The 55277-nt window shown below is 68.3% G+C and carries 52 protein-coding genes and 1 pseudogene (1 of these 53 running past the window's edge); 28 read left to right on the top strand and 25 right to left on the bottom strand.

Annotated features, from left to right (window positions below; translation table 11 throughout):
• The 12 genes from O4G76_RS14630 to uxuA all read right to left on the bottom strand — a co-directional run.
• Positions 1 to 915, bottom strand: partial view of an efflux RND transporter permease subunit gene (locus O4G76_RS14630; protein WP_269398010.1) — the 5' portion only. The gene continues 2163 nt to the left of window position 1, outside the view; 915 of the gene's 3078 nt are visible here — the first part of the coding sequence; it begins with the start codon at positions 913 to 915; its stop codon lies beyond the left edge, outside the window.
• Complete coding sequence (locus tag O4G76_RS14625; protein ID WP_269398009.1) at positions 905 to 2101, bottom strand: efflux RND transporter periplasmic adaptor subunit; 1197 nt, start codon at positions 2099 to 2101, stop codon at positions 905 to 907. The genes O4G76_RS14630 and O4G76_RS14625 overlap by 11 nt, the downstream gene beginning before the upstream one ends.
• 388 nt (positions 2102 to 2489) lie before the next feature.
• Positions 2490 to 3233 (bottom strand): 2-dehydro-3-deoxy-D-gluconate 5-dehydrogenase KduD, encoded by a 744-nt coding sequence (kduD, locus tag O4G76_RS14620; protein WP_269398008.1) that lies wholly within the window; start codon positions 3231 to 3233, stop codon positions 2490 to 2492.
• Positions 3233 to 4057, bottom strand: coding sequence for a 5-dehydro-4-deoxy-D-glucuronate isomerase (kduI, locus tag O4G76_RS14615; protein ID WP_269398007.1), 825 nt, complete (start codon positions 4055 to 4057; stop codon positions 3233 to 3235). The genes kduD and kduI overlap by 1 nt, the downstream gene beginning before the upstream one ends.
• Before the next feature lie 44 nt (positions 4058 to 4101).
• Positions 4102 to 5496, bottom strand: coding sequence for a glucuronate isomerase (gene uxaC, locus O4G76_RS14610; RefSeq protein WP_269398006.1), 1395 nt, complete (start codon positions 5494 to 5496; stop codon positions 4102 to 4104).
• Between the two features lie 4 nt (positions 5497 to 5500).
• Complete coding sequence (locus tag O4G76_RS14605; protein WP_269398005.1) at positions 5501 to 6787, bottom strand: TRAP transporter large permease; 1287 nt, start codon at positions 6785 to 6787, stop codon at positions 5501 to 5503.
• Positions 6784 to 7344 carry a TRAP transporter small permease gene (locus O4G76_RS14600; RefSeq protein WP_269398004.1) on the bottom strand — a complete coding sequence of 187 codons (561 nt, stop codon included), beginning with the start codon at positions 7342 to 7344 and terminating at the stop codon, positions 6784 to 6786. Before O4G76_RS14600 ends, O4G76_RS14605 begins: the two co-directional genes overlap by 4 nt.
• 63 nt (positions 7345 to 7407) lie before the next feature.
• A complete protein-coding gene (locus O4G76_RS14595) occupies positions 7408 to 8385 on the bottom strand; it encodes a C4-dicarboxylate TRAP transporter substrate-binding protein (protein ID WP_269398003.1) in 978 nt (325 codons plus the stop codon).
• Complete coding sequence (locus O4G76_RS14590) at positions 8382 to 9650, bottom strand: AGE family epimerase/isomerase (RefSeq protein ID WP_269398002.1); 1269 nt, start codon at positions 9648 to 9650, stop codon at positions 8382 to 8384. Before O4G76_RS14590 ends, O4G76_RS14595 begins: the two co-directional genes overlap by 4 nt.
• Complete coding sequence (locus O4G76_RS14585) at positions 9640 to 10590, bottom strand: sugar kinase (protein WP_306467323.1); 951 nt, start codon at positions 10588 to 10590, stop codon at positions 9640 to 9642. Before O4G76_RS14585 ends, O4G76_RS14590 begins: the two co-directional genes overlap by 11 nt.
• The gene (locus O4G76_RS14580) at positions 10587 to 12053 is read right to left on the bottom strand and encodes a mannitol dehydrogenase family protein (RefSeq protein ID WP_269398001.1); all 1467 of its coding nucleotides are present in this window, start codon (positions 12051 to 12053) and stop codon (positions 10587 to 10589) included. Before O4G76_RS14580 ends, O4G76_RS14585 begins: the two co-directional genes overlap by 4 nt.
• Positions 12050 to 13267: a mannonate dehydratase gene (gene uxuA, locus O4G76_RS14575; RefSeq protein ID WP_269398000.1), complete on the bottom strand. Its 1218-nt coding sequence runs from the start codon at positions 13265 to 13267 to the stop codon at positions 12050 to 12052. Before uxuA ends, O4G76_RS14580 begins: the two co-directional genes overlap by 4 nt.
• 102 nt (positions 13268 to 13369) lie before the next feature.
• Between uxuA and O4G76_RS14570 the strand changes: the two genes are divergently transcribed.
• The gene (locus O4G76_RS14570; protein ID WP_269397999.1) at positions 13370 to 14071 is read left to right on the top strand and encodes a GntR family transcriptional regulator; all 702 of its coding nucleotides are present in this window, start codon (positions 13370 to 13372) and stop codon (positions 14069 to 14071) included.
• Positions 14072 to 14140: 69 nt separating this feature from the next.
• Here the strand turns inward: O4G76_RS14570 and O4G76_RS14565 are convergent, their stop codons facing one another.
• Genes O4G76_RS14565 through O4G76_RS14555 form a run of 3 tightly spaced genes read right to left on the bottom strand, consistent with a single transcriptional unit; the run spans position 14141 to position 17276 of the window.
• Positions 14141 to 15523, bottom strand: a complete 1383-nt coding sequence (locus O4G76_RS14565; RefSeq protein WP_269397998.1) for an aspartate aminotransferase family protein — start codon at positions 15521 to 15523, stop codon at positions 14141 to 14143.
• Entirely contained in the window at positions 15523 to 16578 is a 1056-nt protein-coding gene (locus O4G76_RS14560) for a histone deacetylase family protein (RefSeq protein WP_269397997.1), read from the bottom strand. Before O4G76_RS14560 ends, O4G76_RS14565 begins: the two co-directional genes overlap by 1 nt.
• The gene (locus O4G76_RS14555; RefSeq protein ID WP_269397996.1) at positions 16575 to 17276 is read right to left on the bottom strand and encodes a GntR family transcriptional regulator; all 702 of its coding nucleotides are present in this window, start codon (positions 17274 to 17276) and stop codon (positions 16575 to 16577) included. The genes O4G76_RS14560 and O4G76_RS14555 overlap by 4 nt, the downstream gene beginning before the upstream one ends.
• Positions 17277 to 17382: 106 nt before the next feature.
• Between O4G76_RS14555 and O4G76_RS14550 the strand changes: the two genes are divergently transcribed.
• From O4G76_RS14550 to O4G76_RS14520, 7 genes and pseudogenes are all read left to right on the top strand, one after another.
• Complete coding sequence (locus O4G76_RS14550) at positions 17383 to 18162, top strand: class II aldolase/adducin family protein (RefSeq protein WP_269397995.1); 780 nt, start codon at positions 17383 to 17385, stop codon at positions 18160 to 18162.
• A gap of 71 nt (positions 18163 to 18233) precedes the next feature.
• Positions 18234 to 19775 (top strand): annotated as a pseudogene (locus O4G76_RS14545) (ABC transporter substrate-binding protein).
• A 71-nt stretch (positions 19776 to 19846) separates the two neighbouring features.
• On the top strand, positions 19847 to 20824 hold the full coding sequence (locus O4G76_RS14540) for an ABC transporter permease (RefSeq protein WP_269397994.1): 978 nt from the start codon (positions 19847 to 19849) through the stop codon (positions 20822 to 20824).
• Positions 20821 to 21663, top strand: coding sequence for an ABC transporter permease (locus tag O4G76_RS14535; protein WP_269397993.1), 843 nt, complete (start codon positions 20821 to 20823; stop codon positions 21661 to 21663). The genes O4G76_RS14540 and O4G76_RS14535 overlap by 4 nt, the downstream gene beginning before the upstream one ends.
• The gene (locus O4G76_RS14530) at positions 21660 to 23294 is read left to right on the top strand and encodes an ABC transporter ATP-binding protein (protein WP_269397992.1); all 1635 of its coding nucleotides are present in this window, start codon (positions 21660 to 21662) and stop codon (positions 23292 to 23294) included. Before O4G76_RS14535 ends, O4G76_RS14530 begins: the two co-directional genes overlap by 4 nt.
• Positions 23294 to 24196 (top strand): glyoxylate/hydroxypyruvate reductase A, encoded by a 903-nt coding sequence (locus tag O4G76_RS14525; protein ID WP_269397991.1) that lies wholly within the window; start codon positions 23294 to 23296, stop codon positions 24194 to 24196. Before O4G76_RS14530 ends, O4G76_RS14525 begins: the two co-directional genes overlap by 1 nt.
• A complete protein-coding gene (locus O4G76_RS14520) occupies positions 24193 to 25305 on the top strand; it encodes an FAD-binding oxidoreductase (protein ID WP_269397990.1) in 1113 nt (370 codons plus the stop codon). Before O4G76_RS14525 ends, O4G76_RS14520 begins: the two co-directional genes overlap by 4 nt.
• A 4-nt stretch (positions 25306 to 25309) precedes the next feature.
• On the opposite strand, the gene O4G76_RS14515 is transcribed toward O4G76_RS14520, so the two are convergent.
• Positions 25310 to 25987, bottom strand: a complete 678-nt coding sequence (locus O4G76_RS14515) for a GntR family transcriptional regulator (RefSeq protein WP_085896423.1) — start codon at positions 25985 to 25987, stop codon at positions 25310 to 25312.
• Positions 25988 to 26119: 132 nt separating this feature from the next.
• Here O4G76_RS14515 and O4G76_RS14510 point away from each other — a divergent pair, with 132 nt between their 5' ends.
• The 8 genes from O4G76_RS14510 (at position 26120) to O4G76_RS14475 (ending at position 34478) form a co-directional block, all read left to right on the top strand.
• Entirely contained in the window at positions 26120 to 27466 is a 1347-nt protein-coding gene (locus O4G76_RS14510) for a glutamine synthetase family protein (protein ID WP_269397989.1), read from the top strand.
• Positions 27466 to 28767, top strand: coding sequence for an FAD-binding oxidoreductase (locus O4G76_RS14505; RefSeq protein ID WP_269397988.1), 1302 nt, complete (start codon positions 27466 to 27468; stop codon positions 28765 to 28767). The genes O4G76_RS14510 and O4G76_RS14505 overlap by 1 nt, the downstream gene beginning before the upstream one ends.
• A 14-nt stretch (positions 28768 to 28781) precedes the next feature.
• The gene (gene speB, locus O4G76_RS14500; protein WP_269397987.1) at positions 28782 to 29747 is read left to right on the top strand and encodes an agmatinase; all 966 of its coding nucleotides are present in this window, start codon (positions 28782 to 28784) and stop codon (positions 29745 to 29747) included.
• A gap of 311 nt (positions 29748 to 30058) precedes the next feature.
• Complete coding sequence (locus O4G76_RS14495; protein ID WP_269397986.1) at positions 30059 to 30904, top strand: cytochrome c oxidase subunit II; 846 nt, start codon at positions 30059 to 30061, stop codon at positions 30902 to 30904.
• A complete protein-coding gene (locus tag O4G76_RS14490; RefSeq protein ID WP_269397985.1) occupies positions 30901 to 32673 on the top strand; it encodes a cbb3-type cytochrome c oxidase subunit I in 1773 nt (590 codons plus the stop codon). The genes O4G76_RS14495 and O4G76_RS14490 overlap by 4 nt, the downstream gene beginning before the upstream one ends.
• A complete protein-coding gene (locus tag O4G76_RS14485; protein ID WP_269397984.1) occupies positions 32670 to 33362 on the top strand; it encodes a hypothetical protein in 693 nt (230 codons plus the stop codon). The genes O4G76_RS14490 and O4G76_RS14485 overlap by 4 nt, the downstream gene beginning before the upstream one ends.
• 11 nt (positions 33363 to 33373) lie before the next feature.
• Positions 33374 to 34087: a heme-copper oxidase subunit III family protein gene (locus tag O4G76_RS14480; protein ID WP_269397983.1), complete on the top strand. Its 714-nt coding sequence runs from the start codon at positions 33374 to 33376 to the stop codon at positions 34085 to 34087.
• A 7-nt stretch (positions 34088 to 34094) separates the two neighbouring features.
• Positions 34095 to 34478, top strand: a complete 384-nt coding sequence (locus O4G76_RS14475; protein ID WP_269397982.1) for a cytochrome C oxidase subunit IV family protein — start codon at positions 34095 to 34097, stop codon at positions 34476 to 34478.
• 99 nt (positions 34479 to 34577) lie between these two features.
• Here O4G76_RS14475 and O4G76_RS14470 read toward each other — a convergent pair whose 3' ends face one another.
• A complete protein-coding gene (locus O4G76_RS14470; RefSeq protein WP_269397981.1) occupies positions 34578 to 35144 on the bottom strand; it encodes an EF-hand domain-containing protein in 567 nt (188 codons plus the stop codon).
• A 404-nt stretch (positions 35145 to 35548) separates the two neighbouring features.
• On the opposite strand from O4G76_RS14470, the gene O4G76_RS14465 reads away from it, so the two are divergent.
• Positions 35549 to 37213, top strand: coding sequence for a BCCT family transporter (locus O4G76_RS14465; protein ID WP_269397980.1), 1665 nt, complete (start codon positions 35549 to 35551; stop codon positions 37211 to 37213).
• A 31-nt stretch (positions 37214 to 37244) separates the two neighbouring features.
• On the opposite strand, the gene O4G76_RS14460 is transcribed toward O4G76_RS14465, so the two are convergent.
• Complete coding sequence (locus tag O4G76_RS14460) at positions 37245 to 37607, bottom strand: hypothetical protein (RefSeq protein ID WP_269397979.1); 363 nt, start codon at positions 37605 to 37607, stop codon at positions 37245 to 37247.
• A gap of 55 nt (positions 37608 to 37662) precedes the next feature.
• Here O4G76_RS14460 and O4G76_RS14455 point away from each other — a divergent pair, with 55 nt between their 5' ends.
• The gene (locus tag O4G76_RS14455) at positions 37663 to 38073 is read left to right on the top strand and encodes a glycine betaine ABC transporter substrate-binding protein (protein ID WP_269398061.1); all 411 of its coding nucleotides are present in this window, start codon (positions 37663 to 37665) and stop codon (positions 38071 to 38073) included.
• A 171-nt stretch (positions 38074 to 38244) separates the two neighbouring features.
• Here O4G76_RS14455 and O4G76_RS14450 read toward each other — a convergent pair whose 3' ends face one another.
• Entirely contained in the window at positions 38245 to 38679 is a 435-nt protein-coding gene (locus tag O4G76_RS14450) for a GNAT family N-acetyltransferase (RefSeq protein WP_269397978.1), read from the bottom strand.
• A gap of 188 nt (positions 38680 to 38867) precedes the next feature.
• On the opposite strand from O4G76_RS14450, the gene O4G76_RS14445 reads away from it, so the two are divergent.
• Together O4G76_RS14445 and O4G76_RS14440 are read left to right on the top strand one after the other, a co-directional pair.
• Positions 38868 to 39578: a cytochrome c oxidase assembly protein gene (locus O4G76_RS14445; protein WP_269397977.1), complete on the top strand. Its 711-nt coding sequence runs from the start codon at positions 38868 to 38870 to the stop codon at positions 39576 to 39578.
• Positions 39575 to 40084: a CopD family protein gene (locus O4G76_RS14440; protein WP_269397976.1), complete on the top strand. Its 510-nt coding sequence runs from the start codon at positions 39575 to 39577 to the stop codon at positions 40082 to 40084. Before O4G76_RS14445 ends, O4G76_RS14440 begins: the two co-directional genes overlap by 4 nt.
• On the opposite strand, the gene O4G76_RS14435 is transcribed toward O4G76_RS14440, so the two are convergent.
• Complete coding sequence (locus O4G76_RS14435; protein ID WP_269397975.1) at positions 40054 to 40569, bottom strand: DUF2231 domain-containing protein; 516 nt, start codon at positions 40567 to 40569, stop codon at positions 40054 to 40056. The genes O4G76_RS14440 and O4G76_RS14435 overlap by 31 nt on opposite strands.
• On the opposite strand from O4G76_RS14435, the gene O4G76_RS14430 reads away from it, so the two are divergent.
• The 4 genes from O4G76_RS14430 to O4G76_RS14415 all read left to right on the top strand — a co-directional run bounded on the left by O4G76_RS14430 (position 40510) and on the right by O4G76_RS14415 (position 44776).
• Positions 40510 to 41244, top strand: coding sequence for a cytochrome c oxidase subunit II (locus tag O4G76_RS14430; RefSeq protein ID WP_269397974.1), 735 nt, complete (start codon positions 40510 to 40512; stop codon positions 41242 to 41244). The two genes, O4G76_RS14435 and O4G76_RS14430, sit on opposite strands and share 60 nt — an antisense overlap.
• The gene (ctaD, locus tag O4G76_RS14425) at positions 41241 to 43697 is read left to right on the top strand and encodes a cytochrome c oxidase subunit I (protein WP_269397973.1); all 2457 of its coding nucleotides are present in this window, start codon (positions 41241 to 41243) and stop codon (positions 43695 to 43697) included. Before O4G76_RS14430 ends, ctaD begins: the two co-directional genes overlap by 4 nt.
• Positions 43685 to 44011 (top strand): hypothetical protein, encoded by a 327-nt coding sequence (locus tag O4G76_RS14420; protein ID WP_269397972.1) that lies wholly within the window; start codon positions 43685 to 43687, stop codon positions 44009 to 44011. Before ctaD ends, O4G76_RS14420 begins: the two co-directional genes overlap by 13 nt.
• A gap of 81 nt (positions 44012 to 44092) precedes the next feature.
• Positions 44093 to 44776, top strand: a complete 684-nt coding sequence (locus O4G76_RS14415) for a fumarylacetoacetate hydrolase family protein (RefSeq protein WP_269397971.1) — start codon at positions 44093 to 44095, stop codon at positions 44774 to 44776.
• A gap of 199 nt (positions 44777 to 44975) precedes the next feature.
• On the opposite strand, the gene O4G76_RS14410 is transcribed toward O4G76_RS14415, so the two are convergent.
• From O4G76_RS14410 to O4G76_RS14400, 3 genes are all read right to left on the bottom strand, one after another.
• Entirely contained in the window at positions 44976 to 45209 is a 234-nt protein-coding gene (locus O4G76_RS14410) for a hypothetical protein (RefSeq protein WP_269397970.1), read from the bottom strand.
• Positions 45210 to 45372: 163 nt separating this feature from the next.
• Entirely contained in the window at positions 45373 to 46350 is a 978-nt protein-coding gene (locus tag O4G76_RS14405) for a ParB/RepB/Spo0J family partition protein (protein WP_269397969.1), read from the bottom strand.
• Complete coding sequence (locus tag O4G76_RS14400) at positions 46347 to 47540, bottom strand: AAA family ATPase (protein WP_269397968.1); 1194 nt, start codon at positions 47538 to 47540, stop codon at positions 46347 to 46349. The genes O4G76_RS14405 and O4G76_RS14400 overlap by 4 nt, the downstream gene beginning before the upstream one ends.
• Positions 47541 to 48159: 619 nt before the next feature.
• Here O4G76_RS14400 and O4G76_RS14395 point away from each other — a divergent pair.
• Both O4G76_RS14395 and O4G76_RS14390 read left to right on the top strand, forming a co-directional pair.
• A complete protein-coding gene (locus O4G76_RS14395) occupies positions 48160 to 49209 on the top strand; it encodes a replication initiation protein (RefSeq protein ID WP_269397967.1) in 1050 nt (349 codons plus the stop codon).
• 218 nt (positions 49210 to 49427) lie between these two features.
• The gene (locus O4G76_RS14390) at positions 49428 to 50660 is read left to right on the top strand and encodes a mandelate racemase/muconate lactonizing enzyme family protein (protein ID WP_269397966.1); all 1233 of its coding nucleotides are present in this window, start codon (positions 49428 to 49430) and stop codon (positions 50658 to 50660) included.
• A gap of 7 nt (positions 50661 to 50667) precedes the next feature.
• Here the strand turns inward: O4G76_RS14390 and O4G76_RS14385 are convergent, their stop codons facing one another.
• Positions 50668 to 52287: a GMC family oxidoreductase gene (locus O4G76_RS14385; protein WP_269397965.1), complete on the bottom strand. Its 1620-nt coding sequence runs from the start codon at positions 52285 to 52287 to the stop codon at positions 50668 to 50670.
• 118 nt (positions 52288 to 52405) lie between these two features.
• Positions 52406 to 53437, bottom strand: coding sequence for a LacI family DNA-binding transcriptional regulator (locus tag O4G76_RS14380; protein ID WP_269397964.1), 1032 nt, complete (start codon positions 53435 to 53437; stop codon positions 52406 to 52408).
• Positions 53438 to 53526: 89 nt separating this feature from the next.
• Here O4G76_RS14380 and O4G76_RS14375 point away from each other — a divergent pair, with 89 nt between their 5' ends.
• A complete protein-coding gene (locus O4G76_RS14375; RefSeq protein ID WP_269397963.1) occupies positions 53527 to 54087 on the top strand; it encodes a gluconokinase in 561 nt (186 codons plus the stop codon).
• Positions 54084 to 55097, top strand: a complete 1014-nt coding sequence (locus O4G76_RS14370; protein WP_269397962.1) for a TRAP transporter substrate-binding protein — start codon at positions 54084 to 54086, stop codon at positions 55095 to 55097. The genes O4G76_RS14375 and O4G76_RS14370 overlap by 4 nt, the downstream gene beginning before the upstream one ends.
• The last annotated feature ends 180 nt before the right edge of the window (positions 55098 to 55277 follow it).

The following is a 55277-nucleotide window of genomic DNA, read 5'->3' as shown; positions in this document are numbered from 1 at the left end:
CGCGGCGCGCACCTCGCGCGAGATGGTCAGCGTGTTGCCGTCGGATTGCCGCAGCACGTTCAGCCCGACCGCGCTCTGCCCGTTGAGCCGGGTGAAGACGTCGCGCTCCTGCGCGGTGAGCTGCACGAAGGCGACGTCCCCCAGGCGCGCCGTCGCGCCGACCCGCAGCTGCGAGATCGCCTCGGCCGTGGTCCCGGGGCTGGCGGTGCGCAGCGTGACGCTCTGGCTGCCGCTCTCGATCTCGCCCAGCGGCGCGTCGTTGCGCAGCGTCGCCAGCGCGGTTTCGACGTCGCCGATTTCCAGCCCGCGCGCGACGAGGGCGGTCATGTTCACCCGTACCAGGAACTCGTTCTCCTGGGTGCCCGCGACCTCGACCTCGGAAATGCCGGGGATCGTCTCAAGCCGCTCGGCCACATCCTCCTCGGCGATGCGCGACAGCTCGGCCAGCGTCGCGTCCCCGGCTATGGCGAGACGGATGATCGGATCGGCGTCGGCGTCGCTCTTGGTCACGCTCGGCGTGTCGATGCTGTCGGGAAGCTGGCGCTCCTGCTGAGCGACGATCTCGCGGGCGGATGTGGCGGCGGCATCGATATCGATGCCCGAGGCCAGCTCCACGGTGATCCGCGACGAGCCGAAGCCGGAACTCGACGAGATCGCGTTGATCCCGTCCAGCGCGCTCAGCGCCTCCTCGAGTACCGAGGTCACCTCGGTATCGACGGTCTGCGGGTCGGCGCCGTCATAGGAGGCGCGGATCGAGATCACCGGCTGATCGACATCGGGCATCTCGCGCACCTCGACATCCATGAAGGCCGCGATCCCCGCGACGGCGAGAAGCAGGTTGAGAACCAGCGCCAGCACCGGGCGCGACACGAACAGCGCGGCGAGGCTGCCGCCGGCGGAGGCTTCAGCCTTCATGGCCCTGCCCTCCTTCGTCCTGATCCGCCACCCGGGCCGCCGCGCGCGCCGCGCCCATGCGCCGCTCGCCAGTCTCGCCCTCCTCCGGCGGCGCCTGCCGCGTCGCCGTGGCGATCGCGCCCCCTTCGCGGATCTTCTGGGTGCCCTCGACCACCACCCGCGCGCCCGGTTCGAGCGGCGCGTCGAGCCAGACCGCGTCGCCCGCGCGATGCAGGATCTCGACCGGAACGCGGCGCGCGGTGCCGTCCTCGTCGAGCCAGACCCCCGCCCCCTCGCGTGACCAGGTCACCGCGAGCGCCGCTACGCTCGGTGCCGGGTCGCTCGGTTGGGCCAGCACCACGTTGACCACCGATCCCGGCAGCACCGGCACCTGCGCGGCGTCGAGTCTGGCCTCGACCGCGATCTGCCGCGTCGAGGGGTCGATCTCTGTATCGACGGCGCTGATCACGGCCTCGTAGACCGTGCCGGGGCGGGTCGGCAGCGACATCGCCACCTCGACCCCGGGTGCGAGACTGCCAAGCGCCCGGTCCGGAAGGCTGAAGGAGACCCGCATCTCGTCGAGATCGCTGATCGTGACGATGTCGGTGCCGACCGAGATCGCGGTGCCGCGTTCGATTTCCGACATCCCCAGATGCCCGCCGATCGGCGCCACGATCACCCGCTCCGACAGGTCGTGCTCCGCGCCTTCCACCGCCGCGGCCGCGATCTCGACGGCCGTACGCGCCTCCGCGACCTGCACCTCCGTCACGGCGGCGTTGCCGCCATCGGCAAGCGCCTCGTAGCGCGACAACGTGCTCAGCGCCTCGGCGAGCCCGGCCTTCGCGGTGCGCAGGGCGAGCTGCTGTACCCGGTCGTCGAGCCGCAGGAGGGGCGTGCCCGCCTCGACCTCGGCACCGGTTTCGATCAGGCTCTCGGTCACCTGGCCCGACACTTGCGACTGGACCTGCACGCGGTGCCCGGCCCGCACCGTACCGATGGCCTGATAGACGTCCTCGTAAGGAATGAACTCGACCGGCTGGGTGGAGACGAGGGCGGCGCGGCCGCCACCCCCTGCCCCGCCGGGGCCGCGTATCGGCATCGCGCTTTCCGCGGGCGCCTCCTCCGCACCGGTTTCCGGCCCGAAGCCGATCCACCACGCCCCGCTCACCAGCAGGGCCGCCACGAGCAGGGATCCGAACGTCTTCATCATGGGGCACCCTTTCCGGCGAGGGCCTGTCACATCGAGGGAGTCGCGCACCGAGAGCCCGGAGCGACCGGGTTTGTCGTGCTACGGCACGGATCCTTGCGCCAGTGGGTGGCGACCCCAGAATTGTCGCAGGTTGTAACGGGCACCGGACATGTGACACGGCGCGACAATTCCCCTTCGCTCCCCGCCAAGAGATCGCTGGTAGAGCGGTGCTCCGGGCCGGGTTATCGCCCGGTCTCCACCGCTTCAGGGCATTCCGGTTCCATGATGATGGGCGCGCCGATCATGAAGGGGTCGCCGGCCGGAAGGGTCCAGTTTGACCGCGATCCGATCACGCATACCGCTTCCCGACGCCGCATTCGGTGCGGAATGTGGTTCCGGCCAAGCCTCAGCGCGCCATCCAGCCGCCATCCACGTTGATCACCGCGCCGGTCAGGTAGGTCGCCGCGGGCGAGCAGAGAAAGGCCACGGTACCGCCGATATCCTCGGGCGCGCCCCAGCGTCCGGCGGGGATGCGGTCGAGGATGGCGCGCGCGCGTTCGGGGTCCTCGCGCAGAGCCTGCGTGTTCGCCGTGGCGATGTAGCCCGGCGCCACCGCGTTGACGGTGATCGCGTGCTTCGCCCATTCGTTGGCGAGGATCTTGGTCAACCCGGCCACCCCGTGCTTGGAGGCGGTATAGGACGGCACCCGGATCCCGCCCTGAAAAGACAGGAGCGAGGCGATCGAGACCACCGCGCCGGGGCGGCCCCGCGCGATCAGCTCGCGCCCGAAGGCCTGCGTGGTGAAGAACACCGCCTTCATGTTGATGTCGACGACATCGTCCCAGTCGGCCTCAGTGAAATCGACGCTGTCGGCGCGGCGGATGATGCCCGCATTATTGACGAGGATGTCGAAGCCCGCCCGCTCGAACAGGTCCCGCGCCGCCATCGGATCGGCGAAATCGAGCTTCAGGCTTTCGGCCGCGCCGCCCGCCGCCGCGATCTCCGCCACCGCCTCGTCGCAGCTGCGTCGTCCGGCGCAGACAACATGCGCGCCCTGCCCCGCGAGCGCCGTCGCGATGGCACGGCCGATCCCGGCATTGGCGCCGGTGACGAGCGCCTTGCGGCCATCGAGCGAAAACAGGCCGGCCATCAGCGCATCTCTCCCGGCTCGACGAAATCCATGTCGGTGAAGTCGATATTGTCGCCCGCCATCGCCCAGATGAAGCTGTATCTGCCGATACCGGCGCCGGAATGGATCGACCAGGGCGGCGAGATCGCGCCCTCCTCGTTCGCGACGAACAGGTGCCGCGTTTCCTGCGGCTCGCCCATCAGGTGCAGCACGCGGGCCTCTTCCTCCATGTCCCAGTACAGGTAGGCCTCCATGCGGCGGTCATGGACATGGCTCGGCATGGTGTTCCAGACCGAGCCCTCCGTAAGGCTGGTATAGCCGAGGATCAGCTGGCAGCTCTCCATCACCTGCGGGTGGATGAATTGCTTGATGACGCGCTGGTTGGAACTCGCCGGTTCGCCCAGTCGCACCTCCTTGCAATCGGCCGGCGTGATCAGGCGCGAGGGAAACACGGCATGGGCCGGGGCCGAGGTGATGTAGAAGCGGCCCTCGCCCTCGAAGCGGACCGCGCCGCTGCCCTTGCCGAGATAGAGCACGTCGCCGCGCGCCATCTCGTAGCCTTCGCCGTTGCAGCGCACCGTGCCGGTGTCGCCGATATTGACGATGCCCATCTCGCGCCGGTCCAGAAACCGCTCGGTGCCGGTTTCGGCCACGGTCTCGAGGGTCAGGCAGCCACCGGCAGGCACCGCGCCGCCCATCACGAAGCGGTCGTAATGGGTATAGATCAGGCGGATCTCGCCGTCGCGGAACATGTCCCGGGCCAGGAAGTGGGCGCGCAGTTCGGCGGTGCCCATCACCTTCACCTGCGCCGGGTGCACGGCGTGGCGGGTCTCGAGGCTCAACATGGGGTCTCCTTCACTCGGTATCGCCGGGGGTTGCGGACACGCGCTCAGCCGAGGCGGTAGGCCTGTCGGGCGAGATCGCCGGCCAGAAGCGGCGCGATCTCGAAGGCCTCCTCCTCGTCGAGGCGATGCGTCACCACCAACTCGGCCAGAAAGCCGCTATCGACCCGCCGCGCCACGTCGTGCCGCGCCGGGATCGAACACAGCGCGCGGGTGTCGTCGTTGAAGCCTGCGGTGTTGTGGAAACCGGCGGTCTCGGTGACCGCCTCGCGGTAGCGGCGCATTCCCTCGTAGCTGTCGTGGAACCACCAAGGAGGGCCGAGCCGCAGGCAGGGCCAGACCCCCGCCAGCGGCGCCAGTTCGCGCGCATAGGTGGTCTCGTCGAGGGTGAACAAGATCAAGCTCAGGCGCGGATCGAGACCGACCGCGTTCAAGAGCGGCCGCAGCGCCTCGGTGAAGCTCGACGGCAGCGGGATGTCGAAGCCGCGGTCGGGGCCATAGGCGGCGCGGACCGCGTCGGAATGGCCGCGCGAGGAGCCGGCATGCAGCTGCATCACCAACCCATCCTCGAGCGACATCCGCGCCATCTCGGTCAGCATCTGCGCCCGGAACAGCTCGGCATCGGCCGCGCTCGCCCCGCCCCCTCGCACGCGGTCGAAGAGGGCGTGCGCCTCTGCCTCGGGCAGGTCGGCAGTGCGCGGCGTCGGGTGGCCGTGATCGCTCGCCGTGGCGCCCATCGAGATGAAGAAGGCCCGCCGCGCGCGATGGGCCGCCAAGTAGCCCTCCCAGCGTCCGGTGTCGCAGCCGGTCAACTCGCCCAGCCGGTCGAGCGCCGCCGCGAAGCCCGGCGCCACTGGGTCGACCACCGCGTCGGGGCGGTAGGTCGGCACCACCCGGCCGGACCAGTCCGAGCCGCGCAGCGCCGCGTGCTGCGCAAGGTCGTCGAGCGCGCCGTCGGTGGTCGCGATCACCTCGATATTGAACCGGTCATATAATACGCGCGGGCGGAATTCCGGCCGCGCGAGCCGTTCGGCGATGGCGTCATAAGCGCGATCCGCCGTGGCCTCGGACAGCCGCTCGGTCACGCCGAACAGGCTTTCCAGCGCGTGCTCGATCCACAGCCGCGAGGGCGTGCCCCGGAACAGGTGGAAGTTCTGCGCAAAGAGCCGCCAGATCGCTCGCGGATCGGTCTCGGCCCCCGCGCCGATGCCCATCGCTTCGAAGGGCACGCCCTGGCTGGTGAGCATTCGTGTCACGTAGTGATCCGGCGTCACGAAAAGCTGCGCGGGATCGGAAAAGCGCGGGTTTTCGCCCCACCAGCGCGGATCGGTATGGCCATGCGGCGAGACGATCGGCAGGTCGGCGACCGCCTGATACAGTTCGCGCGCCAGCTTGCGGGTCGCGGGATCGGGCGGCAGCAGCCGGTCGGGATGCAGGGTCATCGGATCACATCAGCCAGTTGGGAAGGAACATCACGAGGCCGGGGAACAGGATCATCAGCGTCACCAGCCCCAGCACCGCCGCCACCAGCGGCAGCATCTGAATCGAGTAGTCGCGGTAGCTGCAGCGCAGGATGCCGCAAACGGTGAACATCGACACGCCCACCGGCGGGGTCATGCCGCCGAAGGTCACCAGCGTCATCATCACCAGCCCGAAATGCACCGGGTCGATGCCCGCCGCCGTCACCACCGGCACGAGGATCGGCGTCAGCAGCATCACCAACACCGTGGCCTCGACCAGCATGCCCAGCACCATCAGGAAGCCCGCGATCACGAAGAGCAGCACGGTCGGGTCCGACAGCGCCGTCAGCGCCACCTCGGCGATGCTCTGCGGCACCCGCTCGAAGGTGATGACATAGCCGAAGGTGCCGGAGAACAGGATGATCAGCATGATCATCCCGATGTCGCGCAGGCTCTGGACCATGGCGTCGAGGATCTTGGCGGCGTCGAGTTCGCGGTAGATCAGCGTGCCGATGATCAGCGCATAGGCCACCGCGAAGGCCCCGGCCTCGGATGGGGTGAAAAAGCCGAAACGAATGCCGATCAGCAACCAGACCGGGAACAGCACCGCCCAGAAGCTGCGCCACAGCTCGTGACCGACCTCGCGCAGCGTCGGCAGGCGCTCGGTCTCGGGCTTGTAGTCGCGCTGCCGCGCCACGCCCCATGTGGCGATCATCAGCACCGCCAGCAACAGCATGCCCGGCACGATGCCGGCGATGAACAGCCGGCCGATCGAGACCTCGCCCAGATAGCCGTAAAGGATCAGCCCGAGGCTCGGCGGCAGCGTCGCGGTGATCAAACCGCCAATGGCGAGCAGCGCGGCGGTGAAGCCGCGATCATAGCCCTTCTCGACCATCGGCTCGCCGAGAATGCGGGCCTGCATCGCCGCATCGGCCACGGCCGAGCCCGAGACGCCGCCCATCAGTGCGCTGAGGATCAGCGTCGACTGCGCGAGACCGCCGCGCATCCAGCCCGCGATCACCGTGGCGAGCCCGACGAGGCGCGGCGTGATGCCCGAGCTGTTCATCAGGTTGCCGAGCAGGATGAACAGTGGCACGGCAAGGAGCGGGAAGGACTGGCTCGCCGCGACGATGCGCTGCACGGCCGTGCTGTCGGGCAAGAAGGTGCCGGGCAGCAGGAAATAGGCGGTGCCGGCGATACCGATCGCGAAGGCCACGGGCATGCCGATCACGATCAGCGTCAGCGCGAGGGTCAGGATCAGGGCGGAAATCACAGCAGGTCCTCCGAGCTGTGCCCGGCGGCGAGGCCGGGCGCGTGACCGGGGGCCCGGTCGGTGCCGAGCGCGCCGAGGTCGGGCAGCACCGGCTCGAACGCCGCGTTCAGCCCCAGCGAGAGCACGCGCCGCGTCAGCGTCAGCGCCAGCAGCACCGCCCCCACCGGCAGGGCCAGCGTGACCAGCCCGTAGGACAGCCCCGAGCCGCCGAGCTCGCGCTGCCAGTTGCCGATCGCGAGGTCCCATCCGAGATAGGCGAGAAAGCCGAGAAACGGCATGATCAACATAAGGCTCACCAATGACAGCAGCCGGCGGCCGCCCGGCGGCAGCAGGTCCGGCAGCGCCGAGACGCGGATCGCCTCGCCGCGCTTCATGGCAAGATCTGCGCCCAGCATGCAGGTCCAGATCAGGAAAAGCTGCTCGAATTGCGGCGCCGAGGTCACCGGCGCGCCGACGCTGCGGCCGATCCCGGCGGTCAGGACGGCGGCCACCGTGCCGATCAATGCAATCAGCGCCAGCGCCTGCTCGATCCCGTCATAGAGTTTCCAGAAGATCATCCTCACCCTCCCCGGCGCGGCTGGTATTCGACCCCCGGCACCGTGGCGCCGGGGGTCTTGGGCTCACTCCGCCGAGGGCAGGTAGGGGGCCAGCGCCTCGCGCGCCTCGACCAGGCCGACCTTCTCGTAGACCACGTCGACGCGGTCTCGAAACGGCGCGATGTCGACCTCGTTGAACGCGACGCCGGCCGCCTCCATTTCGCCTTGCACCTCGGCCAGCTTCGCCACCGTTTCGCGCGTCGCTTCCTCGCCGGCGGCCTTCAGCTCCTCGGTGACGATCGCCTGCAGATCCTCGGGCAGCGCCGCGAACCAGCTCTCGGAGGTGGCGAGCCCGGTGAAGAGCTGGATGTGGTTGGTGAAGGCCACGTTGTTCGACACCTCGTGCAGCTTGATGCCGTAGGCCCCGGTAAGCTGCGCCTCGGCGCCGTCCACCGCGCCGAGCTGCAGCGCCGAATAGACCTCGGACCATGCCATCGGCGCGGGCGTCGCACCCATCGCCTCGACCGTCGCGACCCAACCCGGCGCGTCGATGGTGCGCACCCGGACGCCGTTCAGGTCCTCGGGCGTCTCGACCTTGCTTTGGGTGAACATCTGCCGCGTGCCCTGGAACCAGTTGTAGTTCAGCAGCCGGATACCGGACTCCTCGGCCAGCTCTTCGACCCATTCCTCGTAGACCGGGCTCTCGGTGATCGCGGCATATTCGGTGTAGTCGTTGACCAGATAGGGCGCGGCGAGAATGCCCAGCTCGGGCAGGAAGGGCGCGAGCCGGCCGGCATCGACCAGCGCCGCGATCGGCGCGCCGGCGCGGATCTGCTCGAGCACGTCATTGTCCTCGCCAAGCTGCGAGGAGGGGTAGATCGTCACCTCCATGCGGCCCTCGGAGCGTTCCTCGATCCGCTCCTCGGCGCCCTGCATCGCGATGACCAGCGGGTCCTGCAGCGTCTGGGAGGTCGACAGGTTCAGCGAGTATTCCTGCGCCGTGGCGGCGCCCGCCGACAGGGCGGCGATGGTGGCAAGCGCGGTGGTGATGCGGTGGTTCATGTAAGGTCCTCCTCCTTGTAAACATCTTGTTCTCGTGGTGCGGCATCTCGTCCGAGCGACCAGAGCCCGGCGCGGCCGCCCTCGGTCAAAAACAGCGCGAGATGGTAAAGCAGCCGGCTCAGCGCCTCGGGCCAGAGCACCCGGCCCTGCCCGTCGAGGCGGTTGACCCAGAAGGGGTCGGGCCCGGCCGCGACGTAGCGCGCAAAGATCAGCTCGAGCAGCGCCAGCGCCCGCTCCGCATGGTCGGGAGCGCCGGTTTCGGCATGCAGGTCGGCATGAAGCTTGCCCGCCTCGGTCAACGGCCAGAGCAGGTGATCGGGCTCGGTCACGGTGCCATCGGCCGAGACCGCGTCAAAGGGCGCCCCGGTGAGAAACCCTTCCCGGCGCAGCCCATGCGCCTCGACGAAGCGCTGCATCCGCGCGGCCGTCGCGACCGCCGCCGGGTCGCCGCCCATCGCCGCAAAGCGGCGCAGCAGCCAGGCCCATTCATACTGGTGCCCCGGCTCGCGGCGCCGGCCATCGGCCGTGTCGATCGGGGCGAGATCGTGGCCGGTGAACTCGCGGATCGCGCCGGTGTCGGCATCGAGGAAATGTCGCAGCCCGACCTCGACCAGACCGGCCGCGCGGTCGCGCCAGACCGCCTCGCCGGTCATCTCGTGGGCCTGAAGCAGCGCCTCGATCATGTGCATATGCGGGTTCTGCGCCCGCAGATCGCCGGGCCGGGGCCCGCGCGCCGCCATCGCGTCATCCTCCCACAGCGCGCCGGTCGCGGGATCGGTGAGGCGCGTCGAAATGAAGTTCCAGCACGCCTCGACCCGCCCCTCGGGCATCGCCTCGGGTGCCGCGCGGCGCAAGGTGACCAACGCCAGCAGGGCGAAGGACTGGTCATAGGTCCGGCGCAGCGCGTGTTCGGGGACGGCGCTCGGCGCGCCCGAGGCCAGCGCCGCGACGCGGTAACCGCCATCCTCGTCGCGCAGCGCCGTGTCGAGATAGCGATGAATCGCGATGGCGGCCTCGCGCATCCATGGCGCGCCGGTCGCCAGATGCAGATGCGCGAAAGTGAAGACAAGCCGCGCCTGGGTCAGCGTCGTGCGCTCGTGCGAGGGCAAGGGTTTGCTCGGCGCCTCGAGACGTTCGGCCACCGCGCCGCTGCCGTCCTGCGCCTGCTCCAACCACCGGGACAGGGTATCGAAAAGGAAATCGCCGACGCGCCGGGCTGCGACCGTGTCGGGGCGACCGGCATCGATTGTTCGATCAGCGGTCATCGCGGCCTCCCTCGGGTGCATCCCGGTGCCAGATCCGGGATTCGGGCAGGTCGATGATCGCCCCATGCGCCGCGATCACCCGCGCGGCCATGGCGGTTCCGGCCCGCCCCGCCTCGACCGGCGCGGCGCCGTTCAGCCGGGCCGCGAGATAGCCGCCGTTGAAGCTGTCGCCCGCGCCGGTGGCGTCGACCACTTTGGCCGCTGGCGGCACCGGCATGACCGTCGTCTCGCCCTCCGAGAGAAGCGTGACCGGCCCCGCCCCGTCCTTGACCGCCACCTCCCCCGCCCCGGCGGCGGCATAGCGTCGGGCGCAGGCGGCGGGATCGGCGTCGCCGAACCAACGCGCCTCGTCATCGAAGCTCGGCAGCGCGATGTCCGAGATCGCCGCGGCGGAAGTGATCGCGTCGCGCATTATGGCCTCGTCGGACCACAGGGCGGGGCGGATATTGGGGTCGAAGGCAATGCGGGCCCCGCCCTCCCGCGCGGTGCGCAGCGCATCGAGCAGCCGCGCCCGGCCCTTGGCCGGCAGGATCGCCAGCGTGATCCCCGACAGGTAGATCATCCGCGCATTCCGCATCGCGGTCCGCAGCGCCGCTTCGTCATCGGCAAGGGCACGCGCCGCCGAGGTATCACGCCAGTAGGTGAAGGCGCGGTCCCCGTCCCGTTGCTCGATCATGTAGAGACCGGGACGCCGGTCGGGTATCCGCCGGATCGCGCCCGTGGCGATGCCCGCGCCGTCGAGGAAGGCCACGATCCGATCCGAGAGGCCGTCGGTCCCGAGCGCGGTGAAATAGCCCACCGGCCCGTCGGCGGGGTCCAGCCCGGCGCGCGCGTACCACAGCGTGTTGAGCGTGTCTCCGGCGAACCCCATGCGCCAGCAACCATCCTGCCCGCCCGACATCTCGATCATGCATTCGCCGATCGCGAGAAGCTGCATCATGCCACCTCCCGCGCGATGGCGGCGGCCATGCCCTGCGCCAGCATGTTGCTCAGATTTTCCGCCGTCTGCGCCTCGAACGCCCCGTCGAGAAGTTCGGCGGGGGTCAGCCCCGGCAGCCGCAGCAGCCCGGCGGTCAGCGCCCGCGCATCATCGCCCGCCGCCTCGACGACCGCCGCGATCTCGGCCTCGCGCGGGTCGCGCAGGGCGTGGCGTTCTCCGGTCTCGCCCCGGCCCAAGCAGTAGCGCGCCCAGGCCGCAGTGGCGAAGGCGAAGGGGCGCAGTTCCTGTTCCGCGAGTTGCGCGTCGCAGGCCGGACCGAAGATGCGCTGCGGCAGCTTCTGGCTGCCATCCATCGCGATCTGGTAGGTCTCGTGCGCGATTGCCGGATTGGCGAAACGCGCGACAAGCTCATCGCCATAGGCCGCGAGGTCGATTCCGGGCAGCGGATCGAGCGTCGCGGCCGCCGCCGCGATCTGCCGCCGCGCCAAGGCCGCGAGCGCTGGGTCGGCCATCGCGTCGCGCACCAGCGCATGGCCCGAAATGAATCCGGCATAGGCGATGAGCGAATGCGCCCCGTTCAGCATCCTGAGCTTCATCCGCTCGTAGGGCGCGACGTCGCGGGCGAAGATCGCGCCGCCCGCCGCCCAGTCGGGGCGACCCTGCGGGAAGCGATCCTCGATCACCCATTGGCAGAAGGGCTCGGTCTCGATCGCCGCGGCATCCTCGAAACCGGTCAGGCAGGCCGCGAGCGCGAGCGTCGCCTCGGTCGCCGCCGGGGTGATCCGGTCGACCATCGAGGACGGGAAGGCCACCTCGGCGGCTATCCAGTCGGCGAGGTCGGGATCAACCCGACGGGCAAAGCCCACCACGCCACCACGCAGTAGCGCGCCGTTCTCCGGCAGGTTGTCGCAGCACAGCACGGTAAAGGGCGCGTGTCCCGCCGCGCGCCGCTGCCGCAGCCCCTCGACCAGCAGCCCCAGCACGCCACGCGGCGCGGCCGGGCTTTCGAGGTCGGCCGCGACATCCGGATGCGCCGGATCGGCGTCGGGACCGCCCCGGTCGATGCCATAAGCTTTTTCGGTGACGGTCAGCGTGACGATGCGGATCGCCGGATCCGACATCGGCCCGAGCACCGCCTCTGGCGCCCCGCGCGCCGCGATCACCCGGTCGATCGCACCGATCACCCGCGCCCGGTCACCCTGTGCGCCGCGCTCGATCAGCGTGAACAGCCCGTCCTGCGATGCCAGCGCCTCGGCCAGATCGGCCGAGCGCAGGCTGACACCTGCGATGCGCCAGTCGCCGCCGGAGGCCGCCAGCGCCGCGTCGGTGATCGCCGCCTGATGCGCGCGATGGAAGGCGCCCGCCCCGAGATGCAGGATACCCACACCATGCGCCGCCGGGTCGTAGTCGGGGGCCGCGCCTTCGGGCAGCTGTGCCAATACGCTACGCGACAGCCGGGTCATGGCCGCAGCCCATGCTCTGCATGGCCGAGCGCGGTCATGATGCCGCGCAGCTCCGCCAGCCCCTTGAGCCTCCCGATCGCCGGGTAGCCCGGCTGGGCCCGGCGCTTCAGGTCGTCGAGGATGTCCTGCCCGTGATCGGGGCGGAACGGGATCGAGACGTCGGCGCGGCCCTCTTCCCGGCGTCGCGCCTCCTCGCGCAGAACGGCGGCGATGAAATCCACCATGTCGGTGTCGCCGCCCAGATGCTCGGCCTCGTGGAACGAGCAGGGCGTGCCGTCGCCCTCGCGCGCGACGTTGCGCATGTGCAGGAAATGCACCCGGTCACCCAGCCGCGCCATCATGCCGGGGATGTCGTTGTCGGCCCGTGCCCCGAGCGAACCCGAGCAGAGCGTGATCCCATTGGCGCGCAGGTCCACCGCCTCCATCACGGCGCGGTAATCCGCCTCGGTCGACATGACGCGCGGCAGGCCCAGCAGCGAGAATGGCGGATCGTCGGGGTGACAGCAGAGCCGCAGCCCCAGCCTTTCGGCTTCGGGCACCACCTCCGAGAGGAAATCGATCAGGTGGCCACGCAGCGTTTCGGCGCGCATTCCCGCATATTCGGCCAGATGCGCGCGCACGTCGTCGAGGGTGAAATGCTCGGCGGCCCCCGGCAGGCCGAAGACGACATTGGTGGCCAGACGGCGGCGCGTGTCATCATCCATCCGCGCGAAACGCTCGGCCGCGATCTCGGCCACGCCCTCTGGAAAGCTCTCGGCCGCGCCGGGACGCTTCAGGATATGGATATCGAAGGCCGCGAAGTCGTGCAGGTCGAAGCGCATCGCCGTGCCGCCATGCGCGACGCGGTAGGCGAGATCGGTGCGGGTCCAGTCCAGAACCGGCATGAAGTTGTAGCAGATCACCTTGATGCCGGCCTCGGCGAGATTGGCCATGCTTCGCTTGTAGGCCCCGATATGGGCACGCCAGTCACCGGACTGCTTCTTGATGTCCTCGGAAACTGGCAGGCTCTCGACCACCTCCCAGGCAAGACCGGAAGCGGTGCCGTCGGCTCGCGTGGCGATCTCGCGCTGCCGCTGCTCGATCTCTTTCAGAGGCCAGACCACGCCGGTGGGTATGTGATGCAACGCCGAGACCACGCCCTCGACCCCGGCCTGCATCATGTCGTCGATGCCGACCCCATCCTTCGGCCCGAACCAGCGCCATGTCTGCCGCATAACGGATCTCCCTCCCAATTGCCGGCGAGACTAGACCGCGATTCGAAAGTTTACAAGTATGGTAGTATGGATTAGGGTGAGTTCAGATCCAAAGAGAGCGCCATGTCAGCTACGAACCTCGCATCCTTCGCCCTCGACGCCTCCGCCCCGGTCGGCCTCCAGCTCATCGCCAGCCTGCGCGCGCGCATCGTCACCGGCGAACTGACGCCGGGCACCCGCCTGTCGGAGCAGGACATCGCCACCGGTTACGGCCTCTCGCGCCAGCCGGTGCGCGAGGCGTTCATCCGGCTGGCCGGCGAAAAGCTTGTAGAGGTGCGTCCGCAGCGCGGCACCTATGTGCGCAAGATCGACGTCGCCGAGGTCGAGGTCTCGCGCTTCGTGCGCGAGGCGGTCGAGGCCGATATCGCCCGGCTGGCAGCACGCAGCGCCGATGCGGCGGCGCTGGCCGAGCTGCGCCGCCAGATGGCGGATCAGGCTAAGGCCGCGCAGGATGGGGGCCGCAGCTTCGTAGAGCTGGACGAGCTGTTCCACCGCACGCTGGCCGAGATGGCCGGGCGCGCCGGCGCTTGGACGCATCTGCAGCCGATCAAGATGCACATGGACCGGGTGCGGCACCTCACGGCCGTGGAATTTCCGGTCGACCGGTTGGTCGGCCAGCATCAGGCCATCGTCGACGCGATCACGGCAGGAGACGCGGATGCCGCCGAAGCGGCGGTCCGAACCCATCTGCGCGGCGTGCTCGACGACCTGCCCAAGGTCGCCGAAGCGCATCCGGATTTCTTCATCGCCGAGCCCGCGCCCTAGGGCGCGATAGACCGGCTGCGCGGCACCCTGCCCGATGCCCGGCAAGGGGAGCGCGCAGCCCTCGTCACCTCAAGCGACGCCCTCCCTCGAGACGTGATCCTGCGTGCGGTCGAGGATGCGCCCCATCCGGGCGACGATCTCGTCGATGTCGCCCTCGGTCACGATCAGCGGCGGACAGAGCGCCAGCGTGTCGCCGACATTGCGAATGATCATCCCTTCCTCATGACCGATCTCGAAGGCGGCCAGACCGACCTTGCCGACCGGATCGAAGGCGCGCTTCGAGGCCTTGTCCGCCACCAGCTCGAGGCCCGCGATTAGCCCGGTGCCGCGCACCTCTCCCACCAGCGGATGGTCGGCGTATTGCCGAAGCCCCTCTTGCAGCCTCGCTCCCATCCGGGTCGCGTTGCCCATCAGGTCGCGCTCCTCAATGATCTTCAGGTTCTCGAGCCCCACCGCCGTCGCGACCGGGTGACCCGAAGCGGTGAAGCCGTGACCGAAGGTGCCGATCCTGCCGGTGTTGTCGGCTATCGCGTCGTAGACCTTCTCCGAGAACACCACCGCCGCGAGCGGCATGTAGGAGGAGGTGAGCTGCTTCGAGAGCACCATGATGTCCGGGGTGAAGCCGTAATGCACCGCGCCGAAGCTCGACCCCAGCCGCCCGAAGCCGTTGATCACTTCGTCGGCGATCAGCAGGATGTCGTGCTTGCGGCACAGCGCCTCGATGCCTTTCCAATAGCCCTCCGGCGGCGGCATCACACCACCCGCCGCCATCAGCGGCTCGCCGATAAAGCCGGCAATGGTTTCGGGCCCCTCCCGCAGGATCACCTCCTCGGCCTCGGCCAGAAGGCGCTGCGTGAACTCGGCCTCGCTCTCGCCCTCATGCCCGAAGCGGTAGTGATGCGGGCAGGTCAGGTGATGCACCGGGATCGCCGGCAGGTCGAAATCCATGTGATTGTAGGGCAGCCCGGTGAGCGAGCCCGAGGCCACCGTGATCCCATGATACCCCTTGGTGCGGGCCAGAAACTTTTTCTTTTCAGGACGTCCCAGCGCGTTGTTCATGTACCACGCCATCTTGACGACGGTGTCGTTGGCCTCCGACCCCGACGAGGTGAAGAACACCCGGTCAAGCCCTTGAGGGGTCATCTCGACCAGCTTCTCCGCCAGCCGGATCGACGGCTCGTGCGCCTTGTGCGCGAAGCTGTGGTAATACGGCAGCGCCTGCATCTGCTTGTGGGCGGCTTCGACGAGACGCGGCTCGTCGAAACCCACGGCCACTGACCAGAGCCCGGCCAGCGCCTCGATGTATTCCTTGCCATGCTCGTCATAGACGTGGATGCCCTTGCCCCGCGAGATCACCAGCGGGCCCTTTTCCTCGTGCCGGCGGGCATTGGTATAGGGATGCAGGGACGTGGCGATATCGGCCTGCGCCAGCGAATTCGACAGCTTGTTCATCACCGCGCTCCATCGGTTGCGAATGTTTCAGGCGCCTTGCCCATTGCGCCACCCAGGAAGGCGGCGAGATTGTCGGTCAGATCCGCCGAGAGGTAACCACCCTCCTGCACCATCACGCAAGGCAGAGCTGCGGCGGCGATCATCTCGCCGGCGACCTGGAAACCGTTGGTCGTCACCGCGAGACCGCGCAGCGGATCGTTTTCATGCGCGTCGAGGCCGAGCGAGAGCACCAACGCGCCGGGGGCGAACGCGGCGATCCGCGCGAGGGCCTGCCGGATCGCGTCGTGCCAGGCGCCGTCGCCGCTGTCTCGCGGCAGGGCGAGATTGAGATTGTAGCCTTCGCCAGCGCCTTGGCCCGTTTCGTGCGCATGCCCGTTGAAGAACGGGTAGTAATCCATTGGGTCGGCATGGATCGAGACGGTGAGCACGTCGGCGCGGTCGTAGAAGATCGCTTGCGTGCCGTTGCCGTGATGCACGTCGATGTCGAGGACCGCCACCCGCTCGTGGTGCCGGCGCAGATGCGCCGCGGCGATGGCGGCGTTGTTCAGCAGGCAATGTCCCGAGGCGCTGTCCGCGTCCGAGTGGTGCCCCGGCGGGCGGCACAGCGCGTAGGCCATAGGATCACCGTCCAGCACCGCCCGCGCGGCGGCGACGGCGCAATCGGCAGCGCGACGGGTGGCGGTCCAGCTGTGCTCGCCGATCGGTGCCGACGGATCGGCGAGATGCCAGCCGGCCCGGCCGAGGATATGCCGGGGATAGGTCGAGCGGGTCTTCTGCGGATGCGTGTTCGGCACCACCTCGGCCCCGGCATTCGGCAGCTTCTGCCACTCGGTCCATGCGGTTTCCAGAAAGGCCACGAATTCTGGCGTGTGCACCGTCAGAAGATCGGCGTCGTCGCAGCGCGGTGGCGCCTCGGGGACGAGCCCCAGCCGATCGAGCCCGGCAAGCAGAAGCCGACCGCGCTCGGCGCGCTCGGCATTGCGCGTGACGCGACCATTGGTGATGCGGAAATCCGGGTCGTGGGCCAGGGATTCGGGGGCGTGGAAGCACCTCATGCGGAGCCGTCCTCCTTCAGCTTGCGAAAGATGTCGGTCACGACGCGCCGCGCCGTGCCGATGTGATATTCGAGCGCCGCGCGGGCGGCTTGTGCGTCCCGTGCGGCGATGGCGTCGAAGACCGGCTCGTGGGTCTCGGCCATGCGCATCGGATCATCGTAGAGCCGCCCGATCAGCATCAGGCTAAGCTGAGTCTCGTCGGCGATCTGGTCGAACGCGGTGACGAAGCGCTCATTGCCGCTATGCAGGCAGATCAGCCGGTGAAACGCCATGTCGGCCTCGATCTGGCTCAGCGGATCGTCGGCTTCGGCTAAGTCGCGCATCTCGTCGATCCGCGCGCGCAACCCGATGAGCGCCGGGGCCGGATCGCCCGCGACCAGCCGCTCCACCGCCGCGCATTCGATGCAGATCCGAAGCTCGTAAAGGCTGTCGATCGCCTCGACCGTGACCTCGCGCACGAAGAAGCCGCGATTGGGCTGCGACACGACGAGGCCGCGATTTTCCAGAAGCCGCGCCGCTTCGCGCACCGGCGCGCGGCTCAGACCCAACTCGCGGGCGATGCCGGATTCGGTCAGCCGGTCGCCCGGCTTCAGGCGCCCCTGCAAAATGGCGTCGGTGATCAGCCGGACCACGTGCTGCACCAGCCCGGCGCGATCGAGGCGGGCAAAGATCGGATCGGGGGCGGGGTTCATGCTCATGGATCGAAGCTAGATCCGGTTCTGTCGATTGTCGACAATCTTCTTGACTGAACGGCAAACGCCCGACAGGCTCGACCCCGACGGATCGTTGCAAAGGGGACGGAGCATGGCCGACGGACTGGGAGGCAGCACCATCGAAGACGTCGGCGCGCTCAGGCGCGACCTAGCCGCCGCCTATCGGCTGATCGCGCTCGAAGGCATGGATGACGGGATCTACACCCATATCTCGGCGCGGCTTCCCGACGGGCCGGGCGGCGAGAAGCGGTTCCTGCTCAACCCCTTCGGCCTGCGCTTCGAGGAGGTGACGGCGTCAAGCCTCGTCACCGTCGACGAAAGCGGCGCCGTGATCGACGACCCTTACGGCGCGGGCGTCAATGCGGCGGGTTTTACCATCCATTCGGCGGTGCACATGGCGCGCCACGACGCGGTCTGCGTGCTGCACACCCACACGGTGGCGGGCGTCGCGGTCTCCTCGGTCGAGGAGGGCCTGCTGTCGCTGAACCAGTGGTCGGCGCAGTTCCACGGGCAGCTCGCATATCATGATTACGAAGGCATCGCGCTCGACCTCGCGGAGCGCGAACGGCTGATCGCCGATCTCGGCCCGAAGAACGTGATGGTGCTGCGCAACCACGGCATGCTCACCTGCGGCCGCTCGGTGGCCGAGGCGGTGAAACTGACGCTGAACCTCGAACGCTCCTGCAAGGCGCAGATCGCGGCGCTCGGCATGGGGCTGAGGCCGCGCCCGCTGTCCGACGAGATCGCCGCGCACACGGCGCGGCAGTACCAGCGCGGCTACGACCGCTACGAGATCGACGGCAAGCCCGACCCGGAATGGGCCGCCGAGCTGCGCCGCCTCGAACGGGCGGCACCGGGCTTCGACGCCTGAACCGGGCGCAAGAGAATAAAAAGAAGGTCACTCAAAGCAGGACCACACCAACAGACCGACAGGGAAGACAGATGAAGCATTTGCTGACGACGAGTTTCCTCGTGGCCGCGGCCACCGCCGCCTTCGCGCAGGAGCAGGGCGGCCGCCTCGACATCGTGGTGCAGCCCGAGCCGCCGAGCCTGATGCTCGGCCTCGTGCAGAACGGCCCCACGCAGATGGTCGCGGGCCATATCTACGAAAGCCTGCTGCGCTACGACACCGACCTCCAGCCGCAGCCATCGCTCGCCAAGAGCTGGGAGATCTCCGAGGACGGTCTCACCTACACCTTCCACCTGCACGAAGACGTGGTCTGGCATGACGGCGAGCCCTTCTCGGCCGAGGACGTGGTCTTCTCCGCCGACGAGTTCCTGCGCGAGACCCATTCGCGTCTGCGCGTCAGCCTGAACTACGTCGAGAGCATCACCGCCCCTGACGAGAACACGGTGGTGTTCCAGCTCTCCGAACCCTTCGGCCCCTTCATCAACAGCTTCGAGGCCGGCACCATGCCGATCGTGCCGAAGCACATCTACGAAGGCACCGACTACGCCGATAACGAAATGAACGCGACGCCGATCGGCACCGGCCCGTTCAAGTTCGAGGCGTGGGAAAAGGGCAGCCACATCCACCTCGTGAAGAACGAGGACTACTATCTCGACGGCAGGCCCTATCTCGATTAGGTGTTCTTCCGCGTCATCCCCGACGCCGCCTCGCGCGCCGTGGCCTTCGAGACCGGCAAGGTCGACGTGCTGCCCGGCGGCTCGATCGAGAACTGGGACGTGGCGCGGCTGATGGAGGACGAGGACACCTGCTCGACCGGCGAGGGCTGGGAGTTCCTCGCGCCGCACAGCTTCATGTGGATGAACAACCGCGAGGGCCCGACCTCGGACGAACGCTTCCGGCAGGCGGTGATGTACGCGATGGACCGCGAATTCGTGCGCGACGTGGTCTGGAACGGCTTCGGCAAGGTCGCGACCGGTCCGGTCAGTTCGCGCACCAATTTCTACACCGACGACGTCACCGATTACAGCCACGACCCCGACAAGGCGCGCGCGCTCCTCGACGAGATGGGCTATGACGGCGAACCGGTGCGGATCCTGCCCCTGCCCTATGGCGAGACCTGGCAGCGTTGGGCCGAGGCTGTGAAGCAGAACCTGCAGGAGGTCGGCATCGAGGTCGAGATCGACAGCGCCGACGTCGCGGGCTGGAACCAGAAGACCAGCGAATGGGACTACGACCTCGCCTTCACCTATCTCTACCAGTACGGCGACCCGGCGCTCGGCACCGCGCGCAACTATCTCGAGGACCAGATCGAGAAGGGCAGCCCGTGGAACAATGTCGAGGGCTATCGCAACCCCGAGCTCGACGCGAAATGGGCCGAGGCGGCGGTGACGCTGGGTAAGGAGGAGCGCCAGAAGCTCTATACCGAGATCCAGCAGGAAATCGTCGAGGACGCGCCCGTGGCTTGGCTGCTCGAGCTGGAATTCCCGACCCTCTACGACTGCAAGGTGCAGGATCTGGTCACCACCGCCATCGGCGTGAATGACGGCCTGCGCGACACCTGGATCAAGCAGTGATCCCGGCCTGATCCCGCCGGGGCGGCCCCGTCCGCCCCGGCGCCTCGCCATCGCAACGGAGAGCCCCCGGCATGGCCATCGCCACCACCGTCCTCGGACGGCTCATCAAGGCCGCGATCACGCTTCTGGCGATCGTGGTGCTGAACTTCCTGCTGATCCACGCCGCGCCCGGCGATCCCGCCGCCGTCATGGCGGGCGAGGCTGGCGCCGCCGACGAGATCTTCATCGCCCAGCTGCGCGAGCGCTTCGGCCTCGACCAGCCGCTCTACGTGCAGCTGTGGAACTATGTCGGCAACATCATCCAGTTCGACCTCGGCTATTCCTACCGGCAGGGCGCGCCGGTCTTCGACCTGATCATGGAGCGGCTGCCCGCGACATTGTTGCTGACCCTCACCGCCTTCGGCATCTCGCTCCTGTTCGGCGTTGCCATGGGCGTCGCCGCCTCGGCCCGGGTCGGGCGCGCCGGAGACAGCATCATCACCGGCATCGCGCTGCTGTTCTACGCCACGCCGCTCTACTGGGCGGCGCTGATGGCGGTGCTGGTCTTCTCGGTCTGGCTCGGATGGCTGCCCGGCTTCGGCTACGAGACGGTGGGTGGCGGCTTCACCGGGCTTTCCCGCGCCCTCGACATCCTCAAGCACCTGATCCTGCCCGCCACCACGCTGGGTCTGTTCTTCATGGCGGTCTACACCCGCATGACCCGGGCCTCGATGCTGGAAGTGGCGCAGATGGACTTCGTGAAGACCGCGCGCGCCAAGGGCCTGCCCGACCGGGTGATCCGCCGCCGCCACATCCTGCGCAACGCGCTTCTGCCGGTCGTCACCCTCGCCGGTCTTCAGGCCGGCCAGCTGGTGGGCGGCGCGGTGCTGACCGAGACGGTCTTCGCCTGGCCCGGCATCGGGCGGCTGATGTTCGAGAGCCTGCAGGCGCGCGACTACAACACGCTTCTTGGCGTGTTCCTGATCTCGGCCGCGATGGTCATCCTGTTCAACATCGTCACCGATCTTGTCTATCGGCTGATCGATCCCCGCATCGGAGCCACGCGATGAGCGATTTCTGGTCCCGCTTCTCCCGCAATCGCGGCGCGATCCTCGGCCTCGTGCTGCTCGCCACCGTGATCATCGTGGCGCTGATCGCGCCGCTGCTGTTCCCAAAGGGGCCGTGGCAGATGGTGCAGCGCCCCTTCCTCACCCCCTTCGCGACCGAAGGCCTGCCCCTGGGCACCGACACGCTGGGCCGCGACGTGGCGGCGGGCCTCGCCTATGGCGCGCGGGTCTCGCTGCTCGTGGGTCTCGTCTCGACGCTGGTGGCGCTGGCCATCGGCGTGCCGCTGGGGGCGGTCGCGGGCTATTACGGCGGCTGGGTCGACGAGGCGGCGATGCGCTTTACCGAGTTCTTCCAGACCATCCCCAACTTCGCGCTGGCCATCGTGCTGGTGGCGATCCTCGAGCCGACGCTGACCTCGATCACTCTGGCCATCGCCATCGTCTCGTGGCCCCCCGTCGCCCGGCTCGTGCGGGCCGAGGTGCTGTCGCTGTCGAAACGCGAATTCGTCGATGCGGCGCAGCTCGCGGGCCTGTCGAACCGGCGCATCCTGCTGGGCCAGATCCTGCCCAACGCGATGTCGCCGATCATCGTCATGGCCTCGTTGATGGTCGCCACCGCGATCCTCCTCGAAAGCTCGCTCGCCTTTCTCGGCCTCGGCGATCCCAACATCATGTCATGGGGCTACATGATCGGCGCCGCGCGCACCGTGATCCGCTCGGCTTGGTGGCTGAGCTTCTTTCCCGGGCTAGCCATCGTCATCACCGTGCTGGCGCTGAACCTGATCGGCGAGGGGCTGAACGACGCGATGAACCCGCATCTTAACCGGAAGGGCCGGGCATGAGCGACACCGTGCTGCGCATCGAGAAGCTGACCCTCGACCTGCCATCCGGCGCCGACCGCGCCCATGCCGTGCATGATCTGAGCTTCACGCTGGCGCGCGGCGAGGTGCTCTGTGTGGTGGGCGAGAGCGGCTCCGGCAAGTCGATGACCGCCAGCGCCCTGATGGGGCTGCTGCCGGGCGCGGTGAAGATCGGCGGCGGCCGCGCGATCTTCGGCGGTCGCGGCGTGCTGGTCCTGCCCGAGGCCGAGCGCCGCGCGCTCAGGGGCGCGAAGATCGGCATGATCTTTCAGGAGCCGATGACCGCGCTCAACCCGCTGATGCGGATCGGCGACCAGATTTCGGAGGTGTTCGAGGCGCATGGGCTGCTGACGCCGGCCGAACGGCGCGCCCGCGCGCTGGCGCTGATCGAGGAGGTGGGCTTGCCCGATCCCGAGAAGATCATCCGCGCCTACCCGTTCCAGCTCTCGGGCGGCCAGCGTCAGCGGGCGATGATCGCCATGGCGCTCGCGCTCGAACCCGAGATCCTGATCGCCGACGAGCCGACCACCGCGCTCGACGTCACCACGCAGGCGCAGATCCTCGACCTGATCGCGGAGATCCGGCAAAGGCACGGCATGGCGGTGATGTTCATCACCCATGATTTCGGCGTCGTCGCCGAGATCGCCGACCGGGTCATCGTCATGCGCCATGACGAGATTGTCGAGACCGGCCCGGCCTCCGAGGTGCTCGCCGCACCTAGGCACGACTACACCCGCCGCCTGCTCGACGCGATCCCCTCGAACGCGGTGCCGCGTCCCGAACGCGTCGCCGCCCCGCCGGCACTGGAGATCCGCAACCTGCGCAAGACCTACCGCACGGGCGGCGGCTGGGGCCGCGCCGCGCGCGAGGTGCGCGCCATCGACGACGTCTCGCTCACCATTGCGCGCGGCGAGGTGCTGGGCCTCGTGGGCGAAAGCGGCTCGGGCAAGTCGACGCTTGGCCGCGCCGTGGTGCGTCTCGTCGATCCCGACAGCGGCCAGATCCTCGTCGGCGGCGATGACATGGCCGCGCTGAATGCGGACGCGCTGCGCCGTGCCCGGCGGCGGGTGCAGATGGTGTTCCAGGACCCCTACGCCTCACTCAATCCCCGCGCGCGCATCCTGCGCTCGATCTCCGAGGGGCCGGTGGCGCAGGGCGTGCCGAAGCGCGACGCCGAGGCCCGCGCCCGCGAGCTTCTGGAGGTGGTCGGGCTGGGCGCGGACGCCGCCGACCGCTACCCGCACGAGTTCTCGGGCGGCCAGCGGCAGCGCATCGGCATCGCCCGTGCGCTGGCCATGGACCCCGACCTGATCATCGCCGACGAAGCGGTCTCGGCGCTCGACGTGTCGATCCAGGCGCAGGTGCTCGACCTCTTGCGCGATCTGCGCGCGCGGCTCGGCCTGTCGCTTCTCTTCATCACCCACGACCTGCGGGTCGCGGCGCAGCTCTGCGACAGGATCGCGGTGATGCAGAAGGGACGGTTGGTCGAGATCGGCCCGGTCGACGAGGTGTTCCTGCGCCCGCGCGATCCCTATACCCGCAGCCTCCTCGACGCGGTGCCCGGCGCGAGCTGGGCCGATGGCGGATCGCCCGCGCGCGCCGAGGCAATCTGATGGGCCGCGTGCACAAGGGTGTCGCGCTCTGCGAGCGGCTCGACCTGATGCGCCTGTTCGGACCGTATTTCGATGCCGAACCGACCCTCGACCTGCGCCTGCCCGAGCGGATCGCGGATCCATCGGAGATCGAGTTCGCCCTCGCATGGCGGCCGGGCCAGGAGGCCTTCACCCCCTATCCCAACCTGCGCGCGGTGTTCTCCATCGCCGCGGGCACGGACGGCATCACGGCCAGCCGCTCCCTGCCCCGGGACATTCCGCTGATCCGGCTGCGTGATCCCGACCAGGCGTTGCAGATGGCGGGCTTCGCGGTGTTCCAGGTGCTCTGGCACCATCGCGGCATGGCCGATCTCATCGCGGCGCAGGCCCGGCACGAATGGGCCCGCCGCGCCGGCGGCGCCAGCCCGGCACGACGGCGCATCGGCATTCTCGGCCTCGGCTTCATGGGGCGGCAGATCGCCCGTAGCCTCACGGCGCTCGGCTATCCCGTCGCCAGCCTGACGCGCCACCCGCCCGGCCCCGAACCGGGCGTCACGCATCTGACCCAGGACCGGCGCGCGGCGTTCCTCGCCGGGACCGACATCCTGATCAACGTGCTGCCGATGACGCCGGAGACGCGCGGTCTGCTCGACCGGGCGCTGTTCGACGCGCTGCCGCGCGGGGCGGCGCTGATCCACATGGGCCGCGGCGGCCAGCTGGTCGAGGAGGACCTGCTCGCGGCGCTCGACAGCGGCCAGCTCTCGGGCGCGTCGCTCGACGTCTTCGCGACCGAGCCGCTGCCGCGCGGCCACCCGTTCTGGGACCATCCGAAGATCCTCGTGACCCCGCATATCGCGGGCGAGGCAGAGGCCGGGGCGGTGGTCGAGAACGTCCGACGCGGAATGGAGGCGCTTGGAGCATGAAGCAGAACGACGTCATCGTGCTGGGCGGCGGCATCGCCGGGGTCAGCGCCGCCGCCGAGATCGCCACGCAGGCGCGCGTCACCGTGATCGAGGCCGAGCCCTCGATCGGCTATCACGCGACGGGGCGGTCCGCCGCGCTGTTCATCCGCAACTACGGCAACGCCACGCTGCGCGCGCTCAACGCCGCCTCGGCCCCGTTTCTCGACGCACCCGACGGCGTGTCGGATCGCAGCCTGCTGTCACCGCGCGGCGAGCTGCTGGTCGCGAACGAGAGCGAGATGGATGCCCTCGAGGCCTATGCCAACGGCGCCTCCGGGCTCGAGCGGCTGAGCCCCGCCGAGGCCGTGGAGATCGTGCCGATCCTCAGGCGGGAGAGCATCGTGGCGGCCCTGCTCGAACGCGACGCGCAGGACATCGATGTCGACCGGATGCTTCAGGGCTACGCGCGGCTACTGCGCCACCGGGGCGGCCAAATCGTGACCGGGCTGCGCGTCGAGGCGCTGCGGCACGAGGCCGGCCTGTGGCGGATCGAGACGAAGGAGGGCGAGATCACCGCGCCGGTGCTGATTAACGCGGCCGGAGCCTGGGCCGACATGGTGGCCCGCGCCGCCGGGGCCGCGCCGCTCGGCATCACGCCGATGCGCCGCTCCGCCGCGATCCTGCCGATGCCCGAGGAGGTGGCGTTCGACGACTGGCCGATGTTCGCCTCGGCCGCCGAGCGCTGGTACGCCAAGCCCGAGGCCGGGAAACTGATGGTGTCGCCCGCCGACGAGGACCCCGTCGATCCGCATGACGCATGGCCCGACGACATGGTCCTGGCCGAGGGACTGCACCGCTACGAGCAGGCGGTGACGGTCCCGGTCAGCCGGGTCGAACGCAGCTGGGCCGGCCTGCGCAGCTTCTCGCCCGACCGCAGCCCCGTCGTGGGCTTCGATCCGGCGCGGACCGGGCTGTTCTGGCTTGCCGGACAGGGCGGCTACGGCGTGCAGACCGCCCCGGCCCTGTCGCGGCTCGCCGCGGATCTCTGCCTCGGCCGGGCTCCCGCCCTCTCACCGCACGTCGTCTCGGCCCTCTCGCCGGGCCGGTTCGCCACGGCGGGATCGGTCTGAAAGATCAGCCTCGATCCTCCGCAAGGACCAGCTGGCCCGCCTGCTGGATGCCGTCGCGGATGTCGTCCTCGATCGCGCGGACCAGCGCCCCGCAATCGCGCTCCCGCAGGGCGCGCAGGATCTCCTTGTGGCGGTCGACAAGATAGAACTGCCGCACGTCGCGGATCACCCGCCGCTGGAACGGGCCGAGCTGGAGCCAGACGCTTTCGATCGCGGGCATCGCCTGCTGATGCGGATTGGCGGTGTAGAGCAGCCGGTGGAAAGCGTGGTTCGAGGTGGTCAGCGCATCGAAGTCACCGGCGCGCACATGGCCGTCCATCCGGTCGTCGATGAGGGCCAGCTCGTCGATCAGCACCTGCGACACATAGGGCAGCGCGCGCCGCGCCGCGTGCCCTTCGAGTGCGCGGCGCAGGCTCACGATCTCCTCGAACCGCTCCGGCGTCATCCCGGGAATGCTGATGCGGCGATTGCCCAGAAGCTCGATCGCCCGCTCCGAGCCGAGCCGCCGCAGCGCCTCGCGGATCGGGGTCGGGCTGATCCCCATGCAATCGGCGAGGCCGCGGATCGTCAGCGTGCTTTCGGGCTGTACCGCCCCCACCATGATGGCGTTGCGCAGCCTCGCATAGACATAGTCCTGCGCGGTCACGAAGCCCTCGCGCGGGAGGTCGGGCAGATCCAGCATGACATCCCCTGTTCCGGTCGCGGCACCACGGCAGGCGCGATGGCAAACGCGATCGCGATTGACACAGCCATATCGGACTGTCATGCAAAAAGGTATCACAAATCTGAAAATTGTATCTCGATTGGCCCCGGCATGAACGAAGACGAACCGATCTCGGCCCCCGCGCCGCAGGAGCTCGAAAACATCTTCGGCTGCGTCTGCGACCTGAACGGCGTGCTGCGCGGCAAGCGGATGCCGGCGGACCAGCTCGACAAGGTGATGGCTGGCACGGTGCGGATGCCGCTGTCGATTTGCGGCCTCGACATCTGGGGCGAGGATATCGAAGGCGGCGCCATGGTGTTCGAGACCGGCGACGCCGACGGGGTCTGCGTTCCCACGGGCCGCGGCGCCATGCCGATGAGCTGGACCCGCAAGCCGACCGCGCTGATCCCCCTGTGGATGAACGAGGAGAGCGGTGCGCCCTTCCTTGGCGATCCGCGCCGCGCCCTTGCCAACGTGGTCGAACGCTTCAAGACGCACGGGCTGACGCCCGTGGTGGCGACCGAGCTGGAGTTCTACCTGATCGATCCCTCGGGCGATCACCCCGCCCCGCCCTGTTCGCCGATCACCGGCAAACGGCTGACCTCGGACGGCGCGCTCTGCCTCGACGAGCTGGAGCATTTCGACGCCTTCCTCAACGACGTCTATGCCGCCTGCCACAGCCAGGGCATCCCCGCCGACAGCGCCATCTCAGAGAACGGCGCCGGGCAGTTCGAGATCAACATGCGCCACGTCGCCGACCCGCTGCGGGCCGCCGATGACGCGCTGCTGTTCAAGCGGGTGGTGCGCGGCATCGCCCGGCAGCACGGCTTCGCCGCCACCTTCATGGCCAAGCCCTATGGCGACCGCGCCGGTTCGGGCTTCCACGTGCACATGTCGATCACCGACGACGAGGGCCGCAACCTCTTCGACAATGGCGGCGAGGACGGCACGCCGATGATGCTGAACGCGGTGGCGGGGCTTCTGGAGACGATCCAGCAGAACGCGCTCATCTTCGCGCCGCACGAGAACAGCTTCCGCCGGCTGCTGCCCGGCGCGCACGCGCCCTCGAACGTCGCATGGGGCTACGAGAACCGCACCGTGGCGATCCGCATTCCCGGCGGCGATCACAAGGCGCGAAGGATCGAGCACCGGGTCGCGGGCGCCGACGCCAACCCCTATCTGGTGCTGGCGAGCGTTCTGGGCGGCGCGCTCCTGGGGATCGAGCGCGAGTTGACGCCACCGCCGGCGATCACCGGCGACGCCTACAGCCTCGACCTGCCGCACCTGCCACTGGACTGGGCCACCGCGATCCGCGCCTTCCAGAACGGCACTCTGGTCACCGAGATCTATTCACGGCGGCTGCAGAAGATGTTCGTCGAATGCAAGAAGCAGGAGCAGGCCCGCTTCAACCGGCACGTCACCGAACTGGAATTCCACAGCTATCTGGAGATCGTCTGATGGCCGCATCCTACGCGGGCGACGGAAGCCACACCGGCTCCTACTACGCCGCCTCGGCCAACCCCTCGCCCGAGCGCCCGGCGCTGACAGGCGAGCACGACACCGAGATCTGCGTCGTCGGCGCGGGCTATAGCGGGCTGTCCACGGCGCTGCATCTCGCCGAGAAGGGCCACAAGGTCACGATGCTCGAAGGCGCGCGCGTCGGCTGGGGCGCATCGGGCCGCAATGGCGGGCAGATCGTCAACGGGCTGAACGCCTCTCTTTCGACCATCGAAAAGCGCTACGGCCGCGACACCGCGACATTCGTGGCGTCTCTGGTGCAGGAGGGCGGCGAGATCATCCGCGAGCGGGTCGCGCGCTACGACATCAAGTGCGACCTGAAGCAGGGCAACATCTTCACCGCCATCACCGGCGCGCATATGCGCGAGCTCGAGGCGCGCCAGAAGCTCTGGCAGGGCTACGGCATCGACAACCAGGTGATGCTCGACAAGTCACGGCTGCGCGAGCATATCGGCTCGGATTTCTACGCGGGCGGGCTGCTCGACACCACCGGCGGTCATATCCACCCGCTCAACCTCGCGCTCGGCGAGGCCGAGGCGGTCGAACGCAATGGCGGCGTGATCCACGAGATGTCGCCCGTCATCTCGGTCGATACCCAAGCCGCGCGACCCGTCGTGAAGACCGAGAAGGGCACGATCCGCTGCGACCGGCTGGTGCTGTGCGGCAATGCCTATCTCGGCCATGTGGTGCCGGAACTCGCGCCGCGCGTGATGCCGGTCTCGACCCAGATCATGGCGACGGAGCCGCTCTCCGAGGAGCTGGCCGCCGAGCTTCTTCCCAAGGATGAATGCGTCGAGGACGTGCGCTACATCCTCGACTACTACCGGCTCTCGGCCGACAAGCGGATGCTGTTCGGCGGCGGCACCGTCTATGGCGGCACCGACCCCAAGGATATCAAGGCCAAGCTCAAGCGCAACATGGACAAGGTGTTCCCGAAGCTGAAATCGGCGCGGATCGATTATGCGTGGTCGGGCAATTTCGCGCTGTCCTTCAGCCGGGTGCCGCAGATGGGCCGGATCGGGGCCAACACCTATTTCGCGCATGGCTATTCCGGCCACGGCGTCACCGGATCGCACACCTTCGGACGCATCCTGGCCGAGGCGATCCACGGCGACGCCTCGCGCTTCGACGTCTTCGCGGCGTTGCCCTGGATACCCTTCCCCGGCGGCCGGGCGCTGCGCGTGCCCTATTCGGTGATGGGCAGCTGGTATTACGGCCTGCGCGACAGGCTCGGAATCTGAAGGTGACGCAGGACATGCAGCAGGGCGACCAGGCGTTCCGGCGCGGCGAGACGCGGGGCCGCTGGCCCGAGATGACCTATGGCGGCGCGCTGAGCTTCCTGCGCCGCAGCTATTCCCGCGATCTCGCGGGCGTCGACGTGGTGGTGTCCGGCGTGCCCTTCGACGCCAGCGTCACCAACCGCCCCGGCTGCCGCTTCGGCCCGGCGGCGATCCGCGCCGCCTCGACCCAGCTCGCCGAGCTCAAGGCCTTTCCCTTCGGTTTCGACCCGTTCGAGACGCTCTCGGTGATCGACTGGGGCGACTGCATGATCGATCCGCACCACCCGATGAGCGTGGCCCCCGCCATCGAGGCCCATGCCGATGCGATCCTCGCCTCCGGCGCACGGATGCTGACGCTGGGCGGCGACCATTCGATCTCCTACCCGCTCCTGAAGGCGCATGCGAAGAAGCACGGGCCCATTGCGCTGCTGCAGTTCGACGCGCATTGCGACACCTGGGAGGATGACGGCAAGCGGCTCGACCACGGCACCATGTTCGCCCGTGCCGCGGCCGAGGGCGTGATCGACGTGTCCCGCTCGACGCAGCTGGGGCTGCGGACCTTCAACGACCACGACCACGGCTTCGAGATCCTCACCGCGCCATGGCTGCACCGCAATGGCATCGACGCCGCGCTCGATCAGCTGCGCGACCGGGCCGGCGACGCGCCGGTCTATCTGAGCTTCGACATCGACGGGCTCGACCCGGCCTTCGCGCCGGGCACCGGCACGCCGGTCGCGGGCGGGCTGGCCTCGTGGCAGGCGCTGGAGCTGGTGCGCGGCTTGGGCGGGCTGAACCTCGTCGGCATGGATGTGGTCGAGGTCTCGCCACCCTACGACCACGCCGAGATCACCGCCATCGCCGCCGCCACCGTGGCGCATGACTGGCTCTGCCTGCTGGCACGCGACGCGGGCGCCGCGCCGCGCGAGGTGGGTCGCCTCTGACCGGCGCGGGGCCGGGAACCGGGCCCCGCCACGTCACCCACCCGTTCTCTGGACGAGCACCAGAATCGGCGCCCGGGTCCGCCCCCCGGCCCGCGAAGGGTCGGGCGAACTTGTGCATCGCGTTTCGGACCCTCCGGGCCGCGTCCTCATGACGCCAAGGCAGCCTCTGGCCCGGGCGCAGGGCGCCCTTTCGGGGTGCCATCGCATGCCGCTGGAAAATTTCCCGAAATTCGGCTATGGTCGCTGCACTTCGCAAGATTGCCACGCGCCTGCACCCGAGACCTGCGCCCCCGCGTGGAAGGGACATCGCCATGATCGTTGCGGCTTGTCTGGTTCTGATTGTTCTGTTTTCCGTGGCGTTCCATCTGGTCAGCCCATGGTGGTGGACGCCCATCGCCTCGAACTGGGGCTATATCGACACCACGCTGGTCATCACCTTCTGGATCACCGGCGCCGTCTTCACGGCGGTGGTGCTGTTCATGGCGTGGTGCGTGTTCCGCTACCGCCACAAGCCCGGCCGCGTCGCCCATTACGAGCCCGAGAGCAAGCGGCTGGAGATCTGGCTCACGGCGCTGACCGCGCTCGGCGTCGCGGCGATGCTGGCGCCGGGGCTGGTGGTCTGGAACCGGTTCATCACCGTGCCCGATGACGCCACCGAGATCGAGGTAGTGGCCCAGCAATGGTTCTGGAGCTACCGGCTGCCCGGCGCGGATGGACAGCTCGGCAGCTCGGACGTGACCTGGATCTCGGCCGACAACCCGCTCGGACTCAACCCGCATGACCGGTTCGGCGCCGACGACGTGGTGATCGACGGCGGCGATTTGCACCTGCCGATCGGCAAGCCGGTGAAGGTGCTGCTGCGCTCGGTCGATGTGCTGCATGATTTCTACGTGCCCGAATTCCGCGCCAAGATGGACATGGTGCCCGGCATGGTCACCTATTTCTGGTTCACCCCCACCCGCACCGGCGAGTTCGAGGTGCTCTGCGCCGAGCTGTGCGGCACCGGGCACGGCTACATGCGCGGCTACGTGCTGATCGACGAGGAGGCCGAGTACGAGGCCTGGCTCGGCGAGCAGCTCACCTTCGCGGGATTGCCAGCTGGCAAGGAAGTGCAGGTCGCGAATACCGCGGAGCCGATCGGAGGGAGCGATCCATGAGCAGCGTCAGCGAAGACCCCGACACGGGCATTCCGCCCGCCGAAGTGCCCGATCTGCCGCCGCCGCATGCCCACGGCTTCTGGTCGCGCTGGGTCTTCTCGCAGGACGCCAAGTACATCGCGCTGCAATATTCCGGCACCGCCATCGCCATCGGCCTCGTCGCCCTCGTCCTGTCATGGCTGATCCGGATGCAGCTCGGCTTTCCGGGCGTGTTCGATTTCATCTCGGCCGAGGCCTATTACCAGTTCATCACCATGCACGGCATGATCATGGTGGTCTACCTGCTCACCGCGATCTTCTTGGGCGGCTTCGGCAACTACCTGATCCCGCTGATGGTCGGCGCGCGGGACATGGTGTTTCCCTTCGTCAACATGCTGAGCTTCTGGGTGTATTTCCTCGCCGTGGTGGTGCTCGCGGCGAGCTTCTTCGCGCCGGGCGGACCCACGGGCGCGGGCTGGACGCTCTACCCGCCGCAGGCGATCCTGTCGGGCACGCCGGGCGGCACGCAATGGGGCATCGTGCTGATGCTCGTCTCGCTGATCCTGTTCATCATCGGCTTCACCATGGGCGGGCTGAACTACGCCGTCACGGTGCTGCAGGCGCGCACGCGGGGCATGACATTGATGCGGATGCCTCTCACCATCTGGGGCATCTTCACCGCCACGGTGATGGCGCTTCTGGCCTTCCCGGCGCTGTTCGTGGCGAGCGTGATGATGCTGTTCGACCGGCTTTTGGGCACGTCGTTCTTCATGCCGGCTCTGGTGGAGATGGGCGAGCAGCTGAGCTATGGCGGCGGCTCGCCGATCGTGTTCCAGCACCTGTTCTGGTTCTTCGGCCACCCGGAGGTCTACATCGTCGCGCTGCCGGCCTTCGGCATCGTGTCGGACCTGATCGCGGTGCATGCGCGCAAGAACATCTTCGGCTACCGGATGATGGTCTGGGCCATCGTCATCATCGGCGCGCTGTCCTTCATCGTCTGGGCGCACCACATGTACGTCTCGGGCATGCATCCCTATTTCGGCTTCTTCTTCGCCACCACGACGCTGATCATCGCGGTGCCCACCGCGCTCAAGGTCTACAACTGGATCCTGACGCTGTGGCGCGGCGACATCCACCTGACCCTGCCGATGCTCTTCGCGCTCGGCTTCATCGTCACCTTCCTCAATGGCGGGCTCACCGGCCTCTTCCTCGGCAACGTGGTGGTCGACGTGCCGCTGTCGGACACGATGTTCGTGGTGGCGCATTTCCACATGGTGATGGGCGTCGCGCCGATCATGGTGATCTATGGCGCGATCTATCACTGGTTCCCGCTGATCTCGGGGCGGATGCTGTCGCACCGGCTCGGGCTGATCCATTTCTGGGTCACCTTCATCGGCGCCTACGCGATCTTCTTCCCGATGCATTACGTGGGTCTCGTCGGCGTGCCGCGCCGCTATCCCGACATCTCGGCGAGCTTCGTGCCGGATAGCGTCGCAACGCTCAACGCCTTCATCACCGTCGCGGCGCTGACCGTGGGCGCTGCGCAGATGCTGTTCCTGTTCAACGTCGCGTGGAGCCTCGCGCGGGGCCGCAAGGCGGGCCACAACCCGTGGCGCGCCGCCTCGCTCGAATGGCAGACGCCCGAGGTGCCGCCGCGTCACGGCAACTGGGGCGACGAGTTGCCTGTGGTCTATCGCTGGGCCTATGACTACTCGGTGCCCGGCGCGCCGCGCGACTACATCGCGCAGGACGATCCCGGCCACCGCGCCAGCTGGAGCCACGTGCCATGAGCATCGTGCTTGGCTTCGTGGCGCTGGTGGCCGTGATCGCGCTGACATGGCTCTGGCGGCAGGGCGTGGCCGAGAGGCCGTGGCTCGAGACCGGCGCCGTCACCCGTAGCCCCTCCCCCGGCGGCCAGCCCACGGGCCGGACCGGGCTCGGCGTGTTCCTGATCGTCGCGGGCGGGCTGTTCGCGCTGGCGGGCAGCGCGGTCACCATGCGCATGGGCTATGCCGACTGGTTCGAGATGCGGCTGCCGCGCGTGGTCTGGGCCGGCACGGCGCTCTTGGCGCTGAGCAGCCTCGCGCTGCAGGCCGCCGTGTTCGCCGCCCGGCGCGGAGACGGGCCGGGCCTCGCGAGCTGGATCGGCGCGGGCGCGGCGAGCATGGCGGCCTTCCTCCTGGCACAGGGGCTTGCATGGGCGCGAATGGCGGAAACCGGTCAGGGCCTCGCGGCGACGCCGGGGGCCAGCTTCTTCTACCTGATCTCCGGGCTGCACGGGCTGCATATCCTCGGCGGGCTGGTGGCGCTGGCGCGGGTGGCCACGCGGCTGCGCCGGGGGCCCGGTGCCGCCGCGCCCGCCGTCGCGCTCTGCACGATCTACTGGCATTTCCTGCTGATCGTCTGGATCGCCATGCTGGCGATCCTCACCGGCTGGGCCAGCGACGCCGCCGCGCTGTGCCGGGCGATCCTGAGCTGAGGGAGACGAGCATGACCGACGCCACCGCTCACAGGTCACCGCCCCGCCCGAACGGGCTTGAAGGGGTCGCCGCGGATTGGGCCTCGGACCAGAGGGCGTTCAAGACCGCCTCCTGGGGCAAGGCGATGATGTGGATCTTCCTGCTGAGCGACACCTTCGTCTTCGCGATCTTCCTCATCTCCTACATGTCGGCGCGCAGCTCGACCGAGGTCGAATGGCCCAATGCCAGCGAGGTCTTCGCGCTGCATGTCGGCCAGACCGAGCTGCCGCTGCTGCTGATCGCGATCATGACATTCGTGCTGATCTCGTCCTCGGGGACGATGGCGATGGCGGTGAACTTCGCCTATGCGCGCAACCGCCGCCGCACCGCGCAACTGATGTTCGCTACCGCCGCGCTCGGCGCGCTCTTCGTCGGCATGCAGGCCTTCGAGTGGACGAAGCTCATTTCCGAGGGCGTGCGGCCATGGGGCAACCCGTGGGGCGCCGAGCAGTTCGGCGCGACCTTCTTCATGATCACCGGCTTTCACGGGACCCATGTCAGCTTCGGGGTGCTGTTCCTGCTGATCGTCGCGAACAAGGTCCGCAAGGGCGAATTCGACAGCGGCCGCAGGACATGGCTCTGCCGCGAGAAGGGCGACTACGAGGCGGTGGAGATCATGGGCCTCTACTGGCACTTCGTCGACCTCGTCTGGGTCTTCATCTTCGCGTTCTTCTACCTGTGGTGAGGGAAACATGACGCATGCCGCCGCCTCCGACACCCATGCCTCGCACGAGGGGCAGGCCCATCCGATCCGGCTCTACCTCACCTGCTGGGGCTTTCTGTTCGTGCTCAGCGCCGCCTCCTACATGGTCGATTACGCGCAGCTCCAAGGCGCGCTGCGCTGGAGCTTGATCCTGATCTTCATGGTGCTGAAGGCCGGGCTGATCGTCGCGGTGTTCATGCATATGGCATGGGAACGGCTGGCGCTCGTCTATGCGATCCTGCTGCCGCCGCTCGCCGCGCTGGTCTTCATGGGGATCATGCTGGCCGAGTCCGACTACACGCTGCAATCGCGGGCGACCTATCTCTCCGGCGATCCGGAGCTCGCCGTCGCGCGGGAGGGCGGGCATGAATAGGCCGCGACCCGGGGGAGGACGGATCGCGGCGCGGATCGCCGGGTAGGGAGACGATCCGGCTCGGCGGGGCCCGGTGAGACCCCGCCAAGAGAAGAGCGTTCAGCGGCGGCGGTCGGCCGGGCTGATCGCGCCGTCGCCGTCACGATCCATCCGCTCGAGCATGGGGTCGAGGCGGGCATCGATCTCGCCCTCGACAATCTCGCCGTCGCCATCTGCGTCGAGTGCCTGGAAGGCATCAACCATGCGCTCGCGCATGAAGGCGTTGTAGAGCGTCTCGAACTCCTCGATCGTCAGAGCGCCGTCACCCGACGCATCGGCGCTCTCGACCTGCGCGGTGCGGAAAGCCTCGATTTCCTCCAGCGTCAGGCTGCCATCGCCGTCGGCATCGGCTTGGGTCATGATCTGCTGCATCATCATGCCGCCACGCGGTCCGCCATGCCCGGCGCCGCGGCCATGGTGCCGGCCGCCCCGGCGGTCCTCGTCGCCGCCGCGATGCATGCGCGGGCCGCGCTCATCGGCCGCTTGCGCGTCGGCGGGCGCGGCCTGCGCGGTCGCGGCGGCCGGCTCCTGAACCGGCGGCTGGCTCTGCGCGGTGGCGACGGCGGCGCCGGCACCCAGCAGCGCGGTCACCAGGAAGGCGGTAGGAAGAAGAGTGTTCGGTTTCATGTCTTGGCCCTTTTCTGCGTTGTCTGTCCGGCGTCGTCATCGGCGCCGTGTCGATCACTTGGGCCTTCCTGCCTGCTGGATAAGAGCCGCGCCACGCGGGCTTTGTCGCCGTCTGTCGCAGCGCGGCGATGCGATACAGCTCGCGACAAATCCCTCCGGCTTTCGCCTGGAAACAGCCCGCGAAACCACGGTCGCCGGGGCCTGATCCGCCCGCGCGGCCTTTCGTTTACGCCTCGAACATGGCGCTGCAGCACCCGTGGAGGCCCGCTCCGGAGGCATCGGCAGATCGCTGCCACTTGCTCCGTGCTCCGGCTTTCGTGACGGAACCTGCCGAAAGGTAATGTGAACGACATCGGGCCAAGCGCGTTGAGCCCCAATCGATTGGCAGGAGCGAGGACGAGATCATGTCAGGCATGCGACCGCAGGAGCGGTTCTGGATATTTCCAAAGGTCAACCGACCGGTCTTCATCGTCTCGGCGGCGCTGATCATCGGGTTCATCCTGTTCGGCGTGCTCTTCAACGAACTCGCCAACACGGTCTTCACCGGGATCCAGGGCTGGCTCGCCGGTTATTTCGGCTGGGCGATGATCATCCTGATCAACCTGCTGCTGGTCTTCGTGATCTTCATGGGGGTCGGGCCCTTCGGCGATGTCCGGCTGGGCCGGATGGACGAGAACCCGGAATATTCTCTGTTCTCCTGGACTGCGATGCTGTTCTCGGCCGGGATCGGCATCGGCCTGATCTACTGGGGCGTGGCCGAGCCGATGTATCACTACTTCGCGCCCCCCATGGCCGACCCCGAAACCGTGCAGGCGGCGCAGGAGGCGATGGCGATCAGCTTCATGCATTGGGGTTTCCACGCTTGGGGCATCTACGCGGTGGTGGCGCTGGCGCTGGCCTATTTCCACTTCCGCAAGGGGCTGCCGCTGGCGATCCGCTCGGCGCTCTACCCGCTGATCGGCGACCGGATCTACGGGTTCTGGGGCGATCTCGTCGACATCGTCGCGGTGTTCGGCACCATGTTCGGCATCGTCACCTCGCTGGGCCTCGGCGCCACCCAGGTCAATGCCGGCCTGAACGAGCTGTTCGGTGTGCCCAACAACGTGGTGGTCCAGATCCTCATCATCGCCGCGATCACCGGCATGGCGACGCTTTCGGTCGTCGCCGGTCTCGACGGCGGCATCAAGCGCCTCTCCAACGTCAACATCATCCTGACGCTCGTCTTCCTCGCCTTCATGGTGATCGTCGGCCCGACGCTGTTCATCCTCGACAGCTTCGTCGACAATTACGGCTACTACCTGAGCCGCTTCATCCAGCTGGGCACCTGGAACGAGGGTTGGCAGGGTGGCAATGACGGCGGCAACTGGCAGGAGAGCTGGACCATCTTCTACTGGGCCTGGTGGGTCAGCTGGGCGCCCTTCGTCGGCGTCTTCGTGGCCCGGATCAGCCGTGGCCGCACCGTGCGCGAGTTCATGTTCGGGGTGATGCTGCTGCCCTGCTCGATCATGTTCTTCTGGTTCACCGCCTTCGGCGGCACCGCGATCTCGATCTCGCTCACCGGCGACCCGACACTGGTCGACGCCACGCGCGAGAACTACGCCAACACCATGTTCGCCCTGCTCGACTACTTCCCCTTCTCGGGCGTGACTTCGTTGTTCGCGACGATCCTGATCGTGATGTGGTTCGTGACCTCCTCGGACTCGGGCAGCTTTGTGATCGACATGCTGACCGCCGGCGGCGATCCGAACCCGCCCAAGGTGCAGCGCATTTTCTGGGCGGTGTCCGAAGGCGCGGTGGCCTCGGTGCTGCTGCTCGCGGGGGGCTTGGGTGCGTTGCAGGCGGCGGCGGTGATCGCGGGCTTCCCCTTCGCGGTGGTGCTGTGCCTGATCGCATGGGGCCTCGTGCGGGCGCTCCGCTGGGACAACCTGATGGTCCATCGTCACCGTCAACGGTTCCGCAGCGATGCCGAGGCCGAGCACAACATGGGCACCGACGTGCATGATGCCTATGCCCAGCTCAGCACCGCCTCCGCCCGGAACGACACGGCCGAAGGCGCCCCGGCGGAGTGACGAGCCGGCGTCCTGCGCCGGGCCGAGGGGGTTACGACCCCGTTCGGCCCGGCTCGAATGCCATCGGCCGAAGCCGCCGGACCGTCTTCGCGATCCGCGCCACGCCTTCGGCGATCTGCTCGGAGGCGATGGAGGAGTAGCCGAGCCGGAAGAACGGGCAGGGCCCCTCGAACCGGTCGAAGAACGGCGCCCCCGGTTCGGTCACCACGCCATCGCCCAGCAGTGCCTCGGCAATAGAGGTCGAACGCAGCCGAGACCGCTTCTCGCGAGTCGTACTCGTTGCCTCAAGAAAGCTGAACTCAAAGTCGTTGTCGCCGTCGCCACCACGAAATAGCGCTTCGCAACGACAAAGACGCATACCGGGCCCCTGATGTCGCTGGACATCCGCCCGCATGTAGGAAGTGAAGATCAAGAGCGACGGCCTGTCGGAGCCTTGGGAGGCTTAGAAGCTGCCCGATGCCACCTTCAAGGCGCAGCTCAAGACCGCGATCCAGCGTGAACAGCCGATCCTGTTCTACTATTGGAGCCCGGAATGGGTGCATGCCGCCTACGATCTCTCGCCGATCGAGGAACCGGCCCGAAGCGAGGGCTGCGAGAATGTCGATCTCGACGCGACCGACTGGCTCGAAGTTTCGCATTTCGCCTGTGCCAGCCGCGATGCCGAAATCTTCGTGGGCTACTCGAAATCGCTCGAAACGCGGACCCCGCCGGTCGCGCAGTTCCTCAGCCAGTTGCAACTCGAGCCCGAGATGGACAACGGCTGGATCCTGCAGATCGGCCGTGACGAGATGGACCCGCGCGACGTCGCCGAGAACTGGGTCCGAGAGAACAAGGACGTGGTGGACGGCTGGATCGACTGAGCGTCCCGACCAGAGATCGGCGCCGCCTTGACCTCAAAGCGGCGACGGTCGGACCGCTCCTCCCTCACCGGGGCCAACAACGGCTCGATGCTTAGGCCCGGAACGCGTCGCTGCCATCTGGGGGCAAGGCAGCGGGGAACCTCCAACGGCCGTATCGGGGCATCGCAACCCTTATTTGCCCATCGCGTCATCCCAGTCATAGGCGACCAGGTCTCGCGTTTCCCGCGCGTCGAGCCGCCGGTAAAGCGCCCGCGCGGCATGATTGTCCGCCTCGGTGGCGAGCCAGACCCCCTTGCATCCGCGCGCACGTGCCACGTCGATCAACATCTCGCACAAGGCCGTGGCAATGCCCTGCCGCCGCGATGCTTCGCGGACCCCGACTTCGTTGACGAAGAAGATCGGCTGCTTGTCGGGATGCAGCAGAATGGTACCGGAAGCGAAACCCACTATCGCGTCGCCGATCGTGGCGAAGACCAGAACATGACCCTCATCGGCTAGGAATTTGGCGAGCTGGTCGGGAACGACCGCGTGGTCGAAGACCTCGGCATCCCGGAGACGGTGCGCGTTGCCGGGGTCGAGCAGGTGGTAAAGCGCTTCGCTACCCATGCCCGAAAATAGGATGTTCGGGCATGTCCCCGCAATGGCCGGGCCGGACGTTTCCCGGCCCCATACCCGATTGCGGACACGCGTCAAATTTATGCGACCATCGGTAGAACCCGAGCCGATCCGGGACGTTCGGTTCAGTGGGATGGCCAAAACCGGGCGCCTGCGCGAACGGGGCGAGGGGATGCCGGATGTCGGAGTGGATATTGCCGGGGAGCTATTGCGGCGCGGCGCCCGTGCCGGAAAACGCGCTGCAATCGTGGAATTTCGATCCCCTGCTGCTGGGCGCCCTGCTCGCCACGGCGATCGCCCTGCGGCACAGCCGCGCCGGCCTCGCCGCGACGACGGTGCTGGCCCTCGCCTTCGTTTCGCCGCTCTGCGCCATGGCGGTGGCGCTGTTCTCGGCACGTGTCGTGCACCACGTGCTGCTGGTCGCCGTGGCGGCGCCGCTGCTCGCCGCCGCATGGCCAAGCCGCCGCCCCTCGGGCGCCGCCCTGCCCTTCCTGATCTCGACCGCCCTGCTCTGGGCCTGGCACCTGCCCGCCGCCTATGATCTCGCGCTGCGCGACATCGCCGTCTACTGGATCATGCAGCTGAGCCTGCTGGGCTCCGCCGTCTGGTTCTGGCGCGCGGTGTTGGCCGAACGGTCGGCCATCGAGGCGATGCTGTGGTCGCTGGCCGGGCTCATGCAGATGGGGCTGCTCGGCGCGATCCTCACCTTCGCCCCGGCGCAGCTCTACGCGGCGCATGCGCTGGCGCCGCTCGGCTGGGGCCTCTCGCCGCTGGCCGACCAGCAGCTCGGCGGGCTGATCATGTGGGTGCCGGCGATGTTGCCCTATCTCGCGATGATCGCCCTCACCGCGCGCCGCGGCTGGCGCATGGCGGAGCGTGCGGCGGCATGAGCTGGCTCGCCGGGCTGATCCCGTATCTGAAGGCGCTGCATGTCGGCATGCTGCTGCTGTGGTGCGGCGGGCTCTTCGCGCTGCCCTTGATGCTGTCGCGGCACGACCCGGCGATCGGCCAGAGCGACTACCGCCGCATCCGCCGCGCCACCCATTACGCCTATACCTATTTCGTCACGCCCTCGGCGGTGCTCGCCATCGCCTCGGGGACCGGGCTGATCTTCCTGCGCGAGGTCTTCGTGACATGGATGTTCGCGAAGCTGGTCTTCGTGGCGCTGCTGGTGAGCTTTCACGTCTGGGTCGGCTACGTCCTCGTCGCCGTGGCCGAACGCGAAGGCGCGCACCGGGCGCCGAACCCGGCGCTGCCGCTCGTCCTGCTGCTGGTGCCGATCCTGACGATCCTGGCGCTGGTCCTCGCCAAGCCGGAGCTGGGCGAGATCCCGGTGCCCGGCTGGCTCGCCGAGCCGCGCGGCAATCAGCTGCCTTTCGACGTGCCCAGACGATAATCAAAGACGAGTTTGCCGCCATGCCACCCCGTGACCATCACCACGAGCACGTTGAAGCCCGACATCAGGATGCCATAGGGCAGCACCGCCGCCTCGTAGCCCTGCAACCTGTAGCCCCAGTTCAGCCCCAGAAGCGACAGCAGCAGCACCGCGATCACGAAATGGGTCCATGCCGGGGCCCTTATACGGATGCCCGGGACCAGCAGCAGCTCGGCGGTGCCCGTGGCGCCCGCCGCGAGGCCGAACAGGAAGGCCGTACTCGCCGCCCAGATCGCGGCGCGGGCCCAGAACAGCTCTCCCGACCACCAGTAGAGCGCGTCCGCACCGAAGGTGCAGAAGGTCAGCGCCACCGGAAAGGCCACGCTCATCGCGTGCAGCGGATGGCCCCAGATGCCGACAATGGATTCGGTGTCTTCGTAGCCGGCATGTTCCACGATCGGGTCTTCGAGCTCTTCCCTTTCGGTCTGAACCATTTCCTCGGCCATGGTCGCTCTCTCCTGCGCAGTGGTGTCGCCGGCTCAACACTCCTGCTGCTCGCCGGTTGCGAAGAGAGCCTCTCGACGGTGCATCCGGCCGGACCCGCCGCCGCGATCATCGCCACGCTGTGGTGGGTGCTCCTGATCGGCGCGACGGCGATCTTCCTTCTCGTCGCCGGGCTGATCGCCTGGGCCTGGCGGCGACCGCCAGGCGAGGTGCAAGAGCGACGCTTCGTCGTCTGGCTCGGCCTCGCCTTTCCGCTGGCCGTGCTCGCCGCGCTGCTGGCCTACGGCCTCGTGATCGGCGAACGGCTGCTGCCGCGCGCCACGCCCGACCTGGTCGAAGTGCGCGCCGAAGCCCGGCAATGGGACTGGCGCTTCGGCTATGCCGACGCGCCGGGACGGGTGACCGAGAACGAGCTACACATCCCCGCCGGGCGCCCGGTCGACGTGGCGATCAGTTCCGCCGACGTGGTCCATTCCTTCTGGGTGCCGCGGCTGGCGGGCAAGCTCGACGCCGTGCCAGGCCATGTGAACGTGCTCAGGATCGAGGCCGACCGGCCCGGCCGCTACGAGGGGCTGAACGCCGAATACAACGGACCGGGATACCGCGACCACCGCTTCACGGTGATCGCGCATGACGCGGAGGGCTGGCAAGCCTTCCTGCGGGGAGAGAGACCATGAACGCGCTCAGGCGTCACCGCGCGCTGTCGCGCATCTGGGCCTCCGAGCCCGGCCTCAGGGGCTGGTTTACCACGGTCAACCACACCGATCTGGGCCGCATGTTCCTCGCGGTCGCGATCTTCTTCTTCATCGTCGGCGGCATTCTCGCGATGCTGATCCGGGCGCAACTCGCGAGCCCGCGCTCGGCCTTCCTCGGGCCGGACCACTACAACCAGATCTTCACCATGCACGGGACCATCATGATGTTCCTGTTCGCGATCCCCTTCTTCGAGGGGCTCGCGGTCTACCTGCTGCCGAAGATGCTGGGCACCCGCGACCTCGCCTTTCCGCGGCTCACCGCCTACGGCTTCTGGTGTTACGTCTTCGGCGGCTCGATGATGATCTTCGCGCTGCTGGCCGGCGTGGCGCCCGACAGCGGCTGGTTCATGTATCCGCCGCTCTCCTCGACCATCGGCGCGCCGGGGATCAACTCGGATTTCTGGCTGATCGGCATCACCTTCGTCGAGATCTCGGCCATTTCGGCGGCGGTCGAGATCACCGTGACGGTGCTGCGATACCGCGCACCGGGCATGTCGCTGTCGCGGATGCCGATCTTCGCCTGGTACGCGCTGGTCACGGCGGTGATGATCCTCACCGGCTTTCCGCCGCTGATCCTCGGCTCGATCCTTCTGGAGCTGGAACGCGCCTTCGACATGCCGTTCTTCCAGGTCGCGGCGGGCGGCGACGCGCTCTTGTGGCAGCACCTGTTCTGGCTGTTCGGTCACCCGGAGGTCTATATCATCTTCCTGCCCGCGGCGGGGGCGATCTCGACCATCCTGCCGGTGATGGCGCGCTCGCGGCTGATGGGTTACGGCTGGGTCGTGGCGGCGGCGGTGAGCTTGGGCGTGCTGAGCTTCGGGCTCTGGGTCCACCACATGTTCACCACCGGCATCCCGCATATGGGGCTGGCCTTCTTCTCGGCCGCCTCGACGCTGGTGGCGGTGCCGACGGCGGTGCAGATTTTCGCCTGGATCGGCACGCTGTCGAAGGGCCGCCCGAGCCTGCATCTGCCGATGCTTTGGCTGCTGGCCTTCTTCGCCACCTTCGTGATCGGCGGTCTCACCGGGGTGATGGTGGCGATCGTGCCCTTCGACTGGCAGGCGCATGACACCTACTTCATCGTGGCGCATCTGCATTACGTGCTGGTCGGCGGCTTCGTGTTTCCGATGCTAGCCGCGCTCTATTACTGGATGCCGCATTTCACCGGGCGCAAGACCTACTTCAAGCTCGGCAACACCGCCTTCTGGCTGATCGTGCCGGGGTTTCACGGCACCTTCCTGCTGCTGCACTGGGCCGGTCTCTTGGGCATGCGGCGGCGGATCGACACCTATGAGAGCGGTCAGGGCTGGGAGGCGATCAACCTGATCGCCTCGATCAGCGGCTTCGTCATGTCGATCGGCTTCGCGCTGGTGCTGATCGACGTCGTGATCAACGCGGCGGTGGCGATCCGCGGCTCGCGCGACCCGTGGAAGGCGGGCACGCTGGAATGGGCCATGCCCACGCCCTCGGCACCGTACAACTTCGCGAGCCTGCCCCAAGTGACCTCGCGCGAGCCGCTCTACGATGCCCCCGACCTGCCGGTCCGGCTCGCCCGGGGCGAGGGCTATCTCGGCGATCCGTCACGGGGCCGACGCGAAACCCTCTCGATCGAGATCGCCACCGGCGCGCCGCGCTACATCACCATATTTCCGGGCAACACCGTCCTGCCGATGCTGATGTCTGCGGTGACCGGCCTGTTCTTCCTCGGGATGCTGCTCAAGACCTACTGGCTGGTGCCGATTTCGGCCGTCGGCGTGATCTGCTGCGCCCTGTACTGGACCTGGAGCCTCGGCGGCACCACGCGCGAGGGCGCGTTGCCGGTGGGGCACGGCCCCGAGCTCTTGACCGCCGGCGAGGTCGCCGATCCGCCGGGCTGGTGGGGGTCGATCTTCCTGCTGCTCGCGAACGGCACCTTCTTCGGCTCGCTGCTCTTCGGCTATGTCTTTCTGTGGACCATCGCCCCGAACTGGCCACCGCCGCGCTACGCGGAGCCCGGGCTCGACGTGGCGCTTGCGGCGCTGGCGGGCGCCGGGCTCGCCGCTTTGGGACCGAGGCTGCGCCCCGGCGCCGGGCTGCTGCTTCTGCTGCCGGGGCTTGGCGGCCTCGCATGGGCGGGGATCCGGATCCTGACCCGCGTGCCCGACCCGACCGCGCATGCCTATGACGCCACGCTCTGGGTGCTTATCGGCTACGCGCTGCTGCATCTGGCGGTGGCGCTGGTGATGGCGCTCTTCGTCGCGGCGCGCCGCCGGGCCGGTCATGTCGGCGCCATCATTGGCGGAGAGCCCCGCATCGCGCGGCTGTGGAGCGATTACGCCGTGCTCGTCTCGGGGATCGCGGTTCTGGCGGCGGCGCTGCCGGGATGGCTGACATGATCTCGGTGCTGCGCCTGTCGTTGCCGCTGGGTCTCTGGCTCGCCTCATTCAGCGCCGTCTACGGCCTGCACGGCCTGCTGTGCTCGAGCCGCTGGGCCGCGCCGCCCATCGCCCTATCTGAGCGCGCGCTGCTGATCGGCGCGGCGCTGGCCGCGATCGCGCTGCAGGCCCTCTGCCTGCTGATCCTCAGATCACCGCGCTGGCGCGAACCCGATCCCCGGCTCCGCAACATCGGCCTCGCTCTGGCGGCGGGGGCGCTGCTGGCGGCGGCCTGGACGATGCTGCCGGTGGTGGCCTTCGCTTCCTGCCTGTGAGCGCCCCGTCCCGCTACAGCGCGCCCTCGACGAATGGTGGCGGATGGGGTTGGATCGATGTCCACACCAGCGAGGTGAGACATGAACGACTTCGTCATCCCGGCACCGCCGGTTCCGACCATTCCGACCACCGATGGCAGCCTGTTCCCGGTCCGCCGGGTCTATTGCATCGGCCGAAATTTCGCGGCGCACGCGGTCGAGATGGGCCATGACCCGGATCGCGAGCTGCCCTTCTTCTTCCAGAAGAACCCCGACAATCTCGACGCCTCGGGCACATTCCCTTACCCGCCGCACAGCCGGGACGTGCACCACGAGGTCGAGCTGCTGGTCGCCCTGAAATCCGGCGGCAGCGAGATTCCCGTTGAAAAGGCGCTGGATCAAGTCTGGGGCTACGGCGTGGCGCTCGACATGACCCGTCGCGACTTGCAGGGCGAGGCCAAGAGAGCGGGCCGCCCCTGGGAGATCGGCAAGGCGTTCGAGCGCTCCGGACCGGTGGGCCCGCTAATGCCGGTCGCGCAGTCCGGCCACCCCGAGCAGGGCCGGATCGAACTGCGGGTCAATGACGAGCTCGCGCAGGAGGGCGACCTGAACCAGATGATCTGGAAGGTGCCCGAGATGATCTCCTACCTGTCGGAATATTTCGTGCTCGCCGCTGGCGACGTGATCTTGGCCGGCACGCCCGCGGGCGTAGGCCCGATCAGGCGCGGCGACAGGATGCGGGCCAGCATCGAAGGGCTGGGTGATCTGGCCGTCAGCGTGGTCTGACCGGCCGGCGCCAGCTTTCCCGGCATCAAAAATGGGCGCGGAATGGGCGAAGCGACGAGTTCACCAAGTCATGCGCAATCGTCTGCTCGTCGGACAAGAGGCGCCGCAAATCGACGTATCGCTAAACCTGGCACGCCTTCCCTCACGGGTGGCAGCGCTGGTACCGTCCAAGGCCGGGGGACAGAAGGGCTGCCCCGCTCTAGTGGTCGAAATCGACCGGGTCCGCCGGTTCGCCGAGGGATCCCCCGTCGCCCTGCACCTCGATCGCGCCGGCGAGCATCGGCGCGATCTTCGCGAAATCTTGCAGCAGCATCTCCTGCGGCAGTGCCCGGCATTCCCGCGCCAGCCGGATCGGCCAATTTTCGTGTTCGTCGCCTCTGGTCACATAGACCTGCCGCGAGAGGTTCGCGAAGGGCAATGGCGATATGTCCATCTCCAAGAGAGCAATCCCACATCGAGAAGACTGAGCGGCATCGAGACGCTGTTCCTCGCCGGGGTCTTTCTAGCGGCGCTCCGAGCGGCTTGCCGCTCTTGTCGAACAACTGCAATCAAAGCACTGATTAAATTAGTATTTTCTGCTGATTGCCAACTGGCAATCAGCGCGTCTTCCGCTCCTTCAGGAACAGGTCGAGCGCGGACCGCAGCGCCGCGTCGCTGAGATCGGCGTCGAACTCCATCACATAGGACTTGCCCTTGCGGCGGATGCTGACATTGCCGTCGCGATGCTGCACCACCCGGTCCGAGCGCTTGCGCGGCGCCGTCACCTTGCCCGCAGCCTTGAGCCGCGTCAGCACCGCCGGCGCCGCGAGACGCGCGCCCTCCTCGGCGATGGCCCTCGCCTCCGCCAGCACTGCCTCGCGCGCGCCGGGCTCTGCCATCAGCGGCCGCAGCTGTCGCGCATGCAGCTCCTTGATGTCGCGGATCGACGGGAAGGCGGCGACGATCTCCGGCTCGAGCTTGGCCAACTGCAGGAACCGCGACAGGAAGCCGGGCGAGACCTGCAGCCGCTCGGCCATCAGCTTCTGCTGGCCGCCGTAATAGGCCTCGACCGCGCGGGCATAGTCGCGGGCGCGCTCGTAATCCGAGATGTCCTCGCGGTCGCGGTTCTCGATATCGGCGAGGCGGAACGCCTCCTCGTCGGTCAGCTCGCGCTCCTCGATCAGGTAGCGGAACTGCGGGTAGTTGTTGGCCCTGAGCCAGCTCACCGTGAAATGCCGCCGGGCGCCGCAAATCACCTCGAACTCGGGGCCGTCGCCCTGCCCCGCCGGCCGCAGCCGCCGCACGATCGCGGGAAACTCCTGCTGACCTTGCGCCTTCATCCCCTCGATCAGGTCGGCGCAGTTTTCGGGCGTCAGCAGCTCGTAGGCGCGGTTGTGCCCCTCCCACATGACGCAGCTGGCCGGATCGACGAGGCGCAGCACCTTTTCCTGGCGCCCGCCCGTGACCTGCTCGGACATGGCGGTGGAGCGCTTGAGAAACCGCGTCTGCGCCCGCCCTGCCCCGTCCTCGCGGGTTTCGGTCTCATCGAGACCGTTCAGGACGTCGTTGAAGATGTCGTCGTGCTTCCTGCTCACAGGATCCCCTCCTTGCGCAGCGCCGCGTGGTGGCTCGGCCATGTCTTGCGGATCTCGGTCTCGACCTCGCGCCCCACCGCGTCGAGATAGACGCGGCAGCGCTTGTGCGTCTCGGTGCGGGTCGCCGCCCCGGTCAGTTCGTAGACGGTCATCAGGTTCGCCGTCGCGTTGTCGATCTCGGCGCTGTCCTTCAGGACCGCCGACAGCATGTCCTGCGGGAACACCGCATCCATCATCCGCTTGATCGCGCCATGGGCGCTCTTCTGGTCGTTCATCTTGGTCGCAAGGATCTTGACGAAATGATAGCCCCGCGTCCCGCCATGTTGCGCGAGCTCGCCCAGGGTCGAGGACATCATCCGCAGGAAATGCGCGGTCGAGCCGAAATCGATGTTGTTGGGCGGCGCCGGCACGATGATCGCGTTGGCCGCGCGCAGCACCGACAGCGAGATCATCCCGAGCGCCGGCGGCGGGTCGAGCAGGATCACGTCGAACTGGTCCGAGATCGTCTCGATGCCGCCGCGCAGCCGGTCGAGCACGAAATCCTGTTCGCGCACCATGCGCGCCGCGAACTCGTACTCGGCGTCGTAAAGACCGAGATTGGCCGGGATCAGCGCGATCCCGGGCCAGTAGGTGGCGCGCAGCGCGTAATGCAGGCTGGTCGGCCCGCCATGGCGGAAGAACGGGTAGAGCGTGTCCTCCTCCTCGTCGACATCGACGTCGGGGTTGAGGCCGAAGACGCTGGTGGTGGAGGCCTGGCTGTCGCAGTCGATGACGCAGACGCGGTAGCCCTTGAGCGCGAGATACTGCGCCAGATGCGTCACCACCGTCGACTTGCCGACCCCGCCCTTGAAGTTCTGCACCGCGAGCACCGTCGCCGGATCGGTGGGGGCGCGGCGCGGCAGCGTGCCGAACACCTCGCGCATCCGGTTCACCTCGGCCAGCGAGTAGCCGGTGCGGCGCCCGGTATCGGGATCCTTCTCGGGTTCGGGCAAACGGCCGTCGCCCTCGGCGTCGCGCAGCGCCTTCTCGGTGCGGCCGCACATCTCGGCGGCGCTGCGCACGTTGAAGCGCAGATCGAGGCTCTTGCTGACGCCCGGCGCGAAGACCCGCGCGCGCAGCTTCTCGATCACCCGCCCGGCCCGGCCCGCCAGCGCGTCGATTTCATCCAGCCCGACGGGATAGTCTTCCATGTCCAAAGCGATATCCTTGCCTGCGTTCGGCCTCCAAGATGCGGTGGCGCGGCACGGAGGTAAAGTGCGCTATCCGCGGGGCGGTGCCACGAAAACCGAACCTGCCCGGGGCGTGGCGCAAATACCGCACTCGGACCCAAAGAGCCGCCCGGTTCGGATTTCGCGGCACCTCGGCCCCCTCCCCCATCCCGATTTGTAGCAAATCGCCGCCGCGGGGCGCCCAAAACCCCGAAATCCGAATCCGAATACCCCCTGTTCTGGATTCTAGGGTTCTCTGTTCATGCCGCGCGGGGCCCTTGTTTCACTGCGCGAAGCGCCTGTATCGCTTACCTTTCGGGACGATTGGCGCAACATATTGGGTGGGTTGGCGATACGTATCGGGATGGCTGGCGATACCTATCGGGTGCCGAACTCTTACCTTTGGGGTGGGCCGGGATTGCAGGAATCACCCCTCTCGCAAAGCCCTGTTTTGCAGGGGGATGCGAATCGCCACCGCGACGCGTCGCCGACTTAAACCTTACTTATCGGGTGGGCCCTCCCCGCGACCGCTGTCGATTGACTTACATCGCCGCCCATACAAAAGTATGCGCAACAGGTAACGCGCATTGGCGGTCACGACATGGCAAAGCTGCCCCAACCCTCCTACCGCACGGTCGACGCGCGGCCCACGCCCGAGACGTTGATCAAGCCGGGCGAGCTGGTCGACCTGATCGAGGTGACGCCGCTCACCCTCGCCGACCGCCGGATCTACAACCAGCTCCTGGAGAATGCCTGGGAGGCGATCGACAAGCCGGTGATGCATGTGATCGCCAAGTCCGACCTCAGGGGCAACCACAATTCCAACGATCGGATCGGCGACTCGATCGAGCGGCTGATGAGCGCGATCGTCAAGATGGAGGTGATCTGGGACGGCAAACCGGCGGTAGAGCGGGTGCAGCTCCTCGGTGGCAACGTCGAGATGGCGCGCAGCGACGGGCTGTTCGAATACGAGATCCCGGCGCGGCTGCGCAAGGTGATCACCAACTCCACCGTCTTCGCGCGGCTGCAGCGCGAGGTGATGTTCGCGCTGTCGTCGAAATACGCGCTGACGCTCTACGAGATGGTGCAGAAGCGCGGCAACCTGCGCTGGAAATCCTCCGAGACCTTCACGCTCGACGGCATCCGCGCCGTGCTCGGCGTGCCCAAGGGCAAGCTGACCTCCTGGTCGAACCTGCGGCTGCGGGCGATCGATCCGGCGGTGGCCGAGGTCTGCGCGCTGTCGGACTACATGGTCGAGATCGCGCCGATCAAGACCGGGCGCAGCGTGACCCATGTGGAGCTGCGCTGGTGGCGCAAGGATGGCGACGCCACCGACAAGGCCGAGCGCAGCCTGAGCTTCGCCAGCACCGGCCGCCGGGCGCGGGCCGCCGAGGAGGCGCGCGGGCAGGGCGGCACGACCACGATCCCGGGCCAGACCCCGCCGCGGCCGCGCCCGGCTTGGCTCGACCGGCAGGGCGAGGCGCTGCGCACCGAGACCTACGAGACGGCGCGGCTGCGCTTTCCCGGCTACGACATCTACAACATCGAGGGCCAGTGGCGCGAATGGTCGAAGGGCAAGTCCCCGGCCGAGGATCCCGACCGCGCCTTCCTCGCTTTCTTCCGCAAATATGCCGAGGCGAACCCGATCTGATCGGGCGCCTTCGGGGCCGATTGCCAATTGGCAATCGGGTTGGAACTGAGGCTGCGCCCTGCCCCGCCTGCATCGGTGCTCTCAAGTCAAGTATCTGATACCATTATGGAAATACCGAATTGCCAATTGGCAATCGGTCACTCCGCCCATGCCGGGGCTGGACAGGCCGCCGCCCGCCTGCTGTCCTTTTCCTAGCTGCTGGAACGAGGAGACCGCCGATGCGATTGCAAGACCTCGAGATCCTGATCGTCGCGCCACCGGCCCCGGGCTGGGGCGGGCGCTACTGGATCCTCGTCAAGCTCACCAGTGATGACGGCATCACCGGATGGGGCGAATGCTACGCTGCCGCGGTCGGGCCCCGCGCGATGGAGGCGGTGATCCGCGACGTGTTCGAGCGTCACATGGAGGGCGAGAGCGTCGAGAACATTGAGCTGATGTTCCGCCGCGCCTATTCCTCGGGCTTCACCCAGCGGCCCGACCCGACGGTGATGGGCGCGTTCTCGGGCCTCGAGATCGCCTGCTGGGACATTCTCGGCAAGGCGCGCGACCGCCCGGTCTGGGCGCTCATGGGCGGCCTGATGAACGAGCGCGTGCGCGCCTATACCTATCTCTACCCTTCGGAGCACCACCCCCTGCCCGGCTTCTGGATCGACGCGGACATGGCCGCCGAGGCCGCGGCCGAGGCCGTTGCGCGCGGCTACACGGCGGTGAAGTTCGACCCGGCCGGTCCCTACACGATCCGAGGCGGCCACCAGCCCGCGATGAGCGACATCAGCCGCTCGGTCGCGTTCTGCCGGGCGATCCGCGCGGCGGTGGGCGACCGCGCCGACCTGCTCTTCGGCACGCATGGGCAGTTCACCACCGCCGGCGCGATCCGGCTCGGCCGGGCGATCGCACCGTTCGATCCGCTCTGGTTCGAGGAGCCGATCCCGCCCGACAACCCGCTCGACTTCGTGGAGGTGGCGCGGGCGACCGGCCTGCCCGTGGCGACCGGCGAGAGGCTTGCCACCCGCGCCGAATTCGCGCCGCTGCTGCGGACCGGCGGGGCGCAGATCCTGCAACCGGCGCTCGGGCGCGCCGGCGGCATCTGGGAGGCGCGCAAACTCGCCGCCCTGGCCGAGAGCTTCAACGCGCAGATCGCACCGCATCTCTATGCCGGGCCGGTGGAATGGGCCGCCAACATCCATCTCGCGGCATCGATCCCCAACCTGCTGATGGCCGAGACCATCGAGACGCCGTTCCATGACGGGTTGATCCGGGGCACGATCCGGGTCGATGAGGGGTTCGTCGCCGCGCCGCAGGCCCCGGGGCTCGGCATCGAGGTGGACGAAAACCTCGCCCGCGCCCATCTCTATGAAGGCAGCGGGCTGCATCTCGAGATGAGCGAGGCGCCCTGCGACTACGTGAACGGCAACCTGTTCGAAGGCGGCGCGCCCGCTTTGAGGGGCTGAGCGCGGATCAGGAGATCCCGGCGTCGTCGAGGATCATCTCGGCGACGCGATGTGCCACCATCATCGTCGGCGCATTGGTATTGCCGGAAGTGATGCTGGGAAAGACCGAGGCATCCACCACCCGCAGCCCGTCGAAGCCATGCAGCCTCAGCCGGGAATCGACCACCGAGCGGCGCGGGTCGGCGCCCATGCGACAAGTGCCGACAGGGTGAAAGACGGTGCCGCAGCGATCGCGGAAATCGTCGAGGATCGCCGCGCCGTCGAGCGCGCGCAGGTCGGGACCGACGGCGCTCTCAACTAGGGCGGTGAGCGCGGGGCTGCGCATGATCCGGCGACACAGCAGTCCGCCGGCGATCACGGTCGCCCGGTCCGTCTCGGTCGCCAGAGAGTTGGGGCGGATATCCGGCGGGGCCAGCGGATCGGCCGAGGAGATGTCGATCCGGCCGCGGCTTGTCGGGCGAGCGGGCTGAAAGCCGATGATGAAGCCGGGAAACGGATCGGGACGGACGAGATCGCGGCGCCCGGCGGGCGTGGTGCTGTAGCTCACCGGGTTGAAGTAGATCTGCTGATCGGGCCGCGGGCTCTCGGGCGCGCCGCGAAAGAAGCCGCCGCATTGATTGACCGAAAGCGCCAGCGGCCCGCGACGGCTCAGCGCGTAGCGCATCGCGGCCCGGGCCTTGCCCCAGAACGGACGCAGCTGATCGTTGAGCGTCGGCTCATTGGCCTTGAAGTAGTAATTGACCGCGAGATGGTCCTGAAGCTGGCCACCGACATGCGGCGCGTCCGCCAGTACCTCGATCCCGTGCGCGCGCAGCAGCTCGGCCGGGCCGATGCCCGAGAGCTGCAGGAGCCGGGGCGAGGTGACGGCGCCGGCGCAGAGCAGGATCTCGCGCCCGGCGCGCAAGGTCTCGACCCGGCCGCCGATCCGCAGCTCCACCGTGGCGGCACGGCGACCCTCAAAGCCGATCCGCGTGACGGTGACGCCGGTGCGCAGCGACACGTTGGGGCGCCGCAGCGCCGGGGCGAGATAGGCGCGGGCGGCCGAGTGCCGCAGGCCGGACCGGGTGGTGATGCGATAGGTCGTGGCGCCTTCGAAGCGGGCGCCGTTGCAATCGGGGCAGGCGGGCAGCCCGGCCTGCGCTACGCCCTCGAAGAAATGGCGGGTGACCGGGTGGATCTGGTCCGAGACGTCCTGTACATGCAGCGGCCCGCTGCCGTCGCGGCTGCCATCGGCGGCGACGCGGGTTTCCATGGCCTCGAAGGCGCGGCGGGTGGCGTGCCAGTCCCAGCCATCGGCACCCTCCGCCGCCCAGTCGTCGAAATCATGCGGCAGGCCCCGGGCCCAGATCAGCGCGTTGATCGAGCTCGATCCGCCGACCACCCGGCCGCGCGGCCAGTAATCGCTGCGCCCGTTCAGGCCGGGATCGGGAGCGCTGCGATAGCGCCAGTTGAGCCGGGGATGGAAGAAGGTCTTGCCGTAGCCGAGCGGCAGCCGCACCCAGGGCGACCGGTCGCGCGGCCCGGCCTCGAGCACCAGCACGCTGTATCGGCCCGAGGCGCTCAGCCGCTCCGCCAGCACGCAGCCCGCCGAGCCCGCGCCGATGATGATGTAGTCCGCAACCGCCATGACCGACGCCTCCGCTCCGCAGACTGGCAGAGGCCGGGGCGGCACGGCCAGCGGAAAGATGCGATCTGCTTGCGGTTGAGCTGCCCTGCTTTTTCGGGGCCGGTCTTCGAGCCGGCTTCTAAGTCTCGACCGGCCGGTTGCCGGTCGGGCCTTCCGTGCTGCGCCTTGCCAGTATCTCGGCCTCGAGGTCGATGATGGCGGGGCCGGGGTCGCGGCCGTCGAGCCGGGCGCGGATCATCTCGACCGCCCGCGCGCCCATCTCGAAGCGGTGGGTGCGCACCGAGGAGAGCGACGGCTCGGCGGCGCGCATCATCTCGAGATCGTTGAAGCCGCAGATGCCGAGTTGCCCGGGCACCGGGATCCCCATGCGCATCGCCTCGAACAGTGCGCCGAGCGCGAGGTCGTCATTGTTGCAAAACACCGCGTCGGTCTCGGGGTGGCGCGCCAGAAGCGCGCGCAGCAGTTTCGCGCCGCCGCCGACGCTCGATGGCACCTCGGTGGTCTCGACCCGGTCGGGATCGAACACGCCATGCGCCTCGGCCTCGGCGCGAAACCCCGCGAAGCGACGCCGCGTGCGCGGGTCCATCCGGGCACCGAGAAAGCCGGGCCGGCGATAGCCGCGGTCCAACAGGTGGCGCGTCGCCGCCGCCGCCGCGTCGTGATGCGAAAAGCCGACCATCATGTCGACCGGGTCGGGGCCGGTTTCCATCACCTGCACGACCGGGCAGGTGGCGCGGTCGAGAAGCCGCCGCGCCGCATCGGTCTGGTCTATGCCCGAGATGATCAGCCCGGCGGGGCGCTGGCGCAGGAACACACCAATCAGCTTTTCCTCGGTGCCCGGGTCGTAGCGGGTGATCGCGTATTGCACGTCGAAGCGGCTGTCGGCGAGCCCGTCATAGATGCCCGAAAGCACGTCGGTGAACACGGCGTTGGTGACCGAGGGGATCAGCACCCCGATCACGTCGGCGCGGCCGGTGGCGAGGGCCCGCGCCGCCGGGTCCGGCACGTAGCCCAACTCGGCCACCGCCGCGTCGATCCGCGCCCGCGTCTCGGCTTGCACCGTGTCCGGACGCCGCAGGGCCCGGCTCACCGTGATCGGCGAAACGCCGGCCCGGGCCGCCACCTCAGCCAGTGTCACCCGTTTTGCCATTGATCCCCCCTTGACGCATGACAGCGCTGTCATCTAATGACAGCGCTGTCATTCTAGCCGTAGGGAGCGGCTGCGACAAGGGAGGCGGCATGAGCGAGCGGCAGGGACCGATCCTGGTGATGGGCGTGAGCGGCGCGGGCAAGAGCACCATCGCGCGCGGTCTCGCCGACCGTCTCGGCGGCGTCTATGTCGATGCCGACGACCTGCACCCCGAGGAGAACGTCGCGACCATGGCGCGCGGCGAGCCGCTGACCGACGAGTTGCGCTGGGGCTGGCTCGACCTCGTGGCCAAGGCGATGGCCGAGACCGAGCCCTTCGCCGTGGTCGCCTGCTCGGCGCTCAAGCGCGCCTATCGCGACAGGCTCCGGGCGCATCTCGGCCCGTTCCCGATCATCTATCTCGACGGCGACCGTGCGCTGCTGCGCGAGCGGATGTCGCGGCGCGAGGGGCATTACATGCCGGTCTCGCTGCTCGACAGCCAGCTGCAGACGCTGGAGCCGCCGGGCCCCGACGAGGACGCCATCGCGGTCTCGGTGGCGCCTTCGCCAGACGAGATCATCGCCATGGCGCTGACACAACTTTCTTCCCGCCTGCAGGGAGGGCCCGACGGGTCCGGGCAGGCGGATCACACCCCGAGGAGGACCTCATGACCAAGACCTTCACCATCACCTTCGCGACCGCGCTGACGCTGTCGGGCGCGGCCATCGCGCAGGATTACAGCTTCCGCTTCCAGTCCTCTGACCCGGCGGGCAACCCCAATTTCGCGCTGCAGAGCGAATGGGCCGAAAGCGTCTCGGAGATGTCCGACGGCCGCATCGCGGTCGAGATGCTCCCCGTCGAGTCGATCGTCGCCCACAACGAGACGCAGGACGCGATCGCCGCGGGCATCCTCGACGGCCACATCACCGACACCTCGTATTTCTCGGGCAAGGACGCGGCCTTCGGCCTGATCGCCAATCCGGTCGGCGCCTGGTCCGACCCGCAGCAGATGTTCGACTTCATGGAGGCCGGCGGCGCCGATCTGATGAACGAGCTGGTCGAGCCCTACGGGCTGCATTTCATCGGCGCCACCACGCCGGGCCTCGAGGCCTTCGTCTCGAAGGTGCCGCTCAAGGGGGTCGAGGATCTCAAGGGGCTGAAGCTGCGCGCGCCCGAGGGCCTCGTGCAGCAGGTCTTCGCCGCCGCCGGCGCGGCGCCGGTGAACCTGCCGGGCTCGGAAGTGTTCACCTCGCTCGACAAGGGCGTGATCGACGCCGCCGATTACACCGTGTTCTCGACCAACCAGGCGCAGGGCATGCACGACGTCGCCCCGCACCCGGTCTATCCCGGCTTCCACTCAATGCCGCTCGTCGAGGTCTCCATGAACAAGAGCAAGTGGGACGAGCTGCCCGACGATCTCAAGCAGATCATGGAAGAGTCGGTGAAGCAGTTCGCCCAGAACCAGGTCGCCTCGCTCAAGGCCGCCGACGAGGCCGCTGTCGAAGAGGCCAAGGCATCGGGCGACATCACCGTGCATGACTGGTCCGACGAGGAGCGCGCCAAGTTCCGCCAGATCGCCATGGGCGAGTGGGAGAAAGTGGCCTCGCGCTCCGAGAACGCGCAGAAGGTCTATGACAGGCTGACCGGCTACCTGACCGAGAACGGCCTGATCGCCGAGTAAGGCCGGCGCGGCCCTGCCGTATCCCTGTAACGCCCGGGCCCGCGGTCCGGGCGTCTTCGCAAGCACCTTTCAACGAGGGACAAGGCCAGTGACAGAAGATCATACCGACATCACGCCGCCCCGCGAGGAGGGCGGGCCGATCCCGGAGGCGGGCTGGCTCGGCCGCGCCATCGACCGGGT

It is taken from the genome of Limimaricola sp. G21655-S1 (assembly GCF_027213785.1).
GTDB lineage: Bacteria > Pseudomonadota > Alphaproteobacteria > Rhodobacterales > Rhodobacteraceae > Limimaricola.
This window is presented reverse-complemented; position numbering and strand designations above follow the sequence as displayed.

Excerpts from the sequence above, each read along its gene's own strand:
- O4G76_RS14505 (WP_269397988.1), top strand. The coding sequence starts at position 27,466 with ATGGCCGCATCCTACGCGGGCGACGGAAGCCACACCGGCTCCTACTAC.
- O4G76_RS14520 (WP_269397990.1), top strand. The coding sequence starts at position 24,193 with ATGAAGCAGAACGACGTCATCGTGCTGGGCGGCGGCATCGCCGGGGTC.
- O4G76_RS14580 (WP_269398001.1), bottom strand. The coding sequence starts at position 12,053 with ATGACCCGGCTGTCGCGTAGCGTATTGGCACAGCTGCCCGAAGGCGCG.
- O4G76_RS14370 (WP_269397962.1), top strand. The coding sequence starts at position 54,084 with ATGACCAAGACCTTCACCATCACCTTCGCGACCGCGCTGACGCTGTCG.
- O4G76_RS14415 (WP_269397971.1), top strand. The coding sequence starts at position 44,093 with ATGAACGACTTCGTCATCCCGGCACCGCCGGTTCCGACCATTCCGACC.
- O4G76_RS14435 (WP_269397975.1), bottom strand. The coding sequence starts at position 40,569 with ATGGCCGAGGAAATGGTTCAGACCGAAAGGGAAGAGCTCGAAGACCCG.
- kduI (WP_269398007.1), bottom strand. The coding sequence starts at position 4,057 with ATGTTGAGCCTCGAGACCCGCCACGCCGTGCACCCGGCGCAGGTGAAG.
- O4G76_RS14510 (WP_269397989.1), top strand. The coding sequence starts at position 26,120 with ATGAACGAAGACGAACCGATCTCGGCCCCCGCGCCGCAGGAGCTCGAA.
- O4G76_RS14530 (WP_269397992.1), top strand. The coding sequence starts at position 21,660 with ATGAGCGACACCGTGCTGCGCATCGAGAAGCTGACCCTCGACCTGCCA.
- O4G76_RS14400 (WP_269397968.1), bottom strand. The coding sequence starts at position 47,540 with ATGGAAGACTATCCCGTCGGGCTGGATGAAATCGACGCGCTGGCGGGC.
- O4G76_RS14495 (WP_269397986.1), top strand. The coding sequence starts at position 30,059 with ATGATCGTTGCGGCTTGTCTGGTTCTGATTGTTCTGTTTTCCGTGGCG.
- kduD (WP_269398008.1), bottom strand. The coding sequence starts at position 3,233 with ATGGCCGGCCTGTTTTCGCTCGATGGCCGCAAGGCGCTCGTCACCGGC.
- O4G76_RS14525 (WP_269397991.1), top strand. The coding sequence starts at position 23,294 with ATGGGCCGCGTGCACAAGGGTGTCGCGCTCTGCGAGCGGCTCGACCTG.
- O4G76_RS14395 (WP_269397967.1), top strand. The coding sequence starts at position 48,160 with ATGGCAAAGCTGCCCCAACCCTCCTACCGCACGGTCGACGCGCGGCCC.
- O4G76_RS14600 (WP_269398004.1), bottom strand. The coding sequence starts at position 7,344 with ATGATCTTCTGGAAACTCTATGACGGGATCGAGCAGGCGCTGGCGCTG.
- O4G76_RS14490 (WP_269397985.1), top strand. The coding sequence starts at position 30,901 with ATGAGCAGCGTCAGCGAAGACCCCGACACGGGCATTCCGCCCGCCGAA.
- O4G76_RS14410 (WP_269397970.1), bottom strand. The coding sequence starts at position 45,209 with ATGGACATATCGCCATTGCCCTTCGCGAACCTCTCGCGGCAGGTCTAT.
- O4G76_RS14565 (WP_269397998.1), bottom strand. The coding sequence starts at position 15,523 with ATGAACAAGCTGTCGAATTCGCTGGCGCAGGCCGATATCGCCACGTCC.
- O4G76_RS14585 (WP_306467323.1), bottom strand. The coding sequence starts at position 10,590 with ATGATGCAGCTTCTCGCGATCGGCGAATGCATGATCGAGATGTCGGGC.
- O4G76_RS14515 (WP_085896423.1), bottom strand. The coding sequence starts at position 25,987 with ATGCTGGATCTGCCCGACCTCCCGCGCGAGGGCTTCGTGACCGCGCAG.
- O4G76_RS14560 (WP_269397997.1), bottom strand. The coding sequence starts at position 16,578 with ATGAGGTGCTTCCACGCCCCCGAATCCCTGGCCCACGACCCGGATTTC.
- O4G76_RS14540 (WP_269397994.1), top strand. The coding sequence starts at position 19,847 with ATGGCCATCGCCACCACCGTCCTCGGACGGCTCATCAAGGCCGCGATC.
- O4G76_RS14550 (WP_269397995.1), top strand. The coding sequence starts at position 17,383 with ATGGCCGACGGACTGGGAGGCAGCACCATCGAAGACGTCGGCGCGCTC.
- O4G76_RS14450 (WP_269397978.1), bottom strand. The coding sequence starts at position 38,679 with ATGGGTAGCGAAGCGCTTTACCACCTGCTCGACCCCGGCAACGCGCAC.
- O4G76_RS14470 (WP_269397981.1), bottom strand. The coding sequence starts at position 35,144 with ATGAAACCGAACACTCTTCTTCCTACCGCCTTCCTGGTGACCGCGCTG.
- O4G76_RS14420 (WP_269397972.1), top strand. The coding sequence starts at position 43,685 with ATGGCTGACATGATCTCGGTGCTGCGCCTGTCGTTGCCGCTGGGTCTC.
- O4G76_RS14390 (WP_269397966.1), top strand. The coding sequence starts at position 49,428 with ATGCGATTGCAAGACCTCGAGATCCTGATCGTCGCGCCACCGGCCCCG.
- O4G76_RS14385 (WP_269397965.1), bottom strand. The coding sequence starts at position 52,287 with ATGGCGGTTGCGGACTACATCATCATCGGCGCGGGCTCGGCGGGCTGC.
- speB (WP_269397987.1), top strand. The coding sequence starts at position 28,782 with ATGCAGCAGGGCGACCAGGCGTTCCGGCGCGGCGAGACGCGGGGCCGC.
- O4G76_RS14465 (WP_269397980.1), top strand. The coding sequence starts at position 35,549 with ATGTCAGGCATGCGACCGCAGGAGCGGTTCTGGATATTTCCAAAGGTC.
- O4G76_RS14590 (WP_269398002.1), bottom strand. The coding sequence starts at position 9,650 with ATGACCGCTGATCGAACAATCGATGCCGGTCGCCCCGACACGGTCGCA.
- O4G76_RS14570 (WP_269397999.1), top strand. The coding sequence starts at position 13,370 with ATGTCAGCTACGAACCTCGCATCCTTCGCCCTCGACGCCTCCGCCCCG.
- ctaD (WP_269397973.1), top strand. The coding sequence starts at position 41,241 with ATGAACGCGCTCAGGCGTCACCGCGCGCTGTCGCGCATCTGGGCCTCC.
- uxuA (WP_269398000.1), bottom strand. The coding sequence starts at position 13,267 with ATGCGGCAGACATGGCGCTGGTTCGGGCCGAAGGATGGGGTCGGCATC.
- O4G76_RS14475 (WP_269397982.1), top strand. The coding sequence starts at position 34,095 with ATGACGCATGCCGCCGCCTCCGACACCCATGCCTCGCACGAGGGGCAG.
- O4G76_RS14380 (WP_269397964.1), bottom strand. The coding sequence starts at position 53,437 with ATGGCAAAACGGGTGACACTGGCTGAGGTGGCGGCCCGGGCCGGCGTT.
- O4G76_RS14625 (WP_269398009.1), bottom strand. The coding sequence starts at position 2,101 with ATGAAGACGTTCGGATCCCTGCTCGTGGCGGCCCTGCTGGTGAGCGGG.
- O4G76_RS14535 (WP_269397993.1), top strand. The coding sequence starts at position 20,821 with ATGAGCGATTTCTGGTCCCGCTTCTCCCGCAATCGCGGCGCGATCCTC.
- O4G76_RS14375 (WP_269397963.1), top strand. The coding sequence starts at position 53,527 with ATGAGCGAGCGGCAGGGACCGATCCTGGTGATGGGCGTGAGCGGCGCG.
- O4G76_RS14440 (WP_269397976.1), top strand. The coding sequence starts at position 39,575 with ATGAGCTGGCTCGCCGGGCTGATCCCGTATCTGAAGGCGCTGCATGTC.
- O4G76_RS14430 (WP_269397974.1), top strand. The coding sequence starts at position 40,510 with ATGTTCCACGATCGGGTCTTCGAGCTCTTCCCTTTCGGTCTGAACCAT.
- O4G76_RS14485 (WP_269397984.1), top strand. The coding sequence starts at position 32,670 with ATGAGCATCGTGCTTGGCTTCGTGGCGCTGGTGGCCGTGATCGCGCTG.
- O4G76_RS14460 (WP_269397979.1), bottom strand. The coding sequence starts at position 37,607 with ATGCGGGCGGATGTCCAGCGACATCAGGGGCCCGGTATGCGTCTTTGT.
- O4G76_RS14445 (WP_269397977.1), top strand. The coding sequence starts at position 38,868 with ATGTCGGAGTGGATATTGCCGGGGAGCTATTGCGGCGCGGCGCCCGTG.
- uxaC (WP_269398006.1), bottom strand. The coding sequence starts at position 5,496 with ATGACCCTGCATCCCGACCGGCTGCTGCCGCCCGATCCCGCGACCCGC.
- O4G76_RS14555 (WP_269397996.1), bottom strand. The coding sequence starts at position 17,276 with ATGAGCATGAACCCCGCCCCCGATCCGATCTTTGCCCGCCTCGATCGC.
- O4G76_RS14595 (WP_269398003.1), bottom strand. The coding sequence starts at position 8,385 with ATGAACCACCGCATCACCACCGCGCTTGCCACCATCGCCGCCCTGTCG.
- O4G76_RS14480 (WP_269397983.1), top strand. The coding sequence starts at position 33,374 with ATGACCGACGCCACCGCTCACAGGTCACCGCCCCGCCCGAACGGGCTT.